The following is a 56,259-nucleotide window of genomic DNA, read 5'->3' as shown; positions in this document are numbered from 1 at the left end:
TGTTCGTCGACTTCCTGGCGAGCCAAATGGCGGCGCTGACGCGATAAGGCGGGCGGGATGGCGTCCGTAGTCGATCCGTCACCCGGTCATCAGAACGTAATCTTCACCGAGGCGGCGCTGCGGTTGGCCGGCCCGTGAAAGACGGCCTCGATGTTGTTGCCGTCGGGATCGAGCAGGAAGGCGGCATAGTAGCCGGGATGGTAGTGCTGCCGCTCGCCCGGTGCGCCATTGTCCGTGCCGCCGCCATCTAGGCCGGCCTTGTAGAAATCGTCGACCATCGCGCGGTCCTTTGCCTGGAAGGCAAGATGGTGGCGCCCGGTCAGTTGTCCGCTCGCGGCCCGGCTGTCGATGCTGGAGACGAATAGCTCGTCGGCCCAGAAATAATCCTCGGCGCTGCCGCCGATCGGAATATCGAGCACCTTGAAAAGCGCATCGTAGAAGCGCCGGCTGGCCTTGAGATCCCTGACGACCAGTTGGATGTGGTCGATGAGACGGCCGCGATGAAGTTCCATGCTTGATAGCTCCTGATCGCCAGTTTGAAAGCTAGCTTAGGACGGTGCACGGTCAATGCAATGGAGCAATCGAGTGGCGCGATTTCCCGACTGGATAAAAAATGCAACCGGATTGTAGGAGTCGAAATGTCGCCATCGTCCTTCGGACGCAAGCGGTGTGACGAAGCTCGAAAGAAGTCGCGCCGTGTCCAAACGATCTCGGGAGAAAAATATGCGCATTTCCTATCGTTGGGTCATCGTCGCGGCTGGCGCCCTGATGACCTGTGTCGCCCTCGGGGCGATGTTCTCGCTGGCGATCTTCCTCGAACCGATGACGCTCGACACAGATTGGTCGCGCGCCGGCATATCGAGCGCGATGACGCTGAACTTCCTGGTGATGGGCCTCGGCGGCTTCGCCTGGGGCGCCATTTACGATCGCTACGGCGCTCGCATCGTGGTGATGACAGGTGCGGTGCTGCTCGGGCTGGCGCTGGTACTGGCCAGCCGCACCGGCTCGCTGCTTGTCTTTCAGATCACCTATGGCGTGCTCGTCGGCCTCGCGGCAAGCGCCTTCTTCGCGCCGATGATCGCGCTGACCACGGCCTGGTTCGACAAGAACCGCAGCCTTGCCGTTTCGTTGGTTTCGGCCGGCATGGGCGTGGCACCAATGACCATCTCGCCCTTCGCGCGCTGGCTGATCTCGGCCTATGACTGGCGCACCGCCATGTTCGTCATCGGCGTCGCGGCGTGGGCGCTTCTGGTGCCGGCCGCATTGCTGGTGCGCCAGCCGCCCAAGCCTGCCGCTGGCGACGCCACCTCCGACCTTGCCGCCAACGATACCGGCATGTCGGTTCGCCAAGCGCTGCGCTCGCCGCAATTCATCGTTCTGGCACTGACCTTCTTTGCCTGCTGCGCGGCGCATTCCGGGCCAATCTTCCACATGGTGAGCTATGCGATGCTGTGCGGCATAGCGCCGATGGCGGCGGTCAGCATCTACAGCATCGAGGGCCTAGCGGGGCTGGGCGGCAGGCTTTTATACGGCGTGCTTGCCGACCGGCTGGGGGTCAAGCCGGTGCTGATTACCGGTCTGGCGATACAGTCCGTGGTGATCGCAGCCTATCTTGCCGTCAGTGAGCTTGGTCAATTCTATACGCTCGCCATCATCTTCGGCGCCACCTATGGCGGCGTGATGCCGCTCTATGCGGTGCTGGCGCGCGAATATTTCGGCCAGCGCATCCTCGGCACGGTGTTTGGTGCTGTAACCATGCTGTCCAGCATCGGCATGGCCTTCGGCCCGCTCGCCGGCGGCATGGTGTTCGATGCCTATGCCAGCTATTCCTGGCTGTTCATCGGGTCGGCCCTTGTCGGACTCGGCGCGGTGGCGGTGGCGATCGCCTTCCCGCGGCTGCCGCGCAGCGAGTTGCAACCGGCGTAGGTTGGCGGAGAGAGGACGCAGGGGGTCGAAAATGGACATCGCTATGTCAGCTTTTGACCCCAAGTCGCGAGGCTTCCATCGCCCACGATGGGGAGTTTGTGCTCTGCGCGATCAGGTCTGTGCAGGACCCGAGTTCTCATCCCTATTAGCGATCGATCATGCTGCAACGCAGCGCGCTCGCGCCAACACGAAGTGTGAATAAGTCCGAGCTTCGGACGAAACCTGCCAAAACAGCCGGATTGAGCCGGTTTTTGCGCATTTCTAAGGCCGCGTCTCACGGACTATTTCAACTACGTTAACATTTTGTGTTGCGGCGCAGCATTTATTTACTATGCTCGCCTTGGGGCATTCGATTGCGTGAAGAACTGGCGTGAGGATCCCAAAAATGCAGCGGGTAAAGCGAGTCTTGGTGACTGGGGGCGCAGGCTTTCTGGGATCGTTCTTATGCGAGCGGTTGCTCGCTGATGGCCACGAGGTTGTATGCGTCGACAATTTCTTCACGGGAACTCGGAGAAACGTCTCGCATTTGCTCGACAACAGATCCTTTGAGATCATTCGCCACGACGTGACATTCCCGCTCTACATAGAAGTTGATGAAATATACAACCTTGCTTGCCCGGCAAGCCCTGTTCACTACCAGTTCGATCCGGTCCAGACGACAAAGACCAACGTCCATGGGGCGATCAACATGCTGGGGCTCGCCAAGCGGGTTCGCGCAAAGATCCTTCAGGCGTCCACCTCTGAAGTCTACGGCGATCCCGAGGTTCACCCGCAGACCGAGGACTATTGGGGCAAGGTAAACCCGGTAGGCCCGCGCTCCTGTTACGACGAAGGCAAGCGGTGTGCCGAAACCCTGTTTTTCGACTATTGGCGGCAGCACAGGCTGCGGATCAAGGTAGCGCGCATCTTCAACACTTACGGTCCGAGGATGCGTCCGGACGACGGCCGTGTCATTTCCAATTTCATCGTGCAGGCACTGCAAAACAAGCCGATAACCGTGTACGGCACCGGCCAGCAGACACGCTCATTTTGCTACGTCAACGATCTCATCGACGGTCTGGTTCGCCTGATGCACACGGCCGACGATATTACCGGTCCAATCAATCTCGGCAACCCGGTCGAATTCACGATACTCGAGCTCGCCAATCTCGTGATCGAACTTACCGGAAGCCGATCCAAGATCAGGTTTTTACCCTCGCCCGTCGATGACCCAAGGCAGCGACAGCCTGATATCGGGTGTGCTTTGCGCGAGCTCAACTGGAAGCCAAGAATTGCATTGCGCGATGGTCTCGCCACGACCATTGCCTACTTCGATGACTTGGTTTCATCGGAATATGCTCGGTCAGCTGCAGCCGAATGAAGACCGTCTTGGTCACTGGCGGGGCGGGTTATATCGGCTCGCACTGTTGCAAGGCATTCGCTGAATCCGGTTGGTCGGTCATTGCGTATGACAACCTCTCGCGCGGCTGGCGCGACGCGGTCAAATGGGGACCGCTTGTCGAGGGCGATATTTGCCACGTCACAGCGTTGGCAGCGGCGCTGCACCAGTATCGGCCCGATGTGGTGGCGCATTTCGCCGCTTACGCCTATGTCGGCGAGTCCGTCGAGCGCCCGGAACTCTACTACCGAAATAACAGTTTTGGGACGCTGGTCTTGCTCGAGGAAATGCTGAAGATCGGCGTCGACAAGTTGATCTTGTCGAGCACCTGCGCGTCTTACGGCGTTCCGATTCGTTCTCCGATTGACGAAACGCATCCGCAGTCACCCATCAATCCCTATGGATGGTCGAAATTCATCGTGGAACGAATGGTGGACAATCTTTCGGATGCCCATGGCCTCAACGCGGTTGTGCTCCGGTATTTCAACGCGGCCGGATGTGATCCCGACGGCGAGATCGGTGAGCGGCATGAACCGGAAACGCATGTCATTCCGCTCGCTATCGAGGCGGCGGTTAGGTCGGGCAGGATTTTCACCATTAATGGCACCGACTTCGACACCCGTGACGGAACCGCGGTGCGGGACTATGTCCACGTCACCGATCTCGCCCGTGCGCATGTCCTGGCAGGAGAGAAGCTTCTCCGCGATCCGGGAGTCCACGTCTACAATCTCGGCACCGGAACCGGAACGACGGTGAACGAGTTGGTCGAGGCGGTGAGCCGGGCGTCGGGAACGCGCCTTCCGGTGGCCTACGGTCCGCGCAGGGCAGGTGACCCGCCTGCGCTTGTAGCCGCGGCCGGCAAGGCGGCCCGGGAACTCGGCTGGATGCCTGAGCAATCCGGAATCGACCGGATCGTCGAAACGGCGCTGGCCTGGTATCGCAGCCGGTTGTGACGATCTTTTTTGCGGAAGAGCCCTACCGCCTGGTCAACAAGCGATCGAGAGCGGCGGCGACTGCGGCAAGCGAGAAATTTTCCTCCATTCGTTTCGCGATGCCTGACCGAGGAGTTCCCGCAAGCCCGGATTGTCCTTCAGTCTTTGCAGGACGCGCGCGAGCGTTGCGGTCGCGCGGTCGACGGATTGAACTACAGCGAAGATGTATTCGCCAGGACGCCTCTCCACGCGCCTTCAATCCACCTCAAGCAACTGGGCAGAATGCGACAGTCGCACAATCCCGTGCTCTTTCAGATATGGCCAATAGGAGTCATTGACTGTTGCTGCAACAACGTCGAACGTTAGCAAGTTCTCGCTTGCGAGGTCCGGGTCATCCTCTCCCCACGCATAGAGAGCCGCTCCAGCGCTATAAGTGCCTGGCAACAATCCCAAAGATCGCACGCTGAATACGACCGTGGCCTGCCCAACTATGTCAAATTGGCCAACACCTTCCGCGAGGCTTTCGAGCACAGAGATCAAGTTGCCTTCCTGATCAAAAATCTGGATGTGAACCACGCTTCGGTGAAACGAATTCCTCGCGCCCAGCTTCAGCACGAAATCGTAATCGCCGCCAAATTTGAGTTGGCTGCATCGCTCGCGCGTACCCGGATACACAATAGCCACCTGCATCCAGAGGTCATCATCGCCAACGCGCTCGGAACCGTTGCTGCTTGCGGCGGTGTTCGACAGGTACGCATCGATGATCGATGATGCCTCGCCAAAATCCTTCAGAAGGCCGCGGTCCAGATAAATCGCTTTTGTGCAATGCTGCCGAACCATGGCCATGTTGTGGCTCACGAACAGCACGGTCCGACCTTCACCCGCGACGTTCTTCATCGTGCCGATACATTTCCTTTGAAATTCAGCATCGCCGACAGCAAGCACCTCGTCGACGACGAGAATCTCCGGCTCCAGATGAGCAGCGATCGCGAAGGCAAGCCGAACATACATGCCGGACGAATAACGCTTGACCGGCGTTTCGAGAAAGCTGCCGATATCGGCAAATTTGATGATCCGGTCTAGCTTACGCGTGATCTCGGCCTTACTCATGCCGAGGATCGCGCCGTTGAGGTAGATGTTCTCGATCCCGTCGAGATCCGGATGGAATCCGGCCCCTACCTCCAGCAAGCTTCCGATCCGGCCTCGCATCACTGCCTCGCCCTCATCCGGAGCCGTGATGGAGGTCAAAACCTTGAGCAGCGTGGTCTTTCCCGAGCCGTTGCGTCCGATGATACCGCAAACGGTGCCAGTCGGAACGGAAAAAGTGATGTTCTTGATGGCGAAAAATTCATTGAGGGAAGCTTCGGCTTCCCGCGAGCGCAGACGCGCGACAAGTTGTTCGACCTCCTCACGCAATGAGCGCACGCCGATCGCGCCGCGCCGGTAGCGCTTGGAAAGTCCTCGGACCTCAACGGCTGGCAATTCTGTCATCGATCTCAAGCCGTAACATTTGCGGTTCGACTGCCGGGTTGATCCGCGGTCAGCCCGTCCTTCACGACGCGCGCCGTGACAACGATAGGATAGGCGGTATCCCGGACGTCGAGCTTCTGGTCAGAAACTTCTTCCTTGGCGAGCCCCTGGAGAAAACAAACTGCCGCAAAGACGTTGCCGTGAGTTTCGAGCGCCATATTCGCCGTGCTGAAGGATTTCGCAAGCAACTTCGCCAAAGCCGCCTGCGTCAATGACCAGAACCACGTGCTGCCCCACTCGCCGCGATCGACCGGGGTGATGCCAGGAACAGTTAGCAGCAGCACGCCCCCGGGCTTGAGCGCTTCGGCCAGTGCAGCGACCGCGGCCGACATGTCGAAGATCAGATGAAGTGTTTGCGTGAGGATGATGCAGTCGAAGGCGTTTGACGGCAGGACTCCGGGTTGCGACAGGTCGCCTATGATGGTCGCGTTTGGACTATCGGGATCAACATGCAGCACGTCGCTCTTGGCGACATGAGCACCGCCAAAATGCATCGTGTAGCTGTTGTCGCCGATTTCCAGCACACGGCCATGTATGTCGGCCGCATTCAATTGTATGAAATTCTCGATATAATACCGATCTATTGGCTTGCCGCGATCATATCCAAATGAGCGGCTCATCGGCATCGTGCGTGCGAAATCCCCAAACCGCACCGAACCGACGGGCGGAGCCCGCCAATCGGCGCCGGAAGCTCCGAGCAACCGTTGCACACGCCTGCCGACCTTGCGCTTTATCCTAAATGCCGCCGTTTGCAGCGCGATCGGCGGCGACATCTGCAAAGCCTGCCGCAGCATGCGAATCGCTTTGGCGGGTTCGGCGCGGATCGCGCGCAAAGCCTCAGTAGTCAACTCTCCGGTATAGTAGGTCTTCCAGAACCGCCTACCATCGCGGACTGCAAGACGCACATCGTCGTCAACCGGACCTGCCAACTGCTTGTCAAGCACCGACAATGCTGCAGCGAGCATCATTGATCGATCCTTCGACATGTTGTCGCCGTGCATGCGATACTCGGCGACGAGATCGTCGTGCGTTACGATCGAACCGCGCCGGGCGATTCGCAAGAATAGCTCATAGTCTTCGCAGGACCGCATTGAAGTGTCGAACCCGCCCATGGCCGCGAGCCTCTCCCGCCGATAAACCACGGTCGCATGCATCGCGATGAAGTTTCCCGTCCGCAGTAACTGAAGATAAGGATCTTCAATAAGCGCGACGTGATGCTTGTCTGACTCGATCGCACCGCTTCCATTGATAAAGCGATGAGCTCCGTAAGCGAGAACCGCATCTGGATGCGCAACCAGCATTCGCACGCCCGTCTCAATTGCATTCGGAAGGAGACGATCATCCGCGTCCAGAAAGATGATGTAATCGGATCTGGAAGCCTCCAGTCCGGTGTTTCGGGCGGCCGCGAGCCCGCAATTGTCCTGCCTGATCAGGCGCACGCCTGCATGACGCTCGACAACCGATGCCGGATTGTCGGTGGATCCGTCGTCCACGACAATAATTTCATCCATCGGCCGGCTTTGACGAAGACAGCTCTGAATGGCTTCCTCAAGAAACCGAGTATGGTTGTAAGTTGTTATGACGACTGCGATCATGAAACAGCCAAATTCTCCTTAGCTTCGCAAAGAGGCAACGGGCTGGTGTTCGTTGCCAGAAATCGAACGCGACCTTAGGCGTCACAAACAGAATTTTGGCACAGAAATGATGGACACTCGTCAGTTTTAGCACGTCGCCCCCAGCGTGGCGATGCGACCTTGTCATTCACGTAAAAAGGTATCGTTGATATCAGAAATCTCAGGCTCGGTTCGCGATCCAATCCGCGCACCGGTCCCGCCCACTTACTTCCGTGCTCTCGTCAGCAGCCTGAACACCTTCGACAGGGTGCGGCGTGGCGTCAGCCGCCGAGCGAACCGGCGTCCGGCTTCGATGGCGAGGTCAAACCTATCGCGAAGTGTCAGGGGCCGACGCTGGGCCGGATAGCGCGCAAATGCGAAGCGGAGCGCCCGCTGCAACTTCGGCGTCATCAATCCCGAGGTCGACGCATGCATCTCAACCCATTCGAGGAAGCCAATGCGAGCAGTATGCGGGCGCAGTCGATCGTAGATGCCGAAAGCAGTCGCCTTGGCCGATGTCGAATCGAGGTGCTGCCTGTAGCGGCCGGTGGGCGTGGATGTCACGAATACCGGATAGCGCAACAGCAGCTTTACCAGAAGGGTCTGGTCTTCGTAGAGCTCGAACGCCTCATCGAAGCCGCCCACCGCTACCAAAGCTTCGCGGTGAACCATGATCGAGCAGATGCACGGCACATGAGCCCGCTGGCGCACGATGACCTGGTCGAGCAGGTCGGGCGGCATGTGCAGACGGTCCGATTGGCGTGGCATCGAGTCGGTCCAGTTCCTGTGCGGCTCATCGGGGAACCACCACAGGGTCGGTCCGTAAAGGAGCTTGATGCGAGGATGCGCGTCAAAGATCGCAAGTTCCGTCTCGAATTTTTCCGGCTCAAATATATCGTCGCCATCCAGGAACGTGAAGAACATGCCCGACGCGGCCGCGATTCCGGCATTGCGCGCCGCGGCGGCGCCGCGACGCTCGCCGTTCGATCGAATGAAACGGATTCGCGGATCTGCGGCTGCTGCAGCCACCGCGATCGCAACGCTCCCGTCGAATGATCCGTCGTCAATGAGTAGCATTTCCCAGTCGGTGAAGGTTTGCGCGCGCACGCTTTCGATCGCGGCCGGAAGAAATCGCTCGACATTGAGGAAAGGCGTGATGACGGAGATCAATGGCATCGGCGTCGTGCCCATTGTGCAGAATGCGCGGCGGCCGACGAAAGGCGACCTTCACCCTCTACGGGGCCGCAAGGGTTGTCATTGCTCTTCACAGCATGTCCATGGCCGTTCGCTCGACGCGTTGAAAGATCACGATGCCGATGAACAGCACGACCGAGGTCGTGACAAGCGCTGCAGCGATTTGTGGCGCACCGACTGCCGAGGTGCCGAGGAAGCACCAGCGCCCTTCCTCAATTATGACAGCGAGCGGATTCAGAAATCCGGTCAGCGTCCGGTACTGCTCGGGAATGGCCGAAAAAGGAAAGATGATCGGCGTCACGAACAGCCAGATCTGAATCAAGAACGGAGTCATATGAGCTGTATCGCGGTATTTCGCGGTTGACGCTCCTAGACAAAGCCCAACAGCCAACGAGAATGCCGCGATCTGGATGATCACCAGCGGAAAGAACGCGAGGCGCCACGACAACCCGTCCACTTTTCCTGTCAGTTGGTACCAGAGCAGGAAGGCCAATGCGACCCCAAGCTGGATCGCCAGGGCCACACCGTTCGACAGCAGCGACGACACGGGAACGACGAGTCGCGGGAAGTAGATCTTGCTGAAAAGATGACCGTTAGCAATGAAGACCTGGCTCGCGGTGGAGACGACTTGGGAAAAATACGACCACAGCACCAGCGCTGTCAGATAAAAGATTGGCGCGGGATGGCCACCGGTTGAAATGCCCGCGATACCGCTGATGACGGTGGTCAAGGCTGCGGTAAGCGCCAGGGGCTGCAGGATCAGCCAAGCCGGACCAAGCAAGGTCTGCTTGTAGCGGACTTTGATGTCGCGCATCGCGAACAGGAGCAGCAGATCGCGATAGCGCCACAGGTGCCAGAAATCGAGGTCAAACCAGCCGCGTCGAGGAGTGATAATGGTAGTTTGCTGTGCGTTCATTAGAACAGATGATCCTCGATTTTTCGCAAGAATTCGTCCCCTGACCAGTTGCCGACATACAATCGAGGTAAACGCAGCACGTCTGCCTCGGGCGCGACGCACCCGGCGCGCGTCGTGCATGCGAACTCAAATCCCGCTTCCCTGACGGCAGATACCGACAGAGCGTCATGGTCTCCGAATGGATATGCAAACGAGAGGACGCGTTTTCCTGTCATTTGCTCACAGGCCGAACGGCCGTCGACGATCTCGCGAAGCTGGGTCGCGAAGGAATGGGCCGGAAGCGTGGGATGACTGACCGTATGACCGCCGATTGTTATCAGGTCGTCACTGATGTCACCAACCTCCCCGGGAGTCATAATACAGTGCTCTGGCCTAGCTTCGAGACCAACGCCGGCCCATTTCGCAATGTCTTCGACGTGCGCGTTCTGTCGCTCATACGGCAGCGTTCGGAGCGCCGACCATACCTCCCGGTAGACTTTGTCACGGCCGGCCTGATCCACCATCTTCGGGATAAGCCAGTGATGCCTGCCTCCCTCGATCGTGATGTCGAGTTGGTCAGGCAGTTCAGGCGTCTCAAGACAGATGCGCGCGAGCGCATCCCACCAGAATTCTCTGCCGCTTCCGATTGCTCCCGTCGCAACAAACAGCGTCATCGGGCAGTCGTGACGCTGCAGGATAGGGCGAGCGTTGCTGTAGACGTCGTGATAGCCGTCGTCAAACGTGACAACCGCAAGCGGTTTGTCTGGCTTTCCCCGTGCGATGACATCAAACAGCTCATGCAAATGCACCACCCGCCGGCTCCGCGTCAGCGCTTCGATTTGTTCGTCGAACCTCGCCGGATGGACGGCTAGGCTCCACGGATCGACGGCGATGTCTGCAACGCGATGGTACATCAGTATGATGGGAGCACGGCGCAGGCGTCGAAGCCGGACCAGCCGACCAAGCTGCAGGAGAACGCGCGGAATCACCATCGGTCTCCCGCCGCAGGAACCGTAAAAACCACGCTCATGTCCGATCGCGGATGCCATCCCCATCGGCAGAAACGCGATACATGTGAGTGTTCAAGCATATAGCTGATGGCAATAAGACCACGAGGCCACGGGCACGGATGTGAGCGAAATGAAAGGAAGCATGAAGGCATCCACAAGTTTGGGCGGATTGAAACCAGCATATTAGCACATGTCGCCGCCGTAAGTGCGAAGACCGCGCGAATTCTCAGACGTTGAAGTAGCCGGTAGGGAGAGGCGCGGCTTGATACTGTCCCGCTCGAGCATGCTAGTATTTGGGCCGGTGGCGCTCCCGTCTTTCTTTTTATCCTTCATCAAAAGCAGGTTTTTTCGATATGCAACCCGCAGTTTCCGTCATCATTCCTGCTTACAATGCGGAAATGACTATCCGACACACCCTCCAGTCGGCCGCCTCGCAAACTTTCAAACAGCTAGAGATCATAGTGGTCGATGACGGGTCGACCGACCGGACCGCTGAGATCGTCGAGGCATTTGCAACCAGTGATCCGCGTATTTCTCATCTGAGACAGCAGAACCAAGGGGTTGCTGCCGCCAGAAACCTGGCAATTCATGCGGCGAAGGGTGAATTTATAGCGCCACTTGATGCGGATGATGTGTGGCACCCGACAAAGCTGGAAAAGCAGCATAGCCTCTTTCAGTCGCGGCCGTCTCTCGGCCTTGTCTACGCGTGGTATCGGGTCATCGATGATGATGATTGGGTGATCGAATGCTCCCCGCCAACTCTCGCTCGCGGGGACGTCCACAACTGGCTGCTGGTTGAGAATTTTATCGGCAATGCAAGTTCACCGCTAATCAGGCGATCAGTTCTTACGGCAACCGGGGGATACGACCCGTCGCTCAGAGCAGCAGGCGCCCAAGGAGCCGAAGACTTGCAGATGCAGCTCAACATTGCCGCGATCTGCGATTATGATGTCGTTCCGGAGTATCTGATTGGTTACCGGCGATCACCATCTTCTATGTCGACCAGGCATGTCGTCATGCTGACATCGCACCGGATCGTCCTTGAAACAGTTCGCACGCGACATCCCAAGCTAGCGTCTTTCTTGTTTCGTTGGTCCGATGGCGTGGCCTCTGCGTATTATGGCACCGAGGCCGCCCGCACGTCGCCAGGCGCGGCCATCGCTCCGCTTGTCCACGCAGCACTGATCGATCCGGCCGCGCTGTTTCATGTCTTCGCAAAGCCGTCTGCACAAGCCCTGTGGCGGCGGCTGCGTCGCTTTGCGCCGAGACTGCTCGCCGTTAAACAGCGCATGGTTTCGACCTCACCGCATTCCATCTGTACCTCCGGGCGTTTTTTCGACGCCGATCCGACCTTCATCTGCCAGCCATTTCCTTCAGAGTGGCTTCGAAGGCGAGTCCAGGTGGCCCTCAAGACGCCGACGCCGCGCCAGCTTCGCGAGTCAGGCCCGAGGAGTATTGATCCGTCCGCTCCCGTCGAAGGCCGCGCTTAAGGTCTAAACACAAGGTGCCGGCACCTAGACCCCCGTGATCTGAGACCGGCTGAAATGGCAGGTGCTAAGCGACGCCCCGCCTAGGAAACGCAATCTCGGCAGATAGCATAAAACTGACATGATATTCGAAGCCTGCGCATCCGCAAATACGGACGCGATCGTCGCGGCTGGCACCGGCAATCGACGGGCAGGTGTTCCGGGACGGGCGCCAGGAGCCGGTCAAATATCGGCTGCCATTTGCCGGATTGAGATGACGACGCTCCGAGACTCTGGAGCAGGGGAATGAACAGGAAGAGGCCGGCACCTCCGAGAACCGCCGCGGCCAAACCAAGTCCGACGATAGTCGGCCCGGCCATGCAGGTGCTGCCGCCAAGCGGATTGAGCCGCCGCAACCGCTCGAACGGTGACGCGCTCATATTCACCAGCTGGTCTCTTCATAAAGCGGACGGAACTTGGCGTTCTTGTTGCGCATCCGTTTCACTCCAACCTTGACCCAGCGAGGAACCAACCTGGCCCTGCAGTAAACGTCTACCATGTTGGGCAGGCGAGAAATTGCCGTGCGCGGATCCAGGACGAAGAGTCTCCTCGATAGGTCGCAGGCTGCGTAAAGCTGCCCGCCGATCAAAGCTCTCAACGCAAGCCAATGGATCATATCGACCAGATGCGCATCGAGATCGCTGCCGAACTGCGGATATTTTTCGCGAAACTCGGCAAGAACAATCTCACACGAACGAAGCATCTGCATGACGTCGCTCGACATGTTGACGTTCGTTATCCGGTAACCCACGAGATGCTGAGGCACGACGCGGAATTCGTAATTTTCCGCTATTCTGAGGCACATTAGAAGATCCTCGCAGCCTTGTGCATTCCTGGCCCTCAGCGAAGGATCGAATTGTCCCGCCCGCTCGAATGCGGAGCGACGCACCAGCATCGAACTTCCGTTGCCGACAAAGTTCATTCTGCACATCCGCTGCAGAACGCGGCCATCGGCATCGGGCCGGAAGGATAGTGAGAATACCCGGCCGTTCTCGTCGATTTGGGCAAACCAGCAATATGCCAGGCCCACCGAAGAGCCGCCTTCCTGCAGGGCGCGCAGTTGCAGTGCGATCTTGGATGGGGCCCAGAGATCATCCGCGTCAACAAACGCCAGAAACTCCGCATCGGTAGAGGCCGCACCGCTGTTGCGAGCCTGCGCAACACCGGCGTTCGACTGCCTCATAAGGCGTATACGCCGGTCTTTCTCAGCACAAGAGGCCACAATCGAGGCGGACTGGTCCGTCGACCCGTCGTCCACCACTATAATGTCCAGCCGCTGATGCTCCTGCTGGCAGATGCTGGTCAAGGTGGCGCGAATGGTTCGCTCGGCATTGAACATCGGCACCACGACGCCTACCGTGGCATTGTCTTGGATCATTGGAGCCTTCGTTTTTTCTGCAGGAGCTGGTAAACAACGGATGACGCCAGCATTGCAATCAGCACCGCTCTTCCATGATCCTGCGCGAATTCGAGGCAAATGAGGTCGGTCATAGCTGGCGGGTTCGAACCGTGACGAAGCAACGCCAAATCCGAAAAACAGACACAAGGATCGGTCGCGTAGCGCTGCCTTATTAGCCTGTACTGAACAAGCCGGTCAACTGGCGCCGCGCGGCGCGGATTGGCGGCCGCCCGCAACTTCGGCCTCGCGTGCGCGGGACCTTGTGCTGGTCTTCGGTTGATGACTGCGCGATTTGCAGCGACATAATCCACGGGCAGGACGCGGCCTCGGCCGGCGACGCCGAACGGGCCATGCTGCGCGATCCCGATATCCTATCCTGGACGAAGCCACCAATGCAGTGGACGGATTGTCGGAAGCGGCAATTGTCGAGACGCTCAAGTCGGGGGCCGGCCGCCGCACGACCATAGTCATCAGCCATCATCACAGCACCATCTCGTTCTGCGGCAAGGCAGGCCATACGTACGGCCCTTGCAGGATTCAGCCGATAGCCAGCCGGCTTGCGCCGGCCCGCAAGACATCATTTCCCGGGCGCGCCCGGGAAATGTGTCATCAATTTCTGCTCGGCTGCCGCCCAAGCTCGATCGTGGTAACGGCGCAGAAGCAAGATGCTTATAACGAAGGCCAAAATTCCGGAAATCACGCCGAGAACCATCCCCGAGCCGATCACCGATGTCGCAACTATGCCCGCAAAGACGCCTGCGATCGCGCCGCTGATCGTACTCACCATGCCTGCGGTCGTCATGAAATACTGCAGGGGCGATGGTCTCAGTCCCTTGTCGACGAGCACCGCCGAGCGGTCGTCGTGCGTGGAGTGGATGAGGTACTTTTGCATGATCGGCGCGAGTTCGACGTAATAGTGCCGGATCCGCGCCATGCCACGGGCGTGCACCATATCCTCGATCGCAACCTGCACGGCGCGCACGAAAGTGACCAGACCGATGAAGAACAGGCAAGGCAGCAGGATCAGGCTGAACAGCACGAAGGGCATACCCATTTCCGTGACTTGCGCGACGAATGACAGAGCGATCGTTACGCTTGAGACCGACGTGAGGAACAGATTGGCGCGCTGGTTCGCTTCTTGAATCGTGGCTGCGCGGGCGGTCTGCAGCACGAAATGCTCGGTTGTCATGCACTGCAGGAGTTGCTGCGTGTTGTTGCTCTCTTTTGTCATTGCGTCCTCCTTCGGCCGGCTCAACCACAACGCGACCGAAGGCGACTATAATCGGGCCTGCCGGTTTTCCGTGGCCGGCCAGCGAAGCCGACAGGGCCTCCTCGCTCCGGTGATTGGATTGCCATCGGAGCCTCAGCCAGCCCTCGGGAGGAAGTCGAGAGCTTGCCGCGACGATCGGCTTCGGAGCGTGTCTTGAGAGAACGTCGCGGAGCGCAAAGTGTTGCAAAGGAGTGCTGCGAGGGAGCCTTGCGATCGCAGTCGCCCGCGACAGCCATCCACCCAACCGGCAACCTTCTTGAACGGAAATTGATTGCCGAAGGAGACGCTGGCGGAACTCACGATGCCAGCCTGCTGCAAGTCAAGTATCGCGCTTGGTGACCCGCCCTCAAGAGGCGGCTGCTTCGGGCACGCCTTCTAAACAAAGCCATCCATGCTTTCTGTGAGGCCAATGGAGCATTGTCGGGGGCGGGAATTCCGGGTCCTCCAGACAGCCGACCGATACCGACAGCGCGTCTTTCAGCCCTTCCGCCCGCATGAAGACGACCGACCCGCACGTGGTGCAGAATGTCTGCTCCAGCCATTGTCCCGACGAGCCGGTTCTGCGCCAGGATCTGGTCTCGCCTTTCTCGCCGACAAGGGCGGAGTCGGCGTAGATGGCCCGGTACGAGAACGCCGTCCCGGTGCATCGCTGGCACTCCAGGCAACTGCATGCATAGACGCGTCGCGGTTCTCCCGCGAGGACAAGTTCCACGCCTCGGCAGGAGCAGGTCGCGGTTCGTCTCATTTTGCTGCTATGCATTCGCTGGCTCCCGGCTCTGGCGTGGCGAACCATTTCGAAACAGGGGCGCCAGAGATGCAAAATCATCTTCCATGCTCCCGAGCGAGAGCGCCTGCCGAAAGATCATATCCATGGCGCGCGGCATAGCCGCGTCGAGGCCTCGCTCCTCGCATGCCTCAAGCAGATGCTGGAAGGCGCTGTAGTGGGCACCCAATGACGCCAGGGTCGCGTCGTCGCCGGCAAAACGGCGTGCATTCGTTCTATCCACCAGGTCGAACAGAGCGGCATCGACAACCGGCTTGAATCCGGAAAGATGGCTCCTGAACGTCGCCAGGTCGAGACCTTCGGCCTCGGCGACGGCCATGCCCTGGAGCGCTCCGAAGAGCCCGCCCCACATCTGAGTGAGCAGAGCGGTATCAAGCGCAGAGGCTTGACCCGGCTGTTCCCCGACATAGCTCGTGCCGCCGCCGAGTGCGAAAAGCAGGGGCTTGTGCTTCTCGTAAACGTCGCGAGAACCCGAATAAAGCAGTGCGGTCTCTGGCTTGCCGATAAAGTCCGGAGTTGCCATGATTGCCCCGTCCAGATAGCCGGCACCATGCGCTTCCACCCAGCGCGCTTCTTCCCGCGCCAGACGCGGTGAGCCGGAGGTGAGTTGTACGACGGCCTTGCCGGCCAATGCCGAAGCGACGTCACCTTGCTTCAGCAAAGCCTCGCTGGCGGCATAGTCGAGAACATTGATGATCACGAGCTCGGCCGCCTCAATTCCAGCCTCCACCGAGGGGGCGACCTTCGCGCCAAGGGCCGCTAATGGCTCGCACTTTGCCGCGGTCCGATTCCAGACCCCTGTTGGATAGCCGCAGTCGAGCAGCGCTCGAGCAATGGACGAGCCCATTCGGCCCGCGCCGAGCACGCAGACATTTGATGCCATAGGAACTTCTCCGATAAACTGATGGCCCTCTCGACGAGGGTCGGTTTCATGTTTGGCGCGCTCGATCCGAAGATATAAATTCTTGCTGCGTTGAGAAGTACGCACCTTGAGGTAAGCTATCGCCATCATGACAGGAGCTGCCAAATGAGGCGCAAGGAACCAGACAGCTGCGGTTTTGCTGCCGCGCTGCAGGCCATCGGCGGAAAGTGGAAAACCTCGCTGCTATGGGAACTGCACCTGCGGCCATACCGCTTCGCCGAACTGCGCCGGTTGCTGCCTGGCGTCAGCGAGAAGGTGCTCACGCAACAATTGCGGCAGATGGAAGCCGACGGGCTGATCAGCCGGCGCGTCTATGACGAGGTGCCGCCTCGCGTGGAATACTCGATTACGCCGCTCGGCTTTAGCCTGAACGATGCGGTGACAGTCATGTCGGCGTGGGGCAAGCACCACGAGACATGGAAATCGCAGCGTAAAGCGGCCTGACCCGGGCAGACCTATAGAGGTTCTGGCCGACCGCCGCCCGATATTCCTACTCGATGCGTGGTCGCTGCTTGCCACGGCGGGCCAGAAGATTAGCGACAATGAGCAGGATGATCGACAGTGCCATCATCAGCGTCGCAGCGGCGGTGATCGCCGGGCTCAGCTTCTCGCGCAGGCCGATGAACATTTCGAGCGGCATGGTGCGCTGATTGGCGCTGGCCAGGAACTGCACCACGACGACCTCGTCGAACGAGGTGACGAAGGCAAAGGCCGCCCCTGACAGCACGCCAGGCAGGATCAGGGGCAGCATCACCCTGAAAAACGATGTGATGGGCTTTGCTCCGGAGATGGCGGCGGCGCGCATCAGATTGCGGTCGAAGCCGGTGAGGCTCGCTCCCACCGTGACGACGACGAACGGACTGGCGAGCGCGGTATGCGCCAGGATGATGCCGGCATAGGTGCTGGCAAGTCCGACACGTGCGTAGAACAGATACGAGCCGACGGCAGTGATCACCACTGGCACGATCAGTGGCGACAACAGCAGCGGCATGACAATGCGGCGACCGGGGAACTTTTCGTCGGAAAGCGCGATTGCCGTCAACGTGCCCAGCGTCGTTGCGATCAGCGTCGTGCCGAAGGCAACGATCAGGCTGTTGCCGATCGCCGATTGCCAGCGCTGGGTTCCAAGCACGACCTCGTACCAGCGTGTCGAAATTCCCTCCAGCGGGAAGATGAAGAAGGCGCCGCTGTTGAACGACAGGGGAACGGGAACGAGGATCGGCACGAGGAGGAACAGGATCACCATGCCGCACCACAGCCAGAGCAGGGTGATGCGGATTCTTTCGCCTGTCGTCGGATAGGGAGACAGCAACATGGCTACACCAGCTTGAGGCGGTCGAGGCCGAGGATGCGGGCGAAGATGCCGAACAGCGCCAGGGTGAAGACGAGCAGGATGAAGCTAAGCGCCGCCGCCATCTCCCAGTTCAGTTCGACATTGACGTAGCTGGCGATGAAATTGCTGATCAGCTGGTCGCTGGCGCCGCCGATCAGCGCCGGCGTGATATAATAGCCGAGGCAGAGGATGAAGGTGAGCAGGCAGCCGGCCATCACGCCCGGAAAGACCTGTGGAAGGTAGACGCGGCGAAACGCGGTAACAGGTTTTGCGCCGAGCGAATAGGCAGCCTTCATCTGCGAAGGCTGGATGGTGCGCATGACGCTGTAGATTGGCAGCAGCGTGAACGGCAGCTGGATGTGGGTCATGGCGATGATCAGTCCGATGCGGCTGTACATGAGGTCGAGCCGGTCGTCGGCGACGCCTAGCCACAGCAGTAGGTCGTTGACCAGGCCGAATTTCTGCAGGAGCACCGTCCAGGCCGCGGTTCGCACCAGGATCGACGTCCAGAACGGCAACAGCACAGCGACGATGAGGATGGCGGCGAGGCCCTTGGGCACGGAGGCGATGAGGTAGGCGAGGGGGAAGCCCAGTATGAGCGTGGCCAGCGTCACCGCTGCGGCGACGAAAAATGTGCGCATGAACACCTGCACGAAGATCGCCTGTTCGGGTGGCACCCTTTCGATGCCGCCTTCGGCATTCCAGCGCAGATCAAGCGCGCTCAGCAGGTAGAACGACGTCACGCTATGGGTGCCGCTCTCCATGACCGGCCATGTGCCCGGCGCCGACCAGAACGGCACGGCTTTCATCACCTCCAGCGGCGGCCTGTCGGCGGCTTCCAGTTGGCGCACCGTCTTGAGCACCTGGCTGCGTGCACCCGGCAGGCGGGCGTTGAGGCTCTTGGCGAGTTCATAGGCGGTGCCCTTGGCCTGATTGCTCCGGAGGTCGGCGGCAAGAGCCAGGAAGGCAGCGTCGTCGGGCAGTCCCGTGCCGTTCCAGCCGCGCAATGCCTGGCTGGTCTGCGGTAAGGCGTCGGCAATCGTCGGATCATAGACGGCGCGCGACAGAAGCAGGACGATCGGGATGCCGAAGCTCAGCGCCAGCAGCACAAGCAAAGGTGCCGCCAGCGCCAGCGACCGCAGCCGGTTGCCGAGATCGGCGCGGCGAAGCGCTGCCGCGACCGACTCTGCTGTGCCGGAATCGGCGGCCGACCAGTCGCGGCTTGGCCGCGGCCGGTCCAGTTTCGTGGGCTCAAGCGCCGACATTTTCCCTACTGCGCTAGCCAGGCGTTGAAGCGCTTGACCAGATCCTCGCCGTAGTCTCCCCAGAATTCGGTATCGGCGACTAGGTAAGCGGTCATGTGGTCAGGCGCGTTCGGCAGTTTCGGCAGGGCGTCCGGCGCGACAAAGGAAGCTGCATCGATGCGCACCGGCCCGTAAGTGATATAGCTGGCGAGCTTGGCGTTGATTTCCGGCTGGCTGATATAGGCAAGATATTTGTAGGCCAGCTCCGGGTTCTTGGCGCCCTTCGGAATGGCGATCATGTCGTATTCGAGGATCTGGTTGTTCCAGACGATCTTGAACGGCGCCCCGTCCTTGTCGATGGCGTTCTGGATACGGCCGTTCCAGGCGGTGGTCATCACCACTTCCTTGGATGCGAGGAGCTGCGGCGGCTGCGCGCCGGCATCCCACCAGACGATGTCCTGCTTGATGGTGTCGAGCTTCTTGAACGCACGATCGACGCCTTCGGGGGTTGCCAGCACCTCGTAAACATCGGCCGGCGCGACACCGTCGGCCATCAGCGCCCATTCGAGGTTCTGTGCCGGAAACTTGCGCATCGCGCGCTTGCCCGGAAACTTTGTCGTGTCGAAGATGTCGAGGACCGAGGTTGGCGCCTCCTTCAGCACGTTGGGGTCATAGGCAAGCACATCGCCATAGGCGTCGAGACCGACGCCGCAGTCGAGTGCGGAACCTTCGATGAACTTTTCACGGGGGGCGATCTTGGAATAGTCGAGCCGCTCGAGAATGCCGGCGTCGCAACCCTGCAGCACGGTCGCGGTCTCGACCGTCACCAGATCGATCGGCACGTTGCCGGTGTCGACCATCGCTTTGACCTTGCCGAGATCGCCAAGATATTCCTGCTCAACGATCTTGATCCCAGTCTCCTTGCTGAACGGCTCGAACCATGCCTTGCGCTGGGCATCCTGCCAGGCGCCGCCGCTGGCCATGATCGAAAGTTCGTCGGCGAAGGCGGCATGTCCCATGGTGATGAATGCTGTGGCTGCCGCGAAGGCGAACAGCCGGGCCTTTGTGATTTTCATTGTTCTTATTCCCCTGTTTTCGAGATGGAACCGCCCGTCCCGGCATCGGCCGGAAAGGCACGGCAGTCGTTGGGCGCGCAGGAAACCGTGACCGGTTCCCCGTTGCCCATGGTCGCTTCGGAGCCAACCTTGACGGTCAGCACCTGTCCGTTTTCCAGCCTGGCCAGAAGACGCTGGTGGTCCCCGAGATAGATGCGGCCATCGACAGTGGCGGCTAGCGCATTTGCTCCGTTCGAAGCGGGCGCGAGCTTGAGCCGCTCCGGGCGGATGGCGACATGGCAGGCCGCGCCCTCGGCGACGCCGATGGCCAGCGCGGCGACCGAACCGCCGCCATGCAGCGTGACGCGGCACTCCTTGCCGGAGACGCGCTCGACCTTGCCTTCCAGCGTGTTGTTCTCGCCGATGAAGCTGGCGACAAAGGAGTTCTGCGGCGTGTTGTAGAGATCATCAGGCGAACCGAGTTGGGCAATCCCGCCATTGTTGAACACGGCAACGCGGTCCGACATGGTCAGCGCCTCGCTCTGGTCGTGCGTCACATAGACGATGGTGACGCCGAGCATCGTGTGCAGTTGCTTGATCTCGAGCTGCATATGCTCGCGCAGCTTCTTGTCGAGCGCGCCGAGCGGCTCGTCCATCAGCACGAGGCTTGGCTCGAACACCAGCGCGCGGGCGAGCGCGACACGCTGCTGCTGGCCGCCGGAAAGCTGTGCCGGCCGCCGGTCGCCGAACTGCCGCAGCCGTACCATATCGAGCGCGCGGCCGACGCGGGATGCAACGTCCGCCTTGGTGATCTTGCGGACCGAGAGCGGGAAGGCGACGTTCTCCTCGACGCTCATGTGCGGAAACAGCGCGTAGTTCTGGAAAACCATGCCGATGTTGCGTTCGTAGGGCGGCAGCCTGTCGACTGACCGGCCTTCAAGCGTAATGACGCCGCCGGTCGGCCGTTCGAAGCCGGCGAGCATGTTGAGCGTCGTCGTCTTGCCCGAACCGGAGGGGCCGAGAAGGGTGAGGAACTCGCCGCGCGCCACGCCGAGGTTCAGCCGTGTCACCGCGAAAGTCCGGCCGTCATAGGATTTCTCGACATCGACGAATTCGACGAATCCCTGCCGGCCGGCGTCCGGTGCCGCAGCGGCGCTGTCGGCTGACAGGACTGTCGCTTCGGCGATCACGGACGGAAATCCGTTGAGCGGCGGCAATGGCTGCTTGTCGAAACGGGGTGGTGCTTGCCATCCATGAGTCGGTCTCGCATGACGCCGGCCGCGCAAGAGCGGCAAACCAAACTTGTATGCTCACACAATCAATCGCTAAAGAACCATAGATGCAGACAAGTTCGCCCGTCAAGTCGCTTTCTCCGGGATTGTGTGAGATTTTCCAGGCTGACTTTGAAAACGGGTACCGGACAAGTGCTATTGTCCGGAGCATTGTCTTATGCTAGATGCGTCGGTAGCCAGAGTGTCGACACACCGAAACCGCCAATCCACATGCTCCAAGACCTGCAACTCGCCTCGGATGAAGGCCCGGTCTACCGGCGCCTTGCGGACGCTATTGCCGAACGGATTACAGCCGGCACGCTTGCCGTTGGAGACCGGCTGCCGCCGCAGCGCGAGATTGCCCGCGCACTTGGCATCAACGTCACCACGGTGACGCGCGCGCTGTCGACGCTGCAGCAGCGCGGGCTGCTCGAAGCGCGGCCCGGGCGCGGCACCACGGTCGCCGCCCGCACCGGCGGCGAAGGACCGGGTTTCGTGTCGGCTCCGAGCGAAGACACCGGCGTCATCGATCTTTCCGTGAACAGACCAGCGACCTCGGCCTATCTCGACGCGCTGGCGCTGCTTTTGCCGCGCCTGTCCAAAGACCGGCACTACGTCACGCTTCAGGACTATCACCCGCCTGAGGGGCCGCTATGGGCGAGAGAGGCAATCGCCGAGTGGATGCGGCCGGCGGCAGGCGACGGCGATCCCGGCCGGGTGGTGCTGGTGGCGGGCGCCCAGCATGGGCTGGACTGTGTGCTTGGCGCGGTGACCAGGCAAGGCGACGTCGTGCTCGCCGACGAAGTGACCTATCAGGGCATCAATGCATTGTGCCGGGTGCATGGGTTAGAGCTCAGAGGCGTCGCCATGGATCGTGGCGGCATGCGGGCCGACGCGTTCGAGGCGGCCTGCGCGCAGCTCCGCCCGCGCGCGGTCTTCCTGGTGCCGACCCTGCACAACCCGACCACCATCACGCTACCCGAGGAACGCCGGCACGAGTTGGTGGCTGTGGCCCGTCGCCATAACGTCCTCATCATCGAGGATGACGTCTACCGCCCGCTGGCGGACAATCCGCCGCAGTCGCTTGCCAGCCTCGAGCCCGAATTGACGGTTCACATCGGTGCCTTGTCGAAGTGCGTTGCCCCAGGACTGCGCCTCGGTTTTGTGATCGCGCCACGCGCCATAGCCGGCCAGGTCGCCGCGGCTTTGCGCATCAACTGCTGGAGCATCAGCCCTCTGACCGCGCTGATCGGCGCGCGACTGATAGGAGAGGGCGCGGCGGCGCGTATCATCGAAGCCCAGAAGCAGGAGCTTCGCCAGCGCCAGGCCATCCTCACCGAAATCCTCGGCCGGTACGATGTCCAGAGCCACGCCACCTCGACCCATGCCTGGTTGCGCCTCCCGGAGCCGTGGCGGGGTGCGGGTTTCGCTCGCACCTGCCTGGAACGTGGCGTTGCTGTTCTTCCCGGCGATGCCTTCGCGGTTGGGCGCGAGCCGGTGCAGCACGGGGTACGCATCAATGTCGGCGCCGCGCGCTCGCTCGACGATCTGCGCACGGCCCTGAACACCATGGCCGAACTGCTCGCGGCCGGGCATCTGCAACTGCCTGGCTTCGTCTAGGATGGCAGCACCGGAAACCGTGGAAGTCGCCATAGTCGGCGCCGGCATTGTCGGTTTGGCAACGGCACTCCGGCTTGCGGCCGAGGGGCGCGAGGTGCTGCTCATCGACCCCAACGAGCCCGGCTCCGGCGCCTCGTTCGGCAACGCCGGAACGCTCGCTGAATATGCCTGCATGCCGGTCGGCAACCCGGCCGTGCTGCGCCAATTGCCAAAACTGCTCCTCGATCCGGACAGTCCTTTCGCATTGCGCTGGCCGGCGTTTTTCCAGCTTGCGCCCTGGCTGGTCCGCTTTGTGCGGCAGTCGCTTCCGGCGGCCACTCGCGCCAACGCGCTGGCGCTCGCCGGGCTTCTGGCTGAGGCCCTGCCGGCCTGGGAGGAGATGGTGAAGGAGGCCGATATGGCCGACCTGCTGCGCCGCAACGGCTGTCTCTACCTGTATCGCAGCAAAAGCGATTTCGCCAAGGCGGCCGGGGGCAGGGCGCTGCGCGCCGGGTTCGGCGTCCATCAAGAGGTTCTGACGCCGGAACAGGTGGTCGCGCTGGAGCCGAGCCTGCCCACGACCGGGGCCAGCGGCCTGTATTTCCCGGACTCGATGAACGTCACCGATCCGAAGACACTGATGCGGCGGCTGCTCCATGCCGGGACCGCCCGCGGCGTGTTGGTAGCGCAGGCTGGTGTAACCAGGCTGCGGGTCGAGGCGGACGGTGTCAGGCTCATCGGTTCCGGCCTTCGCATCAAGGCGAACACGGTGGTGGTCGCCGCGGGCGCACAATCGCGGGCGTTGGCCATGCAGGCCGGCGACAGCATCCCGCTCGAGACCGAACGCGGTTATCATCTCGAATTCCCGACCGAAGCGCCTCTGCTCAATCGTCCAGTCTGTCCGGTCGATCTCGGCTTCTACATGACGCCGATGATTGGCAGGCTGCGTGTCGCCGGAACCGTCGAGCTCGGCGGGCTTGCAGCGCCGGCAAATCCGCGCCGGCTGGCGCTGCTCGATCGCGGTGTCAGGCAGTTCTTTCCCCAACTCGGTCGGTCTTCATCCGAATGGCTCGGGTTCCGGCCGTCGCTGCCCGATTCCCGGCCGGTCATCGGTCCGTCGCATCGTAGCCCCAGGGTGATCCATGCCTTCGGTCATGGTCATCTCGGCCTCACTTTGGCTCCGATCACGGCCCGCTTGGTCGCCGACCTGATTGCCGGACGCGACGATCCTGACCGCCTCGCGCCCTTTGCGGCGGACCGCTTCGGTGAATGAAGGTACGTCGGCTCGGCCGCAATAGCGCAGCGCGTCGACCAGCACGGCAAGGGCCGGCGAGTTCTGCCTTCCGCTCGGATAGTAGAGGTGACTATTTTTCCCGCATGGCTCGGCGGAAATTCTGCGTGATAGGCTCGGCGAGGTAAGAAAGCACGGTGCGAACACCCGTCCGGATCATCGCCTCGCTCGACATGCCCGGCAGCAGCTTACGGCCCTCCAGCTTGGCCAGTTCGCTCTTGTCGATCAACACGATCGCGGCGAAATACGGTGCCCCGCTGCGCTCCTCCACCATGCGGTCAGCCGACACGATCTCCACGACGCCGTCGAGTGGCGGCAGGTTGTAGCGGTCGAAGGCCGGGAAGCTGACGCGCGCGGGTTGTCCGGGGGCGATCGTCTCGACATCCTCTGGTTTGACCATAGCCTCGACCACGAGTTGTTGTCCGAGCGGCACGACTGTCATCAATGTCTCACCGGGTTTCACGACACCGCCCGCAGTGTGGACCTTCAGCTCCATGACGATGCCGTCCACTGGTGCGACGACATTGGTACGGGTAAGCACGTTCTGAGCGGAACGCTCCTCTTGTCTAAGGTCAAACAACTCCGCCTCGACCTTGCTCAACTCTTCGACGGCACCGTTCAGCCGCACTGTGTCGAGGTTCAAGATTTGCATGCCAATCTCGGCCATGGCGCTTCTGGCACGAGCGATTGCCGCGACGTTGGTAGCGCGCTCCCCCTCGATCTCCCGCTGTTGTCGTCTGAGCAACAGGTTCCGCTCGCGGGTGGTCAGCCCCCTCTTGAGCAGACTCTCGAGGTCTTTGCTTTCACCCTCGATCGCCTCGATCTGCTTGTCCTCGGTGACGATAAGCTTCTCCAGTCCCGTTATCTCTTCCTCGGTCTGGTGACGGCGCTGGCTGAGCATTTCCCGCTCGTCCTTCAAGTTGTGGTGCTTCGCCGCGAACACGTCACGCTGTGCGGCCACCGCGTCCTTTGCGGCGGTGGCGGGGTTTGCGAGCAATGCCGGATCAAACTCGATCTCGGCCTTGCCGTCACGCTCAGCCCTGAGACGCGCGGCCAGCGCCTCACGCGTTGCTATCCGGTTCTGGATCAGGTCAAGCTGCGCCTTTGCCTGTGTGTTATCGAGTCGGATGAGGACCTTGCCCGCCTTGACGATATCGCCGTTGCCGGCGTTCAACTCCGCGATGATGCCGCCCTCGAGGTGCTGGATGAGCTTGCGGTCGCCGGCGACCTTGATAACGCCCGGTGCCACTGCGGCGCTGTCCAACGGTGCCAGCGCCGCCCAACCCCCGGCCACGCCGAAGAACAGGAACATGATCGCGAACCCGGTGCGCGTCACGCCCGTGAGACGCAGGGGTACCGGTTCCAGTACGGAGGGTGGCGGGACAGGTAACGGCACGACGTTCATATCTGTTCTCGTTTTCATGCCTGGTTCGCCACTATAGTTGGCGTCTGACTCACCTTGCGGATGCGCGCGGCGAGTTCGTTGAAGACATAGTCACGTGGACCGAAGAGGTCTTGTTGGCCCCGGTTGAGGACCAATATCTTGTCAACCTTCTCCATGATGTTCGGTCGGTGCGCGATCAGGACAATGGTCGTGCCCGCCGCCTTGACCGTGCTGAGGGCTGCGATCAATGCGTCCTCACCCTCGCGGTCGAGGTTGGAATTGGGCTCGTCCAAGATAATGAGTGCCGGGTCGCCGTAGAGTGCCCGCGCCAACCCGATGCGTTGGCGCTGCCCGCCTGACAGCACCGCACCGGATTCGCCGATCTCGGTGGCGTAACCCTTCGGCAGTCCTTTGATCAGTTCGTGAACTCCCGCCAACTGCGCGGCCTTGACCACGTTGTTGAAGACCGCTGGGTCGAGCTTCGCGAAGCGGCAGATGTTTTCGGAGACGGTACCGGCGAAGAGTTCGATGTCCTGCGGCAAGTAACCGACATAATGACCACGGTCCTCTGCCACCCATTGGGCAACGTCCATGCCGTCCAGTAACGCACGCCCCCCGGATGGGCGCCAAGCACCGGCCAGTATTCGCGCCAGACTCGTCTTGCCGGCCGCGCTCGGGCCGATCAACGCCATTACTTCGCCCGGCTTGAGCTGGAAGTTAATCCCTTTCAGGATATGCTCGCCACCCTGTCGGGCAAGCACAAGGTTGTCGGCCTCAAACTTACCTTTCGGTCGTGGTAGTGGCAGAACCGGTGTGGCCTCCGGGTGCTGTCCGGCGACTGCGGTGAGACGCCGATAAGCGGCACGCGCGCCGACCGTCGCCTTCCATGTGCCGATCGCTTGCTCGACCGGAGACAACGCGCGACCCATCAGGATTGCGGCGGAGATCATGATAGCGGGTGAAGCCTCGTTCCGAAGTACTAGATAAGCACCAAGGCCCAGTATGGCCATTTGCAGGGCCAGCCGGTGACAACGCGCGATGGCCGCGATGACGCCGCCACGGTTGGCAGCAAGAACATGTCCTTTGTTTGCCTCGTCCTGCTGCGCCTTCCAGCCCTCCAGCAGCGGCTTTAACATGCCCATCGCCTGTACGACCTCGGCGTTGCGGATCGCCGCCTCAGCCTGCACGTATGCCCGCGACTGTGCGCTTGCGGCCTCGGTCAGCGGCTTGCGTGTGAGGTGTTCGTTGAGCAACGCCAACGCAAATAGTACGATCCCGCCGACCAGCGCCAACCAACCCAGCCAAGGGTGCATAAAGAATATGGCGATGAAAAATAGTGGTGCCCAAGGCGCGTCAAGGATCGGGAAGATGCTCGGGCTGGTGAAGAAATTCCGTACTTGATCCAGGTCGCGCAGCGGACGGGCGTTGGCGTGACCGGGCGCCGAGGCGGCATATTCTACCGAGGCGGTCAGGAGAACTGGTGCCAACCGCGCGTTCATCCACGATCCGACGGTAGCCAGAAGACGCCCGCGCACCACCTCCAGCGCCGCCATTGTCGCGAGTGCCCCTGCAGCCATCAGCGACAGCATCACCAACGTCTCCAGGCTGTGGCTGGACAACACGCGCTGATAGACTTGGAGCATATAAAGCGCCCCGGTCAGCATCAGCACGTTGATGCCGCCGCTGAACCAGATAAGCGGCCGGATCGCGCGTCTGGCCTCTTTCATCACCACCTGCAGGGCAGGGGGCTGTTGTTGGTTGGCTTTCATCATTTGGATGACATCTCGTGCAACAGATCGCGGGTGGCAGTACGGGGGCAGCATTAGCTGCCCCCGTTGGACAAGTGTCAGGCGACGTCAACAAGTATGTGCTGTATCGCTGTCTGGTCCGCGTCCGCGTCCTCCACTTGGAAGGCGAAGTCGAGGTTGGCATCCGGCGTCTGGGTCACGGTCGTGGTGAAGCCGATGTCCGTGATCTTCAGCACGTCGTTATCGGTGGCGTCGAAGGCCACAAGGTTGGTGGTCGCATTGCTGCCGCCGCCAGCGCCGGTCGCCCTAGTCAGGTCGATCGCAGTGCCGGTGATCCCGTTGCCCGACTGCATGATCTGCGCACCCTGCATCACATAGTCTTCGCCGGCTGCGTTGTAGTCGTTCTGCTCGATGATTACGAGGCCGTCGTTATTGTCGAGCGTTAACTCGCTACTGTACGGGGCCGGGACCTGACCCGTCTTGAAGATGTCGGCGTTCGACACGTACACAGCCCGCGTGATCGTGGAGTTGTCGTCCGCGGTGCCGGCGATGTTGTCGGCACCGTTCTTGTCGATCAGGTCGAGGATCAGCATCAGGTCCTCGCTGTTGCCGATGCCGTCGAACTTGATGGCCATGGTGCCGGCGGTCGCCGTCGGGGTGGTAGCCTCGGCCGCGATACCGACGTTGCTGTTGAAGAACCGCAACGTGAGCAGTTCGCCTTTCTGGATCGTGTCACCGGCGACGCCGTTGGTGCTCTGCGTCGCAGACACCCACGTTTCATTGTTGTTACTCACCATCTCGTGAGGAGGAACGCCGTTGAACGTGGAGTCAGCGGATGACCCTTCGCCATTGTTCGTCAAGCTGAACGACGGGTTGGCGTTGTTGATCGCGTTGCCCGTGAACTGCACGTAGAAGTCTTCGTCATCCGGCGTGTTCGGGTCATCCGCCTGCAACCGTTCCACCACGATCGGCGGGTGGCCCGTGTTGCTCGTGGGCTCCTTGGACAAGAGCTCACTGGTGTGGATAACGTCGAAGCTGAAGCCTTCGAGCGGGTCGGTCAGGTTGATGGTATAAGTGTCGGCAACCTTGTCGAAGACAAGTGTGCCGCCCGCCGTGCCCGTCTGGACGCCAGCCGCCGGGTCCCTGTCGTAGGTGAAGGTGAAGTTGAACGTCGCGGAGGTGAGACTCTCCGACGCGAGCGTCACGTTCGGGGTGAGGACATTACCTCCGCCACCGCCGATGATCGTGCCGCTGAGTCCGATCTGGACGCCAGCAAGCGCGCCGTTCTGGTCGACAAAGTCAGAACCGCCGCCCGTGTAGAACGCGGCCGTGTGAGCATCCGCGCCGATGTCGTACCCGAAGGCACCGGTGGCCGACGCGTTGAGCGTGTTAGCCAGAGTCTCGTGGGTCCCGTTACCGTTGCCGGCGTTCTGGTCACCGTCGAATGGCTTCGTGATCGTCGGTCCGTCGTCCTCGAAGTTAAGGTTCTGGCCGATGTTGAGGGTGGCCGACTCGTCATCCCCGTCCTTGTCGGTGATGGTCGCGGTGAGCTGGACCAGGTTGTCGGCAGCCAGGGTCGTGCTGTCGTCGGGGTCATTGGGGTTCGCATGGATCACCGCCCGGATCTGATCGAGGGTGACGCTGCCCGCGGCGCTGACGGAGACCGTGAACACGAGGGCGTTGGTGGTGGCGGTGCGGCCTTCAACGACGCCGCCATTGAGCGAGAGGACGACCGCCTCGCCGGTCGCCGTGTCGACGATGCCGGTTGAGCCTGCCGTCAGGCCAAGCGCGTAGGTCAGCGTGCCGGCCCCGTCGGCGCCGAAGGCCGAGCTGAAGTTGGCCGCAAAGCTCTGCGTGACGTCGGTCCCCAGCACGGTCTCGTCGACGGTGAGCGTCGGCTCCGTGCCGGTGGTGGTGATCGTCGGCCCGTCGTCCTCGAAGTTAAGGTTCTGGCCGATGTTGTGCGTGGCCGAGGCCGCATCCCCGTCGTTGTCGGTGATGGTCGCCGTTAGGGTAACGAGGTCGGCAGCAGCCAACGTCCGGCTGTCGTCCGGGTTGTTGATATCCGCGTGAACAACCGCCCGAGCCTGGTCGAGACTCACGACTCCAGCGGCGCTGACGCTGACCGTGAACACGATCGGGCCAGCGGCCGAACCGGCGCGACCGACCACGTTGCCACCTTCCACGAAAAGCAGGACGGACTGGCCGGTTGCGGTGTCGGTCAGGCCGCTATCGTTCGTGCCCTGACTGATGCCGAGCGCATAGCTGATGGCGTCACCATCTGCACCGGCATTCGAGGAGAAGAAAGTCGAGAAATCAGCACTGTCGTCGACCGACAAGTTGGACTCGTCCACCGTGAGTTCCGGCGGGACACCGATTGCCGTGATGCTCGGCCCGTCGTCGTCGAAGTTGATGAAGGAGCCGACCTCTTCGTTGTGGGCGTTGGCTACAGCACCAGAAAAGTGCACCTCCTTGACATCGAAATAGTCTTTCTCGGTGTCGATATTCTTGATGGTGAAGCGGTCAAAGGTTCCGCCAGCCCCGCCTGCGGTCGTGAAATCGACCGTCACGCCCTCGCCGACATCCTGAAGGATCAGTCCGTTGCCGCTGAGATCAACCGTGATGCCCAGGGCCGCGGCTGTTGTTGCGACGCCGTTCAGTTTGAAAGTCACTCCGGTGATATTGATCTCCGCATCGTTGTCATCACCGGGGAAATTAGCGCCTTCCGCGTTGTCGTTATTATTATAGGCGTGGATCTCTATGTCAGCCACGGTGTTGGTCGGCGTCGACTGCGAGACCGAGAAACCCGCGCCGGAGACGTTCTCGATGTGGGTGTCGTAGTCAGGCGCGGTTGGCGTGTTGGTAAAGTTCTTACCCGCGCTCTGGGTGCCGCCGCTGATCAGGTCGATCTGAAGCTCACGGCCAAAGCGCACGTCTTGAGATGCGACGCCCAAGCCTTGCGTGCTGATGTTGACTTCAGATTGCACGCCATTGTCGTGAGCCGTGACAAGAATCTTCTGCGGGCTCGCTGCGTCGGCGTCGAGGATATACCAATTGTTGTGTCCAGGAGGGGCGTCACCAAGCTGGCTGAAATTAACCACGGAGGTCCCCGTGACCGAGGCGAACACCTGATCAGTCAGATCGATGCGGTCGTCCGGGTTGTTCACGTTCGGATGGAGCAACGGCACATACTCGACCGTGTACAGGTCCGCATTGGTGGCGCTGGTGGGGATCAGCGCAAACGAGAAGGCGAGCGGCCCGGTCTCAGCGGGCTCGACGGTCGGGTCAGAGGTACCAATGACGCCGATCACGACGTTTGGATCAGTTGGGTCTTGGAACAGCCAGACATAATTGCCATCGACCGTCTGAATGCCGCTGTTCACGCCGACGGTGGTGGAAAACGGGGTCCCGGAGGAGTTCTGGGCGAGAACGACCGAGGTGATGGTTTCCCCGGCGCTCGCCGAGGCCACCACGAAGTCCTCCTTGAAGGCGACCTCCGGTGAGGTCAGCCCGCCGGTATCGTTGAGGCTTAGGAGATATAGCAGCGTGGGGTCGGTGCTGTGCGGCGAATCCAACGGGTTAACATCATCGTCCTCGACCTGAATACCGGTGGTTTCGTCGATGATGATGTCTTGAGCTACGATGTCGAGTGCCATGGAGATTCTCCTTGGTTTAAAACGCTTCAAGAAAAGGATCCACCCCCCAGGTGCCCGGAACTATCCGGCCAAAGTCACCTGAGACATCCGATGACGCCGGAATGCACCTGCATGGGTGCCTCCCGATCGCGTACTGAATGGCGGCCCTCAATTGTTATTGTTCGCCGATGGAGAGGACGCGTCTATTCTCGGTTCGATAGTGTTATGGTGAATGCCCCTACCTGATCGAACGATATACATCCTTCGATAGGGTCGAGCCGCGACAGGCACTTGCGGATGACCGCGTTGGCGTATGGCGATCGATATGCTGGGGATTTCCGGCCTGTTGCCGGTATCGCGCTGACGCAGGCGGCCTCGCCGCCTGACGGAAAGTGAAGAACAAAGGCCGCTCTTGTGGCCTATTCCCGAGCGCCTTTGCCATGTGCCGCCCAGGCCAGCTCTGCCCTGCTGCCGAGGTGGAGCTTCTCGTAGACGTGGTGCAAGTGCATCTTCACCGTGCCTTCGGAAACATGCAGCCGCTGCGCGATGGTCTTGTTGCGCAAGCCACGCGAAACCAGGTCAGCGATTTCCTTCTCGCGCCCTGTGAGCTTGTGTGCGGCCTGGGGCAGCGATCGCGGCATCAGGAGATGCTGGAGGATGTTGTTGTCGACCCATTTTCGACCGGCCGCTACGACATTTACGCATTCGACAAGATAGCTATCGCTGATGCCGTCCAGCAGCAAGCCGTCGGCGTTGAGCTCCTGAATGTCCTTGATGCCCAACCCGCCGTTTGGTTGCAGGATGAAAATTATGCCCAGCGCGCTGTTCATAGTTCTCAGTCGAGAGGAGAGACTGGCCGTCTGCTGACCGGCAATGTCCACGCCTATGACGACAATATCAGGCCGATGGCGCTCTACATGCGCGACAACGTCAATTATGCGATGGCAGTTTGCCACAACGCTGTGGCCAGCCTTCCGCAGAACCCACTCCAGACCGGCGAGATATACCCCCCGCGGGTCCGCAACAACCAGGGTTGACATGCGAACACCGTCCCCAAAAAACGTACGACTTACTTAATTATCAATGAACCAAGGAAAGCAGAGCTCCGAGCGTTTGTCAAGAAATCGCTAATATACCTCCAACTATAACAGTAGTCCCTAGGGCCATGCCGGGCATCGGCTGCCCTAGCCTGGCACGCACGTGTAGCATCGATACCGTGGCTGATGCTGCGTCGGGCTGGCTCGCGGGCGCTTTAGGCCGACCGGTGCGCGCCCTCGTCGATCTGCTGGTGGCGGGCGAAAGAGAGCGCGCGTAGCTCCATCCCCGGCTGGTTTCCACGTCAGGCATGCTAGAGTCGGTTGGCCCAATCTGGACGCAAGGCGGACTCCCGCCCGTCGAGCCATATCAAGTTCTGCCCCGGCGACATTCAAGCAAAAACCCGCCCCGGTCTCCGGAGCGGGTCTGTTGCCTGAGGCGGAACTCAACGCGTGTCCGCAGCAGCAAGGTCGCCTCGAGGTGCTGAAGATCCGGTTAACCGGCCATATTTGATTCAAATCCAGCTGTGGATATTTGCCTTGGGGTAAATCGAAATGGCCCATCCTTGGGGAACGGCGGGCAAAAGGAGAATCCATGACTAGCGACTTTGCCGCCGCCCACCTCCATCTTGAACGAGCCTGCCACTATTTGCGCGGCGATGACGAGACGAGCAGCACGGCTCGTGCGGCTCTGGATATTCTGATCGATGCAATTGCCGCAGCCCAGTACAAGCGTCCGCCCGCAGACGTGGTGGAATTTCCCAGAATCGCAACGCAGCGATAGTCGGCGAACCGGCCCGGAGGGCCTAGGAAACCAGCCGATCGATCGCCTGCGTCAGCAGGCGATTTCCCTCGGGACCGGAGAGGTCTAGCGTCTGATCGCTCTGCTGTGCATTTCGAACCCGAACCGCACTCTTATGCCTCTGTTCCCGGGGTTGAGGCGAACGTATTCTCGTTGCGGCCCAATGTCTGAAATTGTCCCGGGGAGGAGATTGCGATGGCTGAGGCAGCACGTCACGACGCTTGGCAGGCCGGAGATAGCTATGACCTCTATATGGGGCGATGGAGCCGTCAGATCGCCCCGCTGTTCCTGGATTGGCTCGATCCGGCAGAAGGGCTGGATTGGCTGGAGGTGGGTTGCGGAACCGGGGCGCTGTCGGCAGCCATCCTGGCGCGCTGCAACCCCAGCAGCCTGGTGTCCATAGACCCATCGGAGGGTTTTCTCGCCAAGGCGCGTGCAAACGTGCCGGACGAACGCGTCGAGTTTCTCGCAGGCGATGCGCAGGCGTTGTCTGTCGAATCGGGCAGCAAGGACATGGTCGTGTCGGCGCTCGTTCTCAACTTCATCGCCGACAAGCAAAAGGCGCTCGCCGAGATGAGGCGGGTGGCCCGCCCCGGCGCGACGATCGGGTTCTATGTGTGGGATTACCCTGGCGGCGGGGTGGAATTCATGCGGGCCTTCTGGACCGCTGCGACTGCGCTTGACCCCGGCGCCATCGACCTTACCGAAGACAGGCGCTTTCCATTTTGCACACAAGATGGATTGACCGATCTCGCTGAGAAGGCGGGCCTGGTTTCCATCGACTCCACGCGGATTGAAATGCCGGCCGTGTTCAAGGACTTTGAAGACTACTGGCACCCCTTCACCCTGGGTGCAGGGCCCGCGCCCGGCTATTGCATGAGTCTCGCCCCCGTAGCTCGCCAGAGATTGATGGAGAGGCTCCGCGATAGTCTGCCGCGTGGCAAGGACGGATCCATTCCCCTGAAAACCAGAGCCTGGGCAGTCAAGGCGAAGGTTTGACCGCGAGCCCACGTCGCGCCAGACCGGCAGGCTGCCAACTACAGACTGTCCTGCGCAAAGTTCGGGTTGACCGGCGTTGTACGCGAAGCGACTATTCGTCTGGACAGCCGAGATGCAGATTGCGCGAGGAGATTACGATGGACGAGCCCGATCGGTGGCGTCACATGTCGAGCGCGCCAAGGGATGGCAGCCGAATTCTTGTCACGGTTCGGCCGTCGGAACAGGGGCCGGCGGAAGTCGACCTGGCTTACTGGTCTCGAGCCGACCAGTTCGGCAGCGAAGGGTGGCGTGCTTCCGACTCGTCGCCCGGACGCGTGGTTGAATACGCCGAACCCGAGCTTAAGTGCTGGATGCCGCTGCCGACAGCCAATCTGAGCAAGGGTTCATTGCCCAGCCCCTGGGACGAAGAAGATGTCCCGCTGCTGGATGGGTCGGGGATATGAGGCTGCCGGGAGCGGGGAAGTTCACACGGTAAGAAAGGGCATTGAAGGTCGAGCCGAAACCCGCTCTCGTGCTCACCGACGCCGGAACGACCTGCTTATCTCTGCTTCGATCTGCGCCAGCCTCAAGCCAAAATCGTCGATCAACTTAAGTGCATTTTTATTACCGATGCGTGGGTTGAAGGGACGCGGTCGCGGGAAATATCACGCCCAAGACGCGGGATCAGCGCGCATGCGCGGATCGCGGCGATCCAGAAATCGAACGGGCCGACCGTTGATACCCGGCAGGCCCGCTGCTTCTCGAGATAATGCGTAAGCGCAATATCGTAGCGTAGCGGCCCGCCGCGCCGCTGCTCATTGCCCTTGGAAACCGCAACGCAGCACTTTAGCGAACTGAGACGCAACATCGGCGGCGTCAGCGAACGAACGCGCGCCCAGGCGTTACAGTCGCTGGCAGGGGCAGGTTCTCCCCTTCCAGTCCAACAAAACCGATGCTCGCCTCGCTGGAATATCTAACGCGACTCCGTCATGATCTTTCCGCCTTGCCGAGCGGCGGTGACGCCGACGCAAGCCATTAGAGTAGGCCAGGTCAGTGCAGCGGATCCACCCGACGACCTTGCTTTTTGCGGCCCGAGCCCTGCGCGATATGGGCGATGGCTTCGTGGCCGTTCTGTTGCCGGTCTACCTGCTCGCATTGGGCTTCGCGCCTCTGCAGGTCGGCATCATCGCGACCGCATCGCTGCTCGGTTCAGCGCTTTTGACCATCACCGTCGGAGTCCTTGGTGCTCGACACGATCACCGCCGTCTCCTGCTTGCCGCCGCCAGCCTGATGGTCGCCACAGGTGTGGCCTTTGCCCTGGTAAATGACTACGCGCTGCTTTTGGTGGTCGCGTTCGCAGGCACTATCAACCCGTCGGCCGGCAGCGTCAGCGTGTTCGTACCATTGGAGCATGCCGTGCTCACACGCGAAGTCAATGATGCCGCCCGAACCAAGATGTTCGCGCGTTACAGCTTGGTGGGTGCGCTTGCAGGCGCCGTTGGCGCACTCGCTTCGGCAACCCCTGATCTCGTTGCTCCATCCGGCCTCGACCAACTCACCGGCATCAAGGCCATGTTCGTGCTCTACGCATTGCTCGGCCTGCTCGGCGGCCTCTTCTACGCGCGGATCCCGCAGCGCCGTCCCACGTCGGACACACGTACCGCGTCCGCGCTCGGCCCCTCGCGCAATATCGTTCTCCAGCTTGCGGCCCTTTTTAGCCTTGATGCTTTCGCCGGCGGCTTTGTCGTCCAGTCGCTGCTTGCCCTATGGCTTTTCGAAAAATTCGACCTGTCGCTTTCGGAGGCGGGATTTTTCTTCTTCTGGTCCGGTGTGCTTTCGGCGTTCTCATTCCCCGTTGCAGCTTGGCTGTCCCGGCACATCGGACTTATCAACACGATGGTGCTCACACACATTCCGTCCAGCATCGCCCTGATGCTGGCGGCGCTTGCGCCGACGCTACCTCTGACACTGGCCCTGCTGCTGGTCCGCGCTGCGCTTTCGCAAATGGATGTCCCGACGCGCTCATCCTATGTCATGGCCGTTGTCACGGAAGCGGAGCGGGCGGCGGCCGCGAGCTTCACATCTGTCCCGCGCAGTCTGGCCGCGGCAGCCAGTCCGGCGCTTGCGGGCGCTCTGTTTGCTGCGTCTTTCCGAGCTTGGCCCCTCCTCATCTGCGGTGCATTGAAAATCATTTATGACCTGCTGCTGCTGATGCAGTTCCGGCACTTGAAGCCCCCAGAGGAGCGGTGATGCAGGTTGTCGGTTCGTGGCGTTTAGCCCAGGAGGGATCGATCGCGGCGGCAATGCGTTTGAAAGGTGTCGACCGTTTTGGGCTGGCTCAGAGCGCGAAATGTCGCCTCGCTTCCTCCTCATGTTGTTCGCCGCCTTTTATCCGGCATCATCGGTGTACGCCGGTGTCGATGTCGAGCGCGCACTGGAAGCCTTCCACAGCACCTGCCTGGCACACGGTCCCGACAGCAGCAGCGGCGGGAAGGCTTCGATGGACCCCGGTTTCGTATGATGCTTTTTCGAACTTGTCCCCCATCGCGAATGTCAATGAGGCAAAGACGTGGACAACTGCGGCAGACGATACCATGCCGAAAGGGGCCATAGTCGGAGTAACAAAAGCCAAGTTGGACGGTAAGGCGGTGCAGACATGCACCGTCGCCACGACCGATGTCGATCACGAGACTTTCCTGGAAGAGCTTTTTTAGCCGGACTGATGCTGAGAATATCGACGAAAAACGAGATGGGTTACAGATATCCAGGCTCTACATACTGATCGCCGCGGGACGCGAGCAATTCGTCAATTTGAAGTTCCCGGCTTCGCCGTCAGCGGACGGATTGATCGTGGCGAGTTCCATCGCTGACGACTGAGCAAACCAGGACGACACCGTCATTTCACAGGATTTCATGGAGGGCAACGGCGACAAGGACTGTGCCGGCGACCACTTCGGCCGAGCGGGTCACCACCGCAACGAGTCTCGGGCGCGATTTCAGCAGACTCATCAGCTGGCTGCGGAAGAACACCGTGACAAGGGCGACGGCCGAGAGGGTGAACGCGACCCCTGCCATCATCGTTACGGCGAACGCGATGCCTGCTTCCGGTACGCTGCGTACCATGGCGAATGTCATAACGAAAAGCGTCAGCGGGCAGGGGATTAGGCCTGCCATGATGCCAATCGCCACACCCTCCCGGTCACCATGGGCGTGAACCGCGTGCCGGAGCGCGCGCCACACCATCCAGAGACCTATCGCGCCGAGCAAGCCTCGGCTCAAATCTTCCAGCAATGGCGCACGACCGACGGTTCCCAGCGCGACTGACACGAGCGGCAGCGCCAGGAGCGCGATCAGCACCGCCACGGCGACGTGCGTGAAGGAGAGTGCAAGGGACACCGTCAAGCTGCGCCCCAGTCCGGCCGACGATCCGGCGAGGTACGTGGCAAGCACCGACTTGGAATGACCGGGCGTCATCGCATGGACCGCCCCGAACACGATGCCCATCGGCAAGAAGGCCGCGATGCTGGTGTTCAAGAACTTCTGGGTCGCGTGCGGATCGCCTGCCCGACGCCTTCCTCGTTCCGGTAGCCTTCGGCGGTGTCGATCAATCTGTAACCGGCCTCGATGCCCCAACTCACAATCTTGGCCGTGATGGCCGGATCGACTTGCCACACGCCAAGGCCGATCTGGCTGAGCCGTCGTTCAATGTGATCTGTTCAGACTTACTTGCGGTAATCTGATCAGGCATGCTGAGGTCCTTCTGCATCGGCACGTCACCGCGCGATCACGGGTTCCATCCGCCGCTGCCGTATTGACGGGTAATGATCTCGAGAAGATGACCGTTCGGGTCTTCGAAATAAACGCCGCGACCGCCGTCGTGGTGATTGATCTCGCCCAGCTGCGTCCGGCCAGGGTCAGCCCAGTACGGGAGATCCCGTTCACGAATCCTACCGAAGATCTCGTCGAACTCGATTTCGCTGACCAGGAAGGCGTAATGCTGCGGCCTGATTTCGCCGTCGGTATCCATGTAGTCGAGGTTGGCACCGTTTTCGGTCGTGACCATCTGGAAAGGTCCCCAGCGCCTCGGGGCTGGAAGGCCAAGTATTTCGGCCAGGAACTTTGCCGATGCCTCGCTGTTGCGGGCCGGCAGTATTGTGTGATTGAAATCGATAGCCATTCCATCACTCCCTTTGATCTCTCCTCGCACGTGGTTGTTCCACGGCTGAAGCGATGTTGCACGAGATGGGATCGAGGACCCTGATGCTCAAGCCGGCGCGGCAACATGCCCGATGACCTGCACAGGGTCAGCTTCATGAATACGGACGATGATCATTTCGCCGCTATCCGGCACTTCGCCGGTCAAACCGGTGATGTTGACCTGATGCGTGACAAGCACGTCAGGTCCGCCGAAACGCTGCCCGCGAAGCCAGGCCAGAAGGGCAGCGGTGCGCTCCTCGCCGGCCGAACTGTCGCCAAAGAATGAATTGAGCAGATCAAGAGGCACAATTTCGCCGATCCCGAGCAGGCGAGCGGTGTCCAGGCAACGACACCACTGGCTCGAATAGACGGCTGCCGACGAGATGCCATTCGCACGGAACAAATCGCCGATTGCGCGAGACTGCGCACGACCTTCTTTCGACAGGTTCCGCTGGGTCCTGCAATCACCGAGCCTGAAGCCGGGCGGATCGCCGGAGCCTGGGGCTGCGGCATGGCGCAGCACGGCAATGGCTTCTCCGGATCGCAGGGCTGGCCAGAGCGGCTCGGAGGCTTGTGCTTTGCCGAAGGCAGCCGCTCCGAGCGACAGGACAAGAAATCGCCGACGTCCAATTCGCATGTTGCTTCTCACCTTTTCGATAACGGCTTTCGCAAGTGCCGGCAATGTCTCGATAGAGTGCGCGCTTACTGTTCGTCTCTATCGGCCCCCCGCTGCCGGAGGATATCGGCCAGCTCCGCCTTGATCAGCGGCCTGGCTTCAAGTTCGAGCGGGTCGGTCTTTTCGATGGATGTCGGCCGAACCGGAACAATGCTATCCTGCTGGAGCATTCGGGGAGGCGACTGCATTGACCGAGAGCTTGGAAGCCGAAGGGGCGAGAGGTTGGTCGAATCTGCTGCTCGCGGCAGAAGGGGGCGATGCGGAGGCCGTTCGAGCGGAATTGGCCGCGGGCGCCAATATCAACGAGGCGGACGGCGGCGGCTGGTCAGCACTTCATCTGGCAGCCCTCAACGCCCGCACCGCGGCGGTCGAGGCGTTGATCGAACACCCAGCAATCGATGTGAATTCCAGAAACAACTGGAAGAGCACGCCTTTGAGCCTTGCTTCGGCCAAGGGCCACTACGCATCCATTTTAGCTCTCGTGAAACATCCCGAAATAGAGATCAATGCACGAGCCGACTACTACGGCAGAACGGCCCTTATTGAGGCAGCAAAGAACGGGCATCTGGATGTCGTTAAGTTGCTTGTCGAGAATGGCGCCGACGTGAATCTGAGTGACAAGACCGGAAGAAACAACGCGCTTATCGAGGCTATCAAGGGACGGCACTACGAGGTCGCGGGATACCTGCTTGATTCTCGGAAAATGAACTTTCTCAACAAGGATATGAGACTGAACGCCCTGATCTGGGCTGGAAGCTGCCATAACCCACAACTCATCGAAAAGCTGGAAGACTCGATTCATACTTTCTTCGAAGGCAAGTGAAGGTCCCGTTTCCGCTTCTGCCACAGTGACCATGTCGGTGGTCTTGCACTGGCCGAATGTCCTCGATCGCCGCAGGCCGCCTTCGAGCTCCCTTCCGAAATCATTCAACCAATCGGTTGACAATCAGGAAGCGCGTCTCTATATTCAACTGCATGGTTGAATCAGAGACGCCCCAGATGGACTCGGTCTTTCACGCGCTTGGCGACGCCACCCGCCGGCGCATGCTTCGCGATCTCGCCGGCGGCGAGCGAACGGTGAGCCAGTTGGCGAAACCCTTCGCCATGTCACTCGCCGCCGCCTCCAAGCACATCAAGGCGCTGGAGAATGCAGGGCTTATTCGTCGAGAGGTGAGGGGCCGCACGCATCTTTGCCGCCTCGAACCGGGACCGCTGGCCAGCGCCCATCAATGGCTGGGCTTCTACGAGCGCTTCTGGACCAACCGTCTCGACGTTCTCGAACGCCTCCTTCGCGAGGAGGACGCACGCAATGCCCGGGATGATTCCAGGAAATCGCCAAACTCAAAAGAAGGAGACGACCAATGAACCAGATGAAAACCATCGAAGCCTATGGCGAGCTGACCGAGCCCGCCACGTTCACCATCCAGCGGCTTTTGCCCGGCCCCATCGAGCGCGTCTGGGCCTATCTCACCGAGAGTGACTTGCGACGGCAATGGATGGCCGCAGGCCAGATGGAAATGAAGGCCGGCAGCTCGTTCGAGTTCGTCTGGCGCAACGACGACCTGACCGACCCGCCTGGCCAGCGCCCCGCGGGCTTTCCCGAAGAGCATCGGATGGAGAGCCGGATCACCGAGCTCGATGCGCCGCGCAAGCTCGCCATCACCTGGGGAAACACCGGCGGGGTTTCCTTCTTGCTGGAGCCAAAGGGCAACGATGTGCTGCTCACCGTCATCCATCGCCGGCTGCCGGAACGCGCAATTCAGCTCAACGTCACCGCCGGTTGGCACATGCACCTCGACATGCTGGCCGCCCGCCTTGCGGGCAAGACGCCGACCTCGTTCTGGGATGGCTGGAGCCGCCTGCGCGAAGAATACGACCGCCGCCTGCCGGCCTGACACGATCGCATCGTCCACCCACTGAAGTCACTGCCCAGCTTCCACCGGCATCCGCCCATGGAGGTTCGCACACCGGCAACGATGAAACGTGCTTGCTTCGTGCAAGCCTGATGGAGGAAGTCATGCGCAAATTGATCACCGGAATGAAGATATCCGTCGACGGCAAGATGGAGGGACCCGAGGGATACGCGGATTGGGTCGACGCGTGCTCGGAGGAGTATGGGCTGACGCGGCAAATCGATGCCTGCCTGCTCGGGAGCGTCATGTATGCCGGCTACGAGCAGTACTGGAGCGCGATCCAGAATGAGCCGGACAAGCCACTGCCGATGACCGGCAAATTGCCGATGCCGGCGGAGCTCGAATGGGCCCGCTTTGCCGAACAGACCCCGCATTATGTGCTGTCGAACACAATGACTTCGGCGCTTTGGCCAAAGACGCGCTTCCTGCGGAGCCTCGAAGACATTGCAGCCCTCAAGCAGCAGCCCGGCAAGGACATCTATCTCATGGGCGGTGCGGGAATGACTGCGAGCCTGATCGATGCCGGGCTGGTCGATGAACTCAGGCTGATCGTCTATCCGCTGCTTGCCGGTGAAGGAAAGGCGCTGTTTGAAGCGACGCAAAAGCGTCGTGGGCTCGAACTGCGCAAGGTAGAGCAGTTGTCGGACGGCCGCGTCGGGCTGGTCTATGGGATTGGCTAAAGCGCGTTGCGTTCGATCGGCCTCATGCGACGCGCTTTATGCATGTCATTATCGCAAAATCGCTGCACACTTTTGCGCAACATGCATTAGCGCCAACGTCAGGCAACGACACCGCGGCAGGCCCAGGCGACATTGGCAAAGGACCTCGGGCCGTCGGGCCGGCCGGCCTCATAGGCGTCGCGCATGGCGGCGTCGGTGCGCGCCCGCTCTTCTGGATCGAGCGTGGCAACATACTTGCCGAGCGGCCCTTCGCCGGCGGCAATCGGCGCCCAGTAATCGTCGAAGTTTTGGTAGTCCATGCGGATCATCAGCTGCGTTTCCGTAACGTCCCGGAGACCCTGTTCAACAAAGGTCCGTTGCATTTCGCCCGGCTGCATCATCGGCTGGGTGCAATAGCGGGCGCGCAACTGGCGTCCGCTCTCGCCGAGCATTGCGACCGTGTCGATCATCATGCGCATCCCCGGCATGCGCCGAGATGGTCCCATACTGTCGCCGCGACCACGCCGCCCGGCCGCACGACGCGACGCATCTCGGCGACTGCCTTGCCGGCTTCGGGCACGAAATGGAGCACGAGCAGGGCTAGGGCGCGGTCGAACGCGCCGCCCTCAAAGGGCAGGGCGCAGGCATCGGCCTGGCGGATTTTTATCCGCGGATCGGCGTTGCGCCGGATTGCCTCCTCGACGAAAACGGCCGAAAAGTCGATCGCGGCGACCTCACGGAGGTCAGCGGCCTTGACGAGCGCGAAGGTCAGGCTGCCAGTGCCGCAGCCGACGTCGAGGATCTTTTCGCCATCGGCAAGTCCCGCGAAGTCGATGAACAGCGGTGCCAGCTTTTGGCTCCAGCGGCCCATGAGCTGCTCATAGCCGGCCGCGTGGTGAACGTTGAAACTTGAAGTCATCGAACCCTCCCTTAGCATAAGCTAAACCTCGACACTGCGATTGCCAAGACGGGCGAGCATTCGTCCCACCTTGGGCGGCCGCTGGCGAAAGCCACCTCGACGCGTGCCGGGACGCGAAGACTTCGCCGGCGTCGTGGATTTGATGCGGCCGGCGAGCCGGCCACGATCAGTCTGGGCTACCTATTTGGCGGGCAGTCCGCGGCGCTGGCACTGGATCTCCGACACGGAAGGCGAACGACACGACTTTCGTCGCATCCGGATCGACCTCGCAACGAAAGCTCAGAGCGTACCACTGCCCGCCGGCGCGGAACTCGGTCCTGGAGACTTGCATGATATTGCCGGCCTTCAACCTGAAGGGACGCAAGACGTCGGGAAAGTAGGGGGGCGAGGCATGGCGCAACTGTTCGCGCACTTCCCAGAAGCAGAGCTGACCGATCCGATCGGGGCGCGGCACATTTCTCATGGCGGTTGTCGCGATTGGATCACCGGTTGCTGTTTGCGAGAACAATCTCTTGGCTTGCTGAAGCTTCATGGGATTTTGCACTTTGGCGACGTCCGCTGGCTTCGGCTTAGGCGGCGCGGATGCGCCAGGCGGCGGAGTTGGGTCTTTGCCGTCTGCCGCTGTCACGGCAGGTGGCTGCGCAAGATCCTGTTTATTGGGATCTTGCGGCGCCGGCGGTTGTTCCGAACCATCCTCCGCGCTGTTGCCGTCCAGAGACTTGCGAGGACCGGCGTCTTTCTCACCGAATTGGAAGACTGGCCTCTGAGGGCCGGCTTCAGGATGCGCCTGCGGTGGCATCTCGACCTTTGCTTCGGGCGGCTCTTCGGGCTTGGGCGGGTTCGCAGGAGGCGGAGGTTTGGCTTTCTCCGATGGCTTGGGCGGCGGCACCAGGTCCACCCCGATAGCCCGCTCCTTCTGCGGCTGCGGGGGCGACACCGGCAGTGCGGACAAAAGAAGCGCGGCGGCGAGCAAATGCAGGACCGCGGAGGTAGGCAAGGCCCACCTGAATACCCGGCGCTGATCCCGTATCCCGTCCGTCATCGTGACCGGTGTGTGGAATGAAATATTGGCGGCATCAAGCATCGATGCCGCCAGACGTCGAAATAACCCGTTGCGAGTCGAAAGTCGGCGGCTGCAATACGGCGCGTCGTCCAATCGTGTGGCGTCTGCGTCCGCGCAGGGGACCAGGCCAGCAGCGCATGCAGCAAGTCGTCATTTCAGGTGGCTAGCAGGCACGCCCTGCCGGCACGGTGTCGCCGGTTGAAATTTCCTGAAAGCAATTTGCCGGTCACAGGGAAACCGATAGCCCGCCGTCAACCGCCAGCACGTGCCCGTTGACGTAAGCGGCAGCGTCGGAGGCGAGAAACACCACGGCTCCGCCGAGCTCCTCAGGCTGGGCCCAGCGGCCGGCCGGGGTTCGTGTCTCGACCCATTTGGTGAAGGCCTCGTCGCTCATAAGCGCGGTATTGAGCTCGGTAGCGAAATAGCCGGGGGCGATCGCGTTGACGGTGATGCCGTTACGGCCCAGCTCAGCGGCCGTGGAGCGTGTGAGCCCGTGTAGGCCCGCCTTTGCCGCCACATAGGCGTGAATGGTGGGACGGCCAAGTATCGCTGCAACCGATCCGGTGTTTATTATGCGCCCGAACTTGTTTGGCAGCATCAGGCGCACCGCGTCGCGCATCATGCGGAAGCAGGCCGAGAGGTTGACGGCAATCACATGGTCGAAATCCTCGTCCTGCCATTCGACCAACGGACTTCGATGCTGGATGCCGGCGTTGTTGACCAGAATATCGAGGCGGCCGTGGCGTTCGACGATTCCTTCCATCGACGCCCTTGAGATCGCTGCGTCGGTGACATCGAATGGCAGCGCTTCGGCCCCGATCCTTTCGGCCGCTGCGGCGAGGGCGGCCGGATCGCGGGCATTGACGATCACCGTCGCGCCGTTTTCCGCAAGTGCCTTTGCCATGGCGAAGCCGAGACCACGTGAAGCACCCGTGACCAGCGCGACACGGCCGTTGAGCGAGAATAATTCCGACATTGAGATCCCCTAGGAAAAGGGCGGGAGTTTCCTCCCGCCCAATAACGCTATTTGGCGATGCAGGTATCCGCTGTCTCCGGAGTGCAAATGTCAAGGCCGGTGTAGGTTGGATCGGCCGGCGGAGCCTTGCCGTCCTTCATGTCCTTCAGTGCCATCATCGTCTTGTAGCCCATTTCGAACGGCCGCTGGCCGACCTGGCCAAGCGAGAACCCTTCCTTCATCTGGTCGATCTGCACGGGAAGCGTGTCGGCGACGACCAGCGCCAGGGCCTTCGAGGCGATCTTGTCCTTGTACGGTCCGACCGCGGCGCGGTTGGCATCGGGGATGAACTGCGGGAAGCCGCCGGTTGGGATGAACGCGTCGAGGTTCGGGTTTTTCGCCATGATGTCCTCGAACTGCTGCACCGAGCGCGGGAAGTCATCGTCGGTGTAGAGTGGGCAGCCATCGATTTCGGTCCAGCCGTTCTGTCCGGTCAGACGGTCGCCGGGTGAGGCAGCCGATTTGGTCCCCGAGAGCGTGTCGCGAATGCCTTGCATGCGCTCATTGTGGTTGGCCGCCGCCGCGCCACCCGACTGGATACAGATCGTGCCGCCTTTGGGCTTGATCTGCATTGCAAGCTTGGCGAGGTTCGTGCCGATCTCATAATTGTGCGTGCCGATATAGGCGACGCGCAGATCCTTGTTCTCGGGCAGGAGGTCGGAGTCCCAGGTGAGGACCGGGATGCCCGCGTCCTTGGCGGCCTGCAGCGCAACCGCCATCGCCGCGGCGTTCGATGGCGACACGGCGATGCCGTCCACCTTCTTGGCCACGAGATCCTGCACGATCTGTACCTGCTCGTCGCCGCCGCCATGCTCGCCGGGGCCGATATACATGCACTCCAAGGCACCATTCGATTCGGCTTCGGCCTTCTTGCAGCCGTCGCGTGCCTGATCGAAGAAAGGATTGTTCATGTTCTTCGGCACCAGGGCGAAGGTGTATTTCGCCTCGGCACCGGAAACGGCGAGCACCATTGCGCCAAGCGCGACGGCCGCCGTCAGCAGATGTTTTTTCATGTGATGTTCTCCTCCTTGGTGTGATGTCCCGCAGGCCTCCCGCCGGCGGGTTTCTAGCGGCTTTTTTTGGGCATCAAGGCTGCCAGCGACGCGGCGAGGATCGATTTGCCGCCGGTTTGCATGCCCAAAAGAACCGCAAGAACGATGAAGGCGCCGACGAAGGCACCCTGCCAGTTTGAATCGATGCCGGCCATCAGCAGCGCATTCCTGATCACCTCGAGGAACGCCGAACCGATGATCGCACCGAAGGCCGTGCCGGCGCCGCCCATGAGGCTGGCGCCGCCAATGACTGTCGCCGCAATGACGCGCAGCTCATAGCCTTGGCCCATCGCATTGATGGCCGAGCCGTTGTAGCCGAGGAGCAGGAGCGAGGCGACCGAGGCGGTGAAGGCCGAGAAAAGGTAGGCCTGGAATTTAATCCAGTCGACCGGAACGCCGGTGAGCCGTGCCGCCTCCTCATTGCCGCCGATGGCGAACAGATGCCGGGCCCAGGCAGTGAAATTGAACACGAAGCCGACAATCAGCGCCAGGATCACCATGGTCCAGAACTGCGACGACAGTTCCGGTATCCAGTGCGGTGCCCAGTCCTCGGGTCCATGCCGCGGCCATTTCGCCTGACCGATCGCCTTCACGATCGGAGCATCGGGCCCGAACTGGTAAAGCATCTGGTTGGCCGAGAACACCACCGCCAGCGACCGCGCGACGGACAACATGCCGAGGGTGACCACAAAGGACGGCATTCCGACGTAGGCGACAAAGAATCCATTGACCGCGCCGCAGGCCAGACCGGAGGAAAGGCCCATGGCGAAGGCGACATACCAGGGATAATGCCAAGTGAGGAACAGGCCGGCGACGATGACCACGAGGCCCATGATCGAGCCGACCGACAGATCGATGCCACCGGTGATGATCACAACCGTCATGCCGAGGGCCATGATGCCGAAAGGTGCGAAATTGCGCGTCACATTGGCGACGTTTTCGGAGGTGCCGAAGCTCGGCTCCATCGCCGTCATCAAAATGACGAGCGCGATCAGCGCGATCGTCACCCAGAAGGGCTGACTTGAAATCACGCGTTGGAAAGCTGTCTTTTCCTTGGTCGGGACGAAGTCCGACATGGCCGGCTGGCCGGCATTCCCGGCCGATTCCTGAACACTATTCGCCACGGATGGCCCCCGTTATCAGTCCAGTGATTTCCTCGGGCGATGTGTTGCCGGTGTCCTTGTCGGCAACCTTCGAACCTCGCCTGAGCACGATGATGCGGTCCGCGACGGCAAAAACGTCAGGCATGCGGTGGCTGATCAGCATGACGCCGACGCCTTGCGCCTTGAGGCGCCGGATCAATTCGAGCACTTCGGCCACCTGGCGTACGGAGATGGCGGCGGTCGGCTCGTCCATCAACACCAGCTTGGCGTTTGAAAGCCGGGTCCGGGCGATGGCTACCGCCTGGCGCTGCCCACCGGACATCTTCTTGACCAGATCCCGCGGCCTGGTTTCCGATTTGAGTTCCTTGAACAGCGCTGCCGAGCGGTCGATCATCGCCTGCTTGTCAAGCACCCTGATTGGCCAGAAGCCCTTCTTGATCTCGCGGCCCAGGAAGACGTTCTGCGCCGCCGTCAGATTATCGGCGAGCGCCAGATCTTGATAAACGACTTCGATCCCCTTGGCGCGGGCCTGGACGGGTTTATGGAAATGGCAAACCTCGCCGTCCACGACAATCTCGCCGTCGCTCGGCGGGAAATTCCCAGCCACGGTCTTGACCACGGTGGACTTGCCGGCGCCGTTGTCTCCCATCAGACCCACGACTTCGCCTCGCTCCACCTGGAAGCTGACGTCAGTCAGGGCCTGGATGGCCCCGAAATTCTTGGAAACGTGGCGAACCTCAAGCACCGGCATCGCGGTCCTCCCCGGACAACATTTGCCAATCTTGACCCGGACTTATGCAAGACAGCTAATCAGCGAAAGGTATTCGACACAATACTTATTCGAAGGAGGCCGGCATCCATTCTGGGGGCAGGTGGACCCTGGAGCAGATCGTAACTGCCCCAGCTTCAATTCCACGCGACCATATTAAGCATCGGCTCCGGCCGGCTATAAAGTAGCATTTTTCGAGGGGAACAGTTCAGGCGCGGGCGTGGATTGCGGGGTGGGCCGCGGAGTTCGGCGCCGAAGTGATGACGGCAACCGAGAGAATGGACTTGCCAAGTTGTAGGATGACCGTATGATCGGACCCATGCCTCCTGTTCATCCATCTCTTCAACGCGAAGCTTCCGGCGCAATTGCTGAGCTGCCTGCGCAGTTGGCGGCTGACGCGCTGATTGACGGACAGTCGCCGCTGGCAGAGCGCTACCTCATCGATTGGAGCCGCGACAGGCGCGGAAGTGCCCGCTTCATCATGCGTCCAGGATCCGTGGAAGATGTCCAGGCGTTTGTGAGATGGTGCTCGCAAAGCGGTGTCGCCATCGTCGTGCAAGGCGGCAATACCGGACTTGCCGGCGGCGCCATTCCCGACAGTTCGGACTACGCAGTGCTGTCGCTTGAGCGTCTCAACCGGATACGTTGCGTCGATCCGCTCGACTTCACGCTGCAAGCCGACGCCGGTGCCGTGCTGCAGGACGTCAAGGACGCCGCTGAAGCATCCGACATGACCTTCCCTCTCGCGCTTGGTGCGCAGGGATCGTGCACGATCGGCGGCAATGTCGCGACCAATGCCGGCGGCATCAATGTGCTGCGCTACGGCATGACGCGTGACCTGGTGCTCGGGCTTGAGACGGTCCTCCCGGACGGCACACTGTCGAACGGCATGATTGGGCTGCGCAAGGACAATCGCGGCTACAGCCTGAAGCAATTGATGATCGGCTCGGAAGGAACGCTCGGGGTCGTCACGGGCGTCGAAGTAAGGCTCTCGCCCCGGCCGACGCAGGTCGAGACTGCCTATGTCGGACTGGGCAGCTTCCGCCAGGCGTGCGAGCTTTTCCGGATGGCGAGGCATCTCTGCTCCGACCTTCTCAGCGCGTTTGAGGTCATCGGCGAGGAGTGCCTGCCGCTGGCCCACCTCATCGATCCGAAGCTGCGCTCGCCGTTGACGCAGGCATGTCCGGTTCATGCGATCGTCGAACTCGCCTGTGGGCCAGGGATAGATGCCGGCGGACTTCTTGAAACGATGCTGGCGCGCGCCCTTGAGAGCGACCTGATCAAGGACGGCGCCGTCGCGCAAAGCCGCTCCCAGGCCGCCACATTCTGGGCCATCCGTGAGGGCCTGGTCGAGGGGCAGGCGCGGCGCGGCTTTCATGTCCGCACCGACCTCTCGGTTCGCCTCAGCCAGGTGCCGAAACTGATCGAGCAAGCACGCGCGTGCATCGTGCGCGAGTGGCCAGGCTGGACATCCCTGACCTATGGCCACGCTGGCGACGGCAACATCCATTTCAACGTGCTGCCTCCCATCGATTGCGACCCCGGCGAAGCGAGGATCATAGGTCAGGCGGTCTTGACCAGACTCTATGAACTGGTCGGCGCGCTCGGCGGCTCGTTCAGTGCCGAGCATGGCGTCGGTCGCAGCCGCAGTCACGTGTTCTGGGCCGGCCTGTCGCAGCGCGAGCGGCAGCTTCATACTGCGATCAAAGCAGCTTTCGATCCGGCAGGCCTGTTCAATCCGACATGTCTCATGCCTGATCCGGGCGATTTGTAGGGGAAGCCGCATGAAGCAGCGTTCATCCATCATAGGCAGCGTGGAGGCGCTTCCGCATCGCGTCGCTTCGCATCTGAGCCGCGAGATCGAGGGCGGCGATATCATTCCGGGAGCCCGGCTTCCCACCGAAAGCCAGCTCGCCGACAAGTTCGGCGTCAGCCGCAATGTTGTCAGGGAAGCGATCGCGCAGCTTCGCGCCGATGGCATGATCGAGGCGCGTCAGGGCGTAGGCGCATTCGTCATGGCGCCGGAACAGCGGACAGCCATCCGGATCGACCGCGAAGCGCTGAAAGACCAGCGCAACATGGAGCAGCTGTTCGAGCTGCGCAGCATTCTGGAGACCGAATCCGCCACGCTGGCCGCAGCGCGCTGCGCATCCGATGATCTTGACGCAATCAAGGCTGCGCTGGACCGCATGGGTGGCGAGGAGCGCTGGGAGGATGGCAGCATCGAGGCCGATCTGCTTTTCCATCGGGCGATCGCCCGGGCCACCGGCAACGGCTACATCTACACCTTCATTTCCTTCGTCTGCGAGCAGATCCGCCAGTCGATCCACTATGCCCGCCTCACCAATCCGCTCCACGACCTGGTCGAGGTCAACGTCGCCGAGCACGTGCGAATCTACGACGCGCTCGCCGCGCATGATCCGCAGGCTGCCGGCGAGGCGATGCGCCGGCACATCGATGGCGCGGCATCGCGCGTAGGGGTCGAACTCACTGCGATCAATCGAGGCAAATGACCATGTCGCTCGGCCAGACCAAGGCAATCACCGATATCTGCCTGCTTGTCGAGGATATCGATCGCACCATCGACTTCTACACGCAGAAGCTCGGCTACCGGATCAGACGCCGGGCCGAGGGCTTTGTCGATTTTTATTCCGAGCGTGTGACGCTCGCCGCATGGGAACTGGATCACATCAATCGCCACTGCGGCGTCTCGAATGTCCGCTCACCGAAGCAGGCGCACAAGGCATGTGTCGCCATGGAACTCGAAAGCGCCGGCGAGGTCGACCGGCTCTATGCCGAACTGTCGGACAAGGGAGTGCCGTTCGTCGGGCCGCCCGGCGACTATGTCTGGAACGCGCGCTGCGCCTACTTCCACGACCCGGATGGGACACTGTGGGAGCTCTACGCCTGGACCGGCGCGGGACCGGGCGACTATCACGACACGCAAGTGTGATCCGATCGCGACGGCCTCGCAGAAGGGCCGCGCCGCATGCAAACAAGTCCAACAAAGGAGCAAGAAGATGAGTGGGAACACATCGCAGTGGAATCGCAGATCGATCCTGAAGGCCGGCGCCGCCGGCCTGGCGGCTTTCGGGCCGGGACTTCAGCTGTTTGGCGCCAGCGCCTCGGCAGCCGCCAAGCTCGTCGTCCAGTATGACTGGCTGATGTCGAATGGCCAGATCGGCGACGTCGCAGCCGTCGCCAATGGCTACTTCAAAGAGGCTGGGCTCGAAGTCGAGTTCAGCCCCGGCGGACCGAACGCCGCCACCGTGCCGCCGGTGGTGTCCGGTGCCGCTCAGCTCGGCCAATTTTCCGAATCGCCTCAACTCTATGCCGCGCGGGCGAGCGGCGTTCCGATAAAGATTATCGCCTGCGGCTATCGCACCGGGCCTTATGCGCTGACGTCGAAACCGGCGAAGCCGATCCGGTCGGTGGCGGATCTGAAGGGCATGCGGATCGGCACGCAGCCGACCGCGCGCTTCGCCATCGACGCGATGCTCGCGAAGAACAAGATCGACCCTTCCGAGGTCACCATCGTCAATGTCGGGTTCGACAAGGCGCCACTCGTTCGTGGCGACGTCGATGCGATCGGCGGCTGGATCACCAACACGCAGGCGCTCAGCGTCGTCGGCGATGATCGCATCGATCTTCTGTTGTCGGAGCTGGGCCTGGCGTCCTATGCCGACGTCTACTTCGCGACCGACAGCGCCATCGAATCCGATTCCGAGACCCTGGCGAAATTCATCGGCGCGGTTGCCAAGGGGTGGGGCTGGGTCCATGCCAATCCCGAACAGGCGGTCGACAAGCTCGTCGCTGCCTATCCCGAGATCGACGCAGGCTGGGAAAAGAAGACGATCCCCCTGGTGCTGAAACTGTCGTTCGACGACAACACGAAAAAGGATGGATGGGGCACCTTCGATCCTGCCTCGATCGAGAGCCAGATCGCGCTGCTTGACCAGATTGGCCAGTATCCGAACGGCAGGCCGAAGGCCGAGGACGTCTATACGACTGAGATTCTCGAACTCAGTGCGGCTGAACGGCCGAAGCTCGGCGCGCCTGCCTCTTGATGGCCGCGCCGGCCATCGAAACCTCCGGGCTCGACGTCGGCTATCCCGGCCGGCACTCGCCCGTGACGGTGATCTCCGGTCTCGAACTGACAGTCGAGGCCGGGACGTTCCTGTCGATCCTCGGGCCTTCGGGGTGCGGAAAGTCGACGTTTCTGCGGGTTGTCGCCGATCTGCTGGCGCCACTCGCGGGCACGATACGCGTGATGGGCGAAACGCCGTCGGCGGTGCGCTCCGGCCGCGGCGTGGGCTTCGTCTTCCAGGACTCGACCCTTTTGCCGTGGCGCACTGCGCGCGAGAATGTGCGGCTGCCGATCCAGGTGGGCCGCCGCAGCCTGTCGCGCATGATAGACGACCGAGCCGACGAGCTGCTCGAACTCGTCGGCCTGTCGGCGCTCGGTGAGCGCCTGCCGCATCAGCTTTCCGGCGGACAGCGCCAAAGGCTGGCGATCGCCCGGGCGCTGCTTGGCGAGCCACGTCTGCTTCTGATGGACGAACCTTTTGGCGCTCTTGACGAGATCACCCGCGATCGCCTCAACGACGAACTGCTGAACCTTTGGCGGCGGACCGGAACGACCGTGCTGTTCGTCACGCATTCCATTGCCGAAGCCGTCTTTCTCGGGCAGCGCGTAATCGTGCTTGCGGCCCATCCCGGACGGATCGTCGCCGACCACGACCTTCGTCCGCTGAAGGGGCCGGACAACAGATGCTCGCGCGAGGATCCGGCAATCGTCGCGGCGATGGCCAGGATGCGCTCCGCCCTTGGGGCGGCCTCGTGAACCGGGGCGCGCTTTCGCCGTTCGCACAGACCGTGCTGCCGATCCTCGGCGCCGGCTCGCTCATTCTCGCATGGCAATTCCTGCTGCCGCTCGCCGGCGTGCCGGCATACATCGTTCCGACGCCGACCGCGATAGCGGGCGTGTTTGCCAGGAACGGATCGCTTCTCCTGTCGAACCTCTGGCCGACGGCCATCGAGGCGCTCTCCGGCTTCGTCCTCGGCAACCTCGCCGCAGTGCTGCTGGCGATCGTCTTCGTGCACAGCCGTACGCTTCAGGCAGCCTATTTTCCGGTCGTGCTGTTCTTTAATACGATCCCGGTGCTTGCGCTGGCGCCGGTCGTCATCCTCATCTTTGGCCTCGGCATGCTGCCCAAGATCGTGATCGCTGCAGTGATCTGTTTCTTCCCAACGCTCATCAACATGATCCGGGGGCTGGAATCCGCGAGCCCGAGCGAGCACGAGCTCTTCCGCGTGCTGTCGGCGACGCGCTGGGAAATATTCTGGCGCCTGCGCCTGCCGCGCGCGCTGCCAATGCTTTTTGCCTCGTTGCGGATCGCCTCGGCGACCGCGGTGATCGGCGCAATCGTTGGCGAATGGATCGGCTCCGACAAAGGTCTCGGCGCGCTGATCATCCAGGCGACCTTCAACTATCAGTCCGACCGGCTCTACGCCGCCATCGTGCTCTCATCGCTGTTGTCGATCGGGTTCTTCATGACGGTCGTCGCCGCTGAGCGTTGGTCGGTTCGATACCGTTGACCGGCTGGTTCCAAGGGACGGCCGCTTGGCGTCGCGCAGGGGACTTTGCTCTAGCCGCCCAGGCGAGGGTTGGCCTTTCCTGCGTCGGCCTGTAGTATGGCCAGTGGTTGCAGGGGGAGCTCGAGCGTGGGCCTGGGTCGGAATTTCCGCCGTTGGGGGATGCGGGCCTTCATCGCCGTCATGGTGCTTTCGCCGCATGCGGCGTCGACCGACACCATTACGCCTGACCGGTTCGCGGCAGCCCTGTCGAAGCTCGAGGCACTCGCTAAAGGCGTCGTCGCGGATGGCGGGGTGCCTGGTCTCGCCATCGGGGTGGTCCATGACGACAAGGCGGTCTTCCTTAGGGGTTTCGGACATCGCGAGGCCGGCAAACCGGAGGCCGTCGATGCCGACACGGTGTTCCAGATCGCCTCGCTCTCCAAGCCGGTCTCAGCAACGATAGTGGCGGCACTGGTCAGCGACGAGATTGTTTCCTGGGATACGAAAATCGCCGATCTCGATCCGGCCTTCCGGCCTTCCGGCTTTCCGAGCCCTATCCGACCAGCGAACTCACGGTTCGCGACCTGTTTTCGCACCGCAGCGGACTTCCCGGCACCGCCGGAGACGACCTCGAGGACATTGGCTATGACCGCGCCGAGATCCTGCGCCGTCTGCGGTTCGTGTCGCCATCGTCGAGCTTTCGTGCCGGCTACTCATACAGCAATTTCGGACTGACCGAGGGTGCCGTCGCGGCTGCGAAGCCGACGGGCAAGCTTTGGGAGGAAATTGCCGAGGAGAAGCTCTACCGTCCGCTTGGGATGACCTCGACCAGTTCGCGTTATGCGGATTTCCTCAAGCACGTCAATCGCGCCGCGCTGCACGTCAAGGTCGATGGCGTCTGGGCCGCAAAGATAAAGCGCGACCCGGATGCGCAGGCGCCCGCGGGCGGCGTGAGTTCCACGGCACGCGATCTCACGCAATGGGTTCGCCTCGTACTCGGCAATGGGGTCTATGCCGGCGAGACACTCATTAAAGTCGACGCGCTGGACCAGACGCATGTTCCGCTGATGGCGCGCGGCAAGAACCCCGTCTCAGGCGGCGAGTCCTTCTACGGCCTCGGCTGGAATGTCGAATTCGGCCGGCATGGTCTGAGCTGGGGTCATGCCGGCGCGTTCAGCGTCGGCGCGCGCACCCTGGTGACGCTCTTCCCGGAGGAGAAGCTTGGCATCGTGATCGTCGCCAACGCCTTTTCGACAGGCGTGCCGGAAGGGCTGTCCGACAGCTTCGCCGATCTCGTCTTTGATGGAACGGTCGAGAAGGATTGGGTCAAGGCATGGGACGACATCTATGCGGGCCTGTTCGGCCCGTCTGTCGCCGCCGCCAAGGCCACCTATGCCACGCCGCCGTCTCCGGCAAGCCCGGCCGGGCCGGCTGGCGTCTATAAAGGCCGTTATTTCAACGATTTCATCGGCGATGCGGTTGTGTCGAGTGAGGGAGACGGCCTTGTGCTCAAGGTCGGGCCGGGCGGCGCCCGGTCGTATTCGCTGGAGCATTTCGACCGCGACATGTTCCTGACCTATCCGGACGCCGAGACGCCGGACGCGCCGTCCGCCGTGAGCTTTGTCCTCGGCCCCGACGGCAAGGCGTCGGCCGTGACGATCGAGTTTCTCGACGGCAATCATCTCGGCACGCTGACGCGCGTGGGTGACTAGGGTCCGTCTTCACCACCGAGAAGGCGGATATCCGCGTCGAAATTGCCGGCCGGTGGACCCCAGGAAACGTGTGAGCGGTTTTCCGTCCGGAATTGCGTTAAACCAAAGCGAGCCGGGCGCTGCAATCATCGAAGGGGAGCATCGAGGTGAACGAGAGTCCAAAGCCGCTCGATCCAAGGCCGATCGCGGAGATTGCCAGCTATCACGCCCATATCTACTACGACGGTCCGACCGAGCGGCAGCATGCCGAATGGCTGCGCCTGCGCATCGGCGAGCGTTTCCGCGTGCGCCTGGGCAATTGGCGCGACGAGCCGGTCGGTCCGCATCAGCAGGCCATGTACCAGGTCTCGTTCGCCAACGATTTTCGCGTCGCTCGTTCCGTGGCTGATGCTGAACCACGGCGGCCTGAGCATCCTCATCCACCCGAACACCACCAACCCCAAGCGCGACCATCTGGTCGACCCGATCTGGATCGGGCGGGCGCTAGCGGTGAAGGGGGAGGTGCTTGGCGAGGAGGATGACGCGGAAGAGGCGCTGGAGGTGAATACGCAGCCGACGGTGACGGCGTAGGGGAGGCCGCGTTCGGCAATGTGAGGCTCGGCCTCTGAAATCGCCTTCGCCTGCAGTTTAGGTCAAACGGGCATGGCCGGCTGCTTTGCGCCTAAAAGTCGGTCGTCAAGATTAGCTACGTGGTTTCCTAAAAGCTGACATAACCTGCTCGCTTTCGGCTGCCGCCAAGTCCCGCCCAGAAATCGGCGACGCGCGATCCATTGCTAACCTGCGCTCCTCGCGCCAATTCATCTGTAGCGGCGAGGCCGCCATAATGATCTTGGTCATGGGGAAATAGCTCTTCAGGACGTAAGCCGTCGAGATGGCCACGGCTTGCGTGTAGTCTCGTAAGGACGATTTCGCATGAGATGGCATGACGATTATAGAAACAGACGGTCTGCGAAGTTGCATCGCTCATGAAACTTGCCTCCATGGCTCGGGACCACGCCAATCTTCGCAATCAGATTAGGCCATCAAAACAGCAAATGGCGACGAGCAAATAGAGGGGCGGCGCTCAATTTCCGCTGCCAATTTCTGAACGGCGCATGTCTCACATGGGTCATGAGCGAACGAGACGGTCAAGGACCACGGTCCTGGCATGTCTGCTTCGCGGCGAACCAGCCATCCGCCATCTGGCGACCAAATGTCCGCTAACCTCATGGCGACGACAGAAGCTGCCAGTATCGTCCTGGTAACATTTAGGTCCGACGTGCGCCCCGTTGCAGACACCAGCCAGTCGGGTCATGAAGGGCTCGGATGAGCTCGGACGCCGCCTACTGCGCAATCGGGAGGGAAATCCTGCGCATGGGCGCGATCACGCCCGGTCTATGTAACTGCGACCCACCCGTGCGCGCCTATACCACGAAGAAGTCGTCCACTGTGAGGAATGTGCCCGGGTCCACCGCGGCAAACTTGACAGCCGCGGCTCCTCCTGCCCCGTCCACATCGAACAGCAGATCGCCGCTCTCCCTGTCGTAAATGATGTGGTCGCTGTCATCGATGGCGTGCTTGCCGACGACGAAAACCGCAGCGAAAAGCGAGCCGGCCGACAGCCCGGCGAATGCGGAGCTGTCCAGCCAGAACACATCGTCGAGCGCATTGAAGTCTTCTATCCTGTCGTAGTTCGCCGGCCCAAGTGCGTCGAACAAGAAAACATCCCTGCCCGCGTCGCCGGCCAGCCGATCGCGGCCGGCCCCGCCATTGAGAATGTCGTCGCCAGCACCACCCCGCATGTCGTCGGAGCCAGCGCCGCCATCGAGGACGTCGTCGCCAGTGTCACCGCGGATGCCGTCTGTGCCCTGA

53 protein-coding genes and 4 pseudogenes (1 of these 57 only partly in view) are annotated in these 56,259 nt (G+C 61.4%); 26 read left to right on the top strand and 31 right to left on the bottom strand.

Annotated features, from left to right (window positions below; translation table 11 throughout):
- Positions 1 to 47: the 3' portion of a LysR family transcriptional regulator gene (locus EOA78_RS10655; protein WP_127315122.1), read on the top strand. Its footprint begins 847 nt before the window's first position; 47 of the gene's 894 nt are visible here — the last part of the coding sequence; its start codon lies beyond the left edge, outside the window; the stop codon is at positions 45 to 47.
- 42 nt (positions 48 to 89) lie between these two features.
- On the opposite strand, the gene EOA78_RS10650 is transcribed toward EOA78_RS10655, so the two are convergent.
- A complete protein-coding gene (locus EOA78_RS10650; RefSeq protein ID WP_127315121.1) occupies positions 90 to 512 on the bottom strand; it encodes a VOC family protein in 423 nt (140 codons plus the stop codon).
- A gap of 211 nt (positions 513 to 723) precedes the next feature.
- Here EOA78_RS10650 and EOA78_RS10645 point away from each other — a divergent pair, with 211 nt between their 5' ends.
- The 3 genes from EOA78_RS10645 (at position 724) to galE (ending at position 4,257) form a co-directional block, all read left to right on the top strand.
- The gene (locus EOA78_RS10645) at positions 724 to 1,926 is read left to right on the top strand and encodes an MFS transporter (RefSeq protein WP_127315120.1); all 1,203 of its coding nucleotides are present in this window, start codon (positions 724 to 726) and stop codon (positions 1,924 to 1,926) included.
- Between the two features lie 385 nt (positions 1,927 to 2,311).
- The gene (locus tag EOA78_RS10640) at positions 2,312 to 3,286 is read left to right on the top strand and encodes a UDP-glucuronic acid decarboxylase family protein (RefSeq protein ID WP_206533426.1); all 975 of its coding nucleotides are present in this window, start codon (positions 2,312 to 2,314) and stop codon (positions 3,284 to 3,286) included.
- The gene (gene galE, locus EOA78_RS10635; RefSeq protein WP_127315118.1) at positions 3,283 to 4,257 is read left to right on the top strand and encodes a UDP-glucose 4-epimerase GalE; all 975 of its coding nucleotides are present in this window, start codon (positions 3,283 to 3,285) and stop codon (positions 4,255 to 4,257) included. Before EOA78_RS10640 ends, galE begins: the two co-directional genes overlap by 4 nt.
- 234 nt (positions 4,258 to 4,491) lie before the next feature.
- Here galE and EOA78_RS10630 read toward each other — a convergent pair whose 3' ends face one another.
- The 5 genes from EOA78_RS10630 to EOA78_RS10610 all read right to left on the bottom strand — a co-directional run bounded on the left by EOA78_RS10630 (position 4,492) and on the right by EOA78_RS10610 (position 10,460).
- Positions 4,492 to 5,727 carry a polysaccharide ABC transporter ATP-binding protein gene (locus tag EOA78_RS10630; RefSeq protein WP_127315117.1) on the bottom strand — a complete coding sequence of 412 codons (1,236 nt, stop codon included), beginning with the start codon at positions 5,725 to 5,727 and terminating at the stop codon, positions 4,492 to 4,494.
- Positions 5,728 to 5,732: 5 nt separating this feature from the next.
- Entirely contained in the window at positions 5,733 to 7,361 is a 1,629-nt protein-coding gene (locus EOA78_RS10625; RefSeq protein WP_127315116.1) for a glycosyltransferase, read from the bottom strand.
- Between the two features lie 243 nt (positions 7,362 to 7,604).
- Entirely contained in the window at positions 7,605 to 8,555 is a 951-nt protein-coding gene (locus EOA78_RS10620; protein WP_164783714.1) for a glycosyltransferase, read from the bottom strand.
- Between the two features lie 88 nt (positions 8,556 to 8,643).
- Positions 8,644 to 9,489, bottom strand: coding sequence for an ABC transporter permease (locus EOA78_RS10615; RefSeq protein ID WP_164783713.1), 846 nt, complete (start codon positions 9,487 to 9,489; stop codon positions 8,644 to 8,646).
- A complete protein-coding gene (locus EOA78_RS10610; protein WP_164783712.1) occupies positions 9,489 to 10,460 on the bottom strand; it encodes a polysaccharide deacetylase family protein in 972 nt (323 codons plus the stop codon). Before EOA78_RS10610 ends, EOA78_RS10615 begins: the two co-directional genes overlap by 1 nt.
- Positions 10,461 to 10,771: 311 nt before the next feature.
- Here EOA78_RS10610 and EOA78_RS10605 point away from each other — a divergent pair, with 311 nt between their 5' ends.
- Entirely contained in the window at positions 10,772 to 11,968 is a 1,197-nt protein-coding gene (locus tag EOA78_RS10605; protein WP_127315112.1) for a glycosyltransferase family A protein, read from the top strand.
- A 418-nt stretch (positions 11,969 to 12,386) separates the two neighbouring features.
- On the opposite strand, the gene EOA78_RS10595 is transcribed toward EOA78_RS10605, so the two are convergent.
- The 4 genes from EOA78_RS10595 to EOA78_RS10580 all read right to left on the bottom strand — a co-directional run bounded on the left by EOA78_RS10595 (position 12,387) and on the right by EOA78_RS10580 (position 16,340).
- Positions 12,387 to 13,382 carry a glycosyltransferase family A protein gene (locus tag EOA78_RS10595; protein WP_127315110.1) on the bottom strand — a complete coding sequence of 332 codons (996 nt, stop codon included), beginning with the start codon at positions 13,380 to 13,382 and terminating at the stop codon, positions 12,387 to 12,389.
- 598 nt (positions 13,383 to 13,980) lie between these two features.
- Entirely contained in the window at positions 13,981 to 14,658 is a 678-nt protein-coding gene (locus EOA78_RS10590) for a hypothetical protein (protein WP_245477457.1), read from the bottom strand.
- A 361-nt stretch (positions 14,659 to 15,019) separates the two neighbouring features.
- Complete coding sequence (locus tag EOA78_RS10585) at positions 15,020 to 15,418, bottom strand: GFA family protein (RefSeq protein WP_245477461.1); 399 nt, start codon at positions 15,416 to 15,418, stop codon at positions 15,020 to 15,022.
- 7 nt (positions 15,419 to 15,425) lie between these two features.
- Entirely contained in the window at positions 15,426 to 16,340 is a 915-nt protein-coding gene (locus EOA78_RS10580; RefSeq protein WP_127315108.1) for an NAD(P)-binding domain-containing protein, read from the bottom strand.
- A 144-nt stretch (positions 16,341 to 16,484) separates the two neighbouring features.
- Between EOA78_RS10580 and EOA78_RS10575 the strand changes: the two genes are divergently transcribed.
- Entirely contained in the window at positions 16,485 to 16,823 is a 339-nt protein-coding gene (locus EOA78_RS10575; RefSeq protein ID WP_127209294.1) for a helix-turn-helix domain-containing protein, read from the top strand.
- 46 nt (positions 16,824 to 16,869) lie between these two features.
- Here EOA78_RS10575 and EOA78_RS10570 read toward each other — a convergent pair whose 3' ends face one another.
- From EOA78_RS10570 to EOA78_RS10555, 4 genes are read right to left on the bottom strand one after another with little or no spacing between them, the layout of a single operon-like run.
- Positions 16,870 to 17,694, bottom strand: coding sequence for an ABC transporter permease (locus tag EOA78_RS10570; protein ID WP_127315107.1), 825 nt, complete (start codon positions 17,692 to 17,694; stop codon positions 16,870 to 16,872).
- Positions 17,695 to 17,696: 2 nt separating this feature from the next.
- Entirely contained in the window at positions 17,697 to 18,977 is a 1,281-nt protein-coding gene (locus tag EOA78_RS10565; RefSeq protein ID WP_127315106.1) for an ABC transporter permease, read from the bottom strand.
- Between the two features lie 5 nt (positions 18,978 to 18,982).
- Positions 18,983 to 20,032: an ABC transporter substrate-binding protein gene (locus tag EOA78_RS10560; RefSeq protein ID WP_127315105.1), complete on the bottom strand. Its 1,050-nt coding sequence runs from the start codon at positions 20,030 to 20,032 to the stop codon at positions 18,983 to 18,985.
- Between the two features lie 5 nt (positions 20,033 to 20,037).
- Positions 20,038 to 21,180, bottom strand: coding sequence for an ABC transporter ATP-binding protein (locus EOA78_RS10555; protein WP_164783715.1), 1,143 nt, complete (start codon positions 21,178 to 21,180; stop codon positions 20,038 to 20,040).
- Positions 21,181 to 21,513: 333 nt separating this feature from the next.
- On the opposite strand from EOA78_RS10555, the gene EOA78_RS10550 reads away from it, so the two are divergent.
- A complete protein-coding gene (locus EOA78_RS10550; protein ID WP_127315103.1) occupies positions 21,514 to 22,902 on the top strand; it encodes a PLP-dependent aminotransferase family protein in 1,389 nt (462 codons plus the stop codon).
- 1 nt (position 22,903) lies between these two features.
- Positions 22,904 to 24,154, top strand: coding sequence for an FAD-dependent oxidoreductase (locus EOA78_RS10545; RefSeq protein WP_127315102.1), 1,251 nt, complete (start codon positions 22,904 to 22,906; stop codon positions 24,152 to 24,154).
- Positions 24,155 to 24,245: 91 nt separating this feature from the next.
- On the opposite strand, the gene EOA78_RS10540 is transcribed toward EOA78_RS10545, so the two are convergent.
- From EOA78_RS10540 to EOA78_RS36990, 4 genes are all read right to left on the bottom strand, one after another.
- The gene (locus EOA78_RS10540; protein WP_245477456.1) at positions 24,246 to 25,577 is read right to left on the bottom strand and encodes an HlyD family type I secretion periplasmic adaptor subunit; all 1,332 of its coding nucleotides are present in this window, start codon (positions 25,575 to 25,577) and stop codon (positions 24,246 to 24,248) included.
- Between the two features lie 14 nt (positions 25,578 to 25,591).
- On the bottom strand, positions 25,592 to 27,325 hold the full coding sequence (locus EOA78_RS10535; RefSeq protein WP_127315152.1) for a type I secretion system permease/ATPase: 1,734 nt from the start codon (positions 27,323 to 27,325) through the stop codon (positions 25,592 to 25,594).
- Positions 27,326 to 27,402: 77 nt separating this feature from the next.
- The gene (locus EOA78_RS10530) at positions 27,403 to 30,960 is read right to left on the bottom strand and encodes a DUF5801 repeats-in-toxin domain-containing protein (protein ID WP_127315100.1); all 3,558 of its coding nucleotides are present in this window, start codon (positions 30,958 to 30,960) and stop codon (positions 27,403 to 27,405) included.
- Positions 30,961 to 31,358: 398 nt separating this feature from the next.
- On the bottom strand, positions 31,359 to 31,580 hold the full coding sequence (locus EOA78_RS36990; RefSeq protein WP_245477455.1) for a helix-turn-helix transcriptional regulator: 222 nt from the start codon (positions 31,578 to 31,580) through the stop codon (positions 31,359 to 31,361).
- Positions 31,581 to 31,586: 6 nt separating this feature from the next.
- Here EOA78_RS36990 and EOA78_RS36985 point away from each other — a divergent pair, with 6 nt between their 5' ends.
- The 4 genes from EOA78_RS36985 (at position 31,587) to EOA78_RS10510 (ending at position 34,217) form a co-directional block, all read left to right on the top strand.
- Entirely contained in the window at positions 31,587 to 31,976 is a 390-nt protein-coding gene (locus EOA78_RS36985; RefSeq protein ID WP_245477454.1) for a hypothetical protein, read from the top strand.
- 592 nt (positions 31,977 to 32,568) lie between these two features.
- Complete coding sequence (locus EOA78_RS10520; RefSeq protein WP_127315098.1) at positions 32,569 to 32,757, top strand: hypothetical protein; 189 nt, start codon at positions 32,569 to 32,571, stop codon at positions 32,755 to 32,757.
- Positions 32,758 to 32,970: 213 nt separating this feature from the next.
- Positions 32,971 to 33,774 (top strand): class I SAM-dependent methyltransferase, encoded by an 804-nt coding sequence (locus EOA78_RS10515; RefSeq protein WP_127315097.1) that lies wholly within the window; start codon positions 32,971 to 32,973, stop codon positions 33,772 to 33,774.
- Positions 33,775 to 33,911: 137 nt separating this feature from the next.
- Complete coding sequence (locus tag EOA78_RS10510) at positions 33,912 to 34,217, top strand: hypothetical protein (protein ID WP_023799134.1); 306 nt, start codon at positions 33,912 to 33,914, stop codon at positions 34,215 to 34,217.
- A 140-nt stretch (positions 34,218 to 34,357) separates the two neighbouring features.
- Here EOA78_RS10510 and EOA78_RS10505 read toward each other — a convergent pair whose 3' ends face one another.
- Positions 34,358 to 34,621: a hypothetical protein gene (locus tag EOA78_RS10505; RefSeq protein ID WP_127315096.1), complete on the bottom strand. Its 264-nt coding sequence runs from the start codon at positions 34,619 to 34,621 to the stop codon at positions 34,358 to 34,360.
- A gap of 239 nt (positions 34,622 to 34,860) precedes the next feature.
- Here EOA78_RS10505 and EOA78_RS10500 point away from each other — a divergent pair, with 239 nt between their 5' ends.
- Together EOA78_RS10500 and EOA78_RS35915 are read left to right on the top strand one after the other, a co-directional pair.
- Entirely contained in the window at positions 34,861 to 36,003 is a 1,143-nt protein-coding gene (locus EOA78_RS10500; RefSeq protein WP_245477453.1) for an MFS transporter, read from the top strand.
- Positions 36,004 to 36,103: 100 nt separating this feature from the next.
- Positions 36,104 to 36,274, top strand: a complete 171-nt coding sequence (locus tag EOA78_RS35915) for a hypothetical protein (RefSeq protein ID WP_164783710.1) — start codon at positions 36,104 to 36,106, stop codon at positions 36,272 to 36,274.
- Positions 36,275 to 36,654: 380 nt separating this feature from the next.
- On the opposite strand, the gene EOA78_RS10495 is transcribed toward EOA78_RS35915, so the two are convergent.
- From EOA78_RS10495 to EOA78_RS10480, 4 genes are all read right to left on the bottom strand, one after another.
- Positions 36,655 to 37,257: a sulfite exporter TauE/SafE family protein gene (locus EOA78_RS10495; protein WP_127315151.1), complete on the bottom strand. Its 603-nt coding sequence runs from the start codon at positions 37,255 to 37,257 to the stop codon at positions 36,655 to 36,657.
- A gap of 26 nt (positions 37,258 to 37,283) precedes the next feature.
- Positions 37,284 to 37,391 (bottom strand): hypothetical protein, encoded by a 108-nt coding sequence (locus EOA78_RS37920; RefSeq protein ID WP_348628472.1) that lies wholly within the window; start codon positions 37,389 to 37,391, stop codon positions 37,284 to 37,286.
- 146 nt (positions 37,392 to 37,537) lie between these two features.
- Complete coding sequence (locus tag EOA78_RS10485) at positions 37,538 to 37,930, bottom strand: VOC family protein (RefSeq protein ID WP_127315150.1); 393 nt, start codon at positions 37,928 to 37,930, stop codon at positions 37,538 to 37,540.
- Between the two features lie 87 nt (positions 37,931 to 38,017).
- Positions 38,018 to 38,587 carry a histidine phosphatase family protein gene (locus tag EOA78_RS10480; protein WP_127315094.1) on the bottom strand — a complete coding sequence of 190 codons (570 nt, stop codon included), beginning with the start codon at positions 38,585 to 38,587 and terminating at the stop codon, positions 38,018 to 38,020.
- A 226-nt stretch (positions 38,588 to 38,813) separates the two neighbouring features.
- Between EOA78_RS10480 and EOA78_RS10475 the strand changes: the two genes are divergently transcribed.
- From EOA78_RS10475 to EOA78_RS10460, 4 genes are all read left to right on the top strand, one after another.
- On the top strand, positions 38,814 to 39,449 hold the full coding sequence (locus EOA78_RS10475) for an ankyrin repeat domain-containing protein (protein WP_127315093.1): 636 nt from the start codon (positions 38,814 to 38,816) through the stop codon (positions 39,447 to 39,449).
- A 152-nt stretch (positions 39,450 to 39,601) separates the two neighbouring features.
- A complete protein-coding gene (locus EOA78_RS10470; RefSeq protein ID WP_127315092.1) occupies positions 39,602 to 39,991 on the top strand; it encodes a metalloregulator ArsR/SmtB family transcription factor in 390 nt (129 codons plus the stop codon).
- On the top strand, positions 39,988 to 40,521 hold the full coding sequence (locus EOA78_RS10465; protein ID WP_127315091.1) for an SRPBCC family protein: 534 nt from the start codon (positions 39,988 to 39,990) through the stop codon (positions 40,519 to 40,521). Before EOA78_RS10470 ends, EOA78_RS10465 begins: the two co-directional genes overlap by 4 nt.
- Before the next feature lie 122 nt (positions 40,522 to 40,643).
- Positions 40,644 to 41,219 carry a dihydrofolate reductase family protein gene (locus tag EOA78_RS10460; protein ID WP_127315090.1) on the top strand — a complete coding sequence of 192 codons (576 nt, stop codon included), beginning with the start codon at positions 40,644 to 40,646 and terminating at the stop codon, positions 41,217 to 41,219.
- Between the two features lie 98 nt (positions 41,220 to 41,317).
- On the opposite strand, the pseudogene EOA78_RS10455 reads toward EOA78_RS10460, so the two are convergent.
- The 6 genes and pseudogenes from EOA78_RS10455 to EOA78_RS10430 all read right to left on the bottom strand — a co-directional run bounded on the left by EOA78_RS10455 (position 41,318) and on the right by EOA78_RS10430 (position 47,101).
- Positions 41,318 to 42,117, bottom strand: a pseudogene (locus EOA78_RS10455) (class I SAM-dependent methyltransferase).
- Between the two features lie 166 nt (positions 42,118 to 42,283).
- Positions 42,284 to 43,201, bottom strand: coding sequence for a DUF930 domain-containing protein (locus EOA78_RS10450; protein ID WP_127315089.1), 918 nt, complete (start codon positions 43,199 to 43,201; stop codon positions 42,284 to 42,286).
- Positions 43,202 to 43,406: 205 nt separating this feature from the next.
- Entirely contained in the window at positions 43,407 to 44,156 is a 750-nt protein-coding gene (locus EOA78_RS10445; protein ID WP_127315088.1) for a glucose 1-dehydrogenase, read from the bottom strand.
- Between the two features lie 47 nt (positions 44,157 to 44,203).
- Positions 44,204 to 45,208 carry a sugar-binding protein gene (locus tag EOA78_RS10440; RefSeq protein WP_127315087.1) on the bottom strand — a complete coding sequence of 335 codons (1,005 nt, stop codon included), beginning with the start codon at positions 45,206 to 45,208 and terminating at the stop codon, positions 44,204 to 44,206.
- A 53-nt stretch (positions 45,209 to 45,261) separates the two neighbouring features.
- A complete protein-coding gene (locus EOA78_RS10435) occupies positions 45,262 to 46,323 on the bottom strand; it encodes an ABC transporter permease (protein ID WP_065007835.1) in 1,062 nt (353 codons plus the stop codon).
- 37 nt (positions 46,324 to 46,360) lie between these two features.
- On the bottom strand, positions 46,361 to 47,101 hold the full coding sequence (locus tag EOA78_RS10430) for an ATP-binding cassette domain-containing protein (protein ID WP_065007836.1): 741 nt from the start codon (positions 47,099 to 47,101) through the stop codon (positions 46,361 to 46,363).
- Positions 47,102 to 47,504: 403 nt separating this feature from the next.
- Between EOA78_RS10430 and EOA78_RS10425 the strand changes: the two genes are divergently transcribed.
- The 8 genes and pseudogenes from EOA78_RS10425 (at position 47,505) to EOA78_RS10390 (ending at position 54,978) form a co-directional block, all read left to right on the top strand.
- Complete coding sequence (locus EOA78_RS10425; protein ID WP_245477452.1) at positions 47,505 to 48,893, top strand: FAD-binding oxidoreductase; 1,389 nt, start codon at positions 47,505 to 47,507, stop codon at positions 48,891 to 48,893.
- A gap of 10 nt (positions 48,894 to 48,903) precedes the next feature.
- Entirely contained in the window at positions 48,904 to 49,632 is a 729-nt protein-coding gene (locus EOA78_RS10420) for a FadR/GntR family transcriptional regulator (RefSeq protein WP_127315086.1), read from the top strand.
- The gene (locus EOA78_RS10415; protein WP_127315085.1) at positions 49,629 to 50,072 is read left to right on the top strand and encodes a VOC family protein; all 444 of its coding nucleotides are present in this window, start codon (positions 49,629 to 49,631) and stop codon (positions 50,070 to 50,072) included. The genes EOA78_RS10420 and EOA78_RS10415 overlap by 4 nt, the downstream gene beginning before the upstream one ends.
- 67 nt (positions 50,073 to 50,139) lie before the next feature.
- Positions 50,140 to 51,186, top strand: coding sequence for an ABC transporter substrate-binding protein (locus EOA78_RS10410; RefSeq protein WP_127315084.1), 1,047 nt, complete (start codon positions 50,140 to 50,142; stop codon positions 51,184 to 51,186).
- Complete coding sequence (locus EOA78_RS10405; RefSeq protein ID WP_127315083.1) at positions 51,183 to 51,962, top strand: ABC transporter ATP-binding protein; 780 nt, start codon at positions 51,183 to 51,185, stop codon at positions 51,960 to 51,962. Before EOA78_RS10410 ends, EOA78_RS10405 begins: the two co-directional genes overlap by 4 nt.
- Positions 51,959 to 52,717, top strand: a complete 759-nt coding sequence (locus tag EOA78_RS10400) for an ABC transporter permease (protein ID WP_029351111.1) — start codon at positions 51,959 to 51,961, stop codon at positions 52,715 to 52,717. Before EOA78_RS10405 ends, EOA78_RS10400 begins: the two co-directional genes overlap by 4 nt.
- A gap of 159 nt (positions 52,718 to 52,876) precedes the next feature.
- A pseudogene (locus EOA78_RS10395) lies at positions 52,877 to 54,408 on the top strand (serine hydrolase).
- Positions 54,409 to 54,554: 146 nt separating this feature from the next.
- Positions 54,555 to 54,978 (top strand): annotated as a pseudogene (locus EOA78_RS10390) (DOPA 4,5-dioxygenase family protein).
- Between the two features lie 127 nt (positions 54,979 to 55,105).
- On the opposite strand, the gene EOA78_RS10385 reads toward EOA78_RS10390, so the two are convergent.
- Positions 55,106 to 55,375, bottom strand: coding sequence for a hypothetical protein (locus tag EOA78_RS10385; protein ID WP_127315082.1), 270 nt, complete (start codon positions 55,373 to 55,375; stop codon positions 55,106 to 55,108).
- A 436-nt stretch (positions 55,376 to 55,811) separates the two neighbouring features.
- A pseudogene (locus EOA78_RS10380) lies at positions 55,812 to 56,259 on the bottom strand (calcium-binding protein); the annotation flags it as partial.

The sequence above is a fragment of the Mesorhizobium sp. M5C.F.Cr.IN.023.01.1.1 genome (assembly GCF_003997585.1).
Classification (GTDB): Bacteria; Pseudomonadota; Alphaproteobacteria; order Rhizobiales; family Rhizobiaceae; genus Mesorhizobium; species Mesorhizobium wenxiniae.
This window is presented reverse-complemented; position numbering and strand designations above follow the sequence as displayed.

Bases quoted from the DNA above. Each gene is read 5' to 3' on its own strand.
- EOA78_RS10650 (WP_127315121.1), bottom strand. From the start codon at position 512: ATGGAACTTCATCGCGGCCGTCTCATCGACCACATCCAACTGGTCGTC.
- EOA78_RS10645 (WP_127315120.1), top strand. From the start codon at position 724: ATGCGCATTTCCTATCGTTGGGTCATCGTCGCGGCTGGCGCCCTGATG.
- EOA78_RS10640 (WP_206533426.1), top strand. From the start codon at position 2,312: ATGCAGCGGGTAAAGCGAGTCTTGGTGACTGGGGGCGCAGGCTTTCTG.
- galE (WP_127315118.1), top strand. From the start codon at position 3,283: ATGAAGACCGTCTTGGTCACTGGCGGGGCGGGTTATATCGGCTCGCAC.
- EOA78_RS10630 (WP_127315117.1), bottom strand. From the start codon at position 5,727: ATGACAGAATTGCCAGCCGTTGAGGTCCGAGGACTTTCCAAGCGCTAC.
- EOA78_RS10625 (WP_127315116.1), bottom strand. From the start codon at position 7,361: ATGATCGCAGTCGTCATAACAACTTACAACCATACTCGGTTTCTTGAG.
- EOA78_RS10620 (WP_164783714.1), bottom strand. From the start codon at position 8,555: ATGCCATTGATCTCCGTCATCACGCCTTTCCTCAATGTCGAGCGATTT.
- EOA78_RS10615 (WP_164783713.1), bottom strand. From the start codon at position 9,489: ATGAACGCACAGCAAACTACCATTATCACTCCTCGACGCGGCTGGTTT.
- EOA78_RS10610 (WP_164783712.1), bottom strand. From the start codon at position 10,460: ATGGTGATTCCGCGCGTTCTCCTGCAGCTTGGTCGGCTGGTCCGGCTT.
- EOA78_RS10595 (WP_127315110.1), bottom strand. From the start codon at position 13,382: ATGATCCAAGACAATGCCACGGTAGGCGTCGTGGTGCCGATGTTCAAT.
- EOA78_RS10585 (WP_245477461.1), bottom strand. From the start codon at position 15,418: ATGAGACGAACCGCGACCTGCTCCTGCCGAGGCGTGGAACTTGTCCTC.
- EOA78_RS10580 (WP_127315108.1), bottom strand. From the start codon at position 16,340: ATGGCATCAAATGTCTGCGTGCTCGGCGCGGGCCGAATGGGCTCGTCC.
- EOA78_RS10575 (WP_127209294.1), top strand. From the start codon at position 16,485: ATGAGGCGCAAGGAACCAGACAGCTGCGGTTTTGCTGCCGCGCTGCAG.
- EOA78_RS10570 (WP_127315107.1), bottom strand. From the start codon at position 17,694: ATGTTGCTGTCTCCCTATCCGACGACAGGCGAAAGAATCCGCATCACC.
- EOA78_RS10565 (WP_127315106.1), bottom strand. From the start codon at position 18,977: ATGTCGGCGCTTGAGCCCACGAAACTGGACCGGCCGCGGCCAAGCCGC.
- EOA78_RS10560 (WP_127315105.1), bottom strand. From the start codon at position 20,032: ATGAAAATCACAAAGGCCCGGCTGTTCGCCTTCGCGGCAGCCACAGCA.
- EOA78_RS10550 (WP_127315103.1), top strand. From the start codon at position 21,514: ATGCTCCAAGACCTGCAACTCGCCTCGGATGAAGGCCCGGTCTACCGG.
- EOA78_RS10545 (WP_127315102.1), top strand. From the start codon at position 22,904: ATGGCAGCACCGGAAACCGTGGAAGTCGCCATAGTCGGCGCCGGCATT.
- EOA78_RS10540 (WP_245477456.1), bottom strand. From the start codon at position 25,577: ATGAACGTCGTGCCGTTACCTGTCCCGCCACCCTCCGTACTGGAACCG.
- EOA78_RS10535 (WP_127315152.1), bottom strand. From the start codon at position 27,325: ATGAAAGCCAACCAACAACAGCCCCCTGCCCTGCAGGTGGTGATGAAA.
- EOA78_RS10530 (WP_127315100.1), bottom strand. From the start codon at position 30,960: ATGGCACTCGACATCGTAGCTCAAGACATCATCATCGACGAAACCACC.
- EOA78_RS36990 (WP_245477455.1), bottom strand. From the start codon at position 31,580: ATGCCGCGATCGCTGCCCCAGGCCGCACACAAGCTCACAGGGCGCGAG.
- EOA78_RS36985 (WP_245477454.1), top strand. From the start codon at position 31,587: ATGCTGGAGGATGTTGTTGTCGACCCATTTTCGACCGGCCGCTACGAC.
- EOA78_RS10520 (WP_127315098.1), top strand. From the start codon at position 32,569: ATGACTAGCGACTTTGCCGCCGCCCACCTCCATCTTGAACGAGCCTGC.
- EOA78_RS10515 (WP_127315097.1), top strand. From the start codon at position 32,971: ATGGCTGAGGCAGCACGTCACGACGCTTGGCAGGCCGGAGATAGCTAT.
- EOA78_RS10510 (WP_023799134.1), top strand. From the start codon at position 33,912: ATGGACGAGCCCGATCGGTGGCGTCACATGTCGAGCGCGCCAAGGGAT.
- EOA78_RS10505 (WP_127315096.1), bottom strand. From the start codon at position 34,621: ATGTTGCGTCTCAGTTCGCTAAAGTGCTGCGTTGCGGTTTCCAAGGGC.
- EOA78_RS10500 (WP_245477453.1), top strand. From the start codon at position 34,861: ATGGGCGATGGCTTCGTGGCCGTTCTGTTGCCGGTCTACCTGCTCGCA.
- EOA78_RS35915 (WP_164783710.1), top strand. From the start codon at position 36,104: ATGTCGCCTCGCTTCCTCCTCATGTTGTTCGCCGCCTTTTATCCGGCA.
- EOA78_RS10495 (WP_127315151.1), bottom strand. From the start codon at position 37,257: ATGGGCATCGTGTTCGGGGCGGTCCATGCGATGACGCCCGGTCATTCC.
- EOA78_RS10485 (WP_127315150.1), bottom strand. From the start codon at position 37,930: ATGGCTATCGATTTCAATCACACAATACTGCCGGCCCGCAACAGCGAG.
- EOA78_RS10480 (WP_127315094.1), bottom strand. From the start codon at position 38,587: ATGCGAATTGGACGTCGGCGATTTCTTGTCCTGTCGCTCGGAGCGGCT.
- EOA78_RS10470 (WP_127315092.1), top strand. From the start codon at position 39,602: ATGGTTGAATCAGAGACGCCCCAGATGGACTCGGTCTTTCACGCGCTT.
- EOA78_RS10465 (WP_127315091.1), top strand. From the start codon at position 39,988: ATGAACCAGATGAAAACCATCGAAGCCTATGGCGAGCTGACCGAGCCC.
- EOA78_RS10460 (WP_127315090.1), top strand. From the start codon at position 40,644: ATGCGCAAATTGATCACCGGAATGAAGATATCCGTCGACGGCAAGATG.
- EOA78_RS10450 (WP_127315089.1), bottom strand. From the start codon at position 43,201: ATGCTTGATGCCGCCAATATTTCATTCCACACACCGGTCACGATGACG.
- EOA78_RS10445 (WP_127315088.1), bottom strand. From the start codon at position 44,156: ATGTCGGAATTATTCTCGCTCAACGGCCGTGTCGCGCTGGTCACGGGT.
- EOA78_RS10440 (WP_127315087.1), bottom strand. From the start codon at position 45,208: ATGAAAAAACATCTGCTGACGGCGGCCGTCGCGCTTGGCGCAATGGTG.
- EOA78_RS10435 (WP_065007835.1), bottom strand. From the start codon at position 46,323: ATGTCGGACTTCGTCCCGACCAAGGAAAAGACAGCTTTCCAACGCGTG.
- EOA78_RS10430 (WP_065007836.1), bottom strand. From the start codon at position 47,101: ATGCCGGTGCTTGAGGTTCGCCACGTTTCCAAGAATTTCGGGGCCATC.
- EOA78_RS10420 (WP_127315086.1), top strand. From the start codon at position 48,904: ATGAAGCAGCGTTCATCCATCATAGGCAGCGTGGAGGCGCTTCCGCAT.
- EOA78_RS10415 (WP_127315085.1), top strand. From the start codon at position 49,629: ATGACCATGTCGCTCGGCCAGACCAAGGCAATCACCGATATCTGCCTG.
- EOA78_RS10410 (WP_127315084.1), top strand. From the start codon at position 50,140: ATGAGTGGGAACACATCGCAGTGGAATCGCAGATCGATCCTGAAGGCC.
- EOA78_RS10385 (WP_127315082.1), bottom strand. From the start codon at position 55,375: ATGAGCGATGCAACTTCGCAGACCGTCTGTTTCTATAATCGTCATGCC.